Annotated in this window: 50 protein-coding genes, 3 tRNA genes, 3 rRNA genes and 1 pseudogene (2 of these 57 only partly in view); 35 read left to right on the top strand and 22 right to left on the bottom strand. The window is 67.9% G+C overall.

Translation table 11 applies throughout. The features are described from left to right. The 4 genes from ACZ5YD_RS09925 to ACZ5YD_RS09910 form a co-directional block, all read left to right on the top strand. A protein-coding gene (locus ACZ5YD_RS09925; protein ID WP_379743701.1) for a DUF5784 family protein crosses the window boundary here: on the top strand, positions 1 to 349 show its 3' end. Its footprint begins 701 nt before the window's first position; 349 of the gene's 1050 nt are visible here — the last part of the coding sequence; its start codon lies beyond the left edge, outside the window; the stop codon is at positions 347 to 349. Positions 350 to 665: 316 nt separating this feature from the next. Beyond that, the gene (locus tag ACZ5YD_RS09920; RefSeq protein WP_379743704.1) at positions 666 to 1556 is read left to right on the top strand and encodes a PHP domain-containing protein; all 891 of its coding nucleotides are present in this window, start codon (positions 666 to 668) and stop codon (positions 1554 to 1556) included. Between the two features lie 31 nt (positions 1557 to 1587). Then, complete coding sequence (locus ACZ5YD_RS09915) at positions 1588 to 1752, top strand: DUF6757 family protein (protein WP_379743707.1); 165 nt, start codon at positions 1588 to 1590, stop codon at positions 1750 to 1752. Between the two features lie 100 nt (positions 1753 to 1852). Further along, positions 1853 to 2770, top strand: coding sequence for a sodium:calcium antiporter (locus tag ACZ5YD_RS09910; protein WP_379743710.1), 918 nt, complete (start codon positions 1853 to 1855; stop codon positions 2768 to 2770). 69 nt (positions 2771 to 2839) lie between these two features. Here ACZ5YD_RS09910 and ACZ5YD_RS09905 read toward each other — a convergent pair. Beyond that, a tRNA-Val gene (locus tag ACZ5YD_RS09905) sits at positions 2840 to 2914 on the bottom strand. A 186-nt stretch (positions 2915 to 3100) separates the two neighbouring features. Between ACZ5YD_RS09905 and ACZ5YD_RS09900 the strand changes: the two genes are divergently transcribed. The 10 genes from ACZ5YD_RS09900 to argF all read left to right on the top strand — a co-directional run bounded on the left by ACZ5YD_RS09900 (position 3101) and on the right by argF (position 14101). Beyond that, positions 3101 to 4360: a M24 family metallopeptidase gene (locus tag ACZ5YD_RS09900; RefSeq protein ID WP_379743713.1), complete on the top strand. Its 1260-nt coding sequence runs from the start codon at positions 3101 to 3103 to the stop codon at positions 4358 to 4360. A gap of 364 nt (positions 4361 to 4724) precedes the next feature. Then, positions 4725 to 5996: an argininosuccinate synthase gene (locus tag ACZ5YD_RS09895; RefSeq protein ID WP_379743716.1), complete on the top strand. Its 1272-nt coding sequence runs from the start codon at positions 4725 to 4727 to the stop codon at positions 5994 to 5996. Positions 5997 to 5998: 2 nt separating this feature from the next. Then, entirely contained in the window at positions 5999 to 7474 is a 1476-nt protein-coding gene (argH, locus tag ACZ5YD_RS09890; protein WP_379743719.1) for an argininosuccinate lyase, read from the top strand. A gap of 329 nt (positions 7475 to 7803) precedes the next feature. Continuing rightward, positions 7804 to 7974, top strand: coding sequence for a lysine biosynthesis protein LysW (lysW, locus tag ACZ5YD_RS09885; protein ID WP_373675162.1), 171 nt, complete (start codon positions 7804 to 7806; stop codon positions 7972 to 7974). A gap of 1 nt (position 7975) precedes the next feature. Then, on the top strand, positions 7976 to 8884 hold the full coding sequence (gene lysX, locus ACZ5YD_RS09880) for a lysine biosynthesis protein LysX (protein WP_379743722.1): 909 nt from the start codon (positions 7976 to 7978) through the stop codon (positions 8882 to 8884). After that, entirely contained in the window at positions 8881 to 9930 is a 1050-nt protein-coding gene (argC, locus tag ACZ5YD_RS09875) for an N-acetyl-gamma-glutamyl-phosphate reductase (RefSeq protein WP_379743725.1), read from the top strand. The genes lysX and argC overlap by 4 nt, the downstream gene beginning before the upstream one ends. Next, positions 9921 to 10811 carry an acetylglutamate/acetylaminoadipate kinase gene (locus ACZ5YD_RS09870; RefSeq protein ID WP_379743752.1) on the top strand — a complete coding sequence of 297 codons (891 nt, stop codon included), beginning with the start codon at positions 9921 to 9923 and terminating at the stop codon, positions 10809 to 10811. The genes argC and ACZ5YD_RS09870 overlap by 10 nt, the downstream gene beginning before the upstream one ends. Then, complete coding sequence (locus tag ACZ5YD_RS09865; RefSeq protein ID WP_379743728.1) at positions 10812 to 11951, top strand: aspartate aminotransferase family protein; 1140 nt, start codon at positions 10812 to 10814, stop codon at positions 11949 to 11951. Between the two features lie 59 nt (positions 11952 to 12010). Next, the gene (locus ACZ5YD_RS09860; protein ID WP_379743755.1) at positions 12011 to 13117 is read left to right on the top strand and encodes a [LysW]-lysine hydrolase; all 1107 of its coding nucleotides are present in this window, start codon (positions 12011 to 12013) and stop codon (positions 13115 to 13117) included. 90 nt (positions 13118 to 13207) lie between these two features. Next, positions 13208 to 14101: an ornithine carbamoyltransferase gene (gene argF / locus ACZ5YD_RS09855; protein ID WP_379743731.1), complete on the top strand. Its 894-nt coding sequence runs from the start codon at positions 13208 to 13210 to the stop codon at positions 14099 to 14101. A gap of 65 nt (positions 14102 to 14166) precedes the next feature. Here the strand turns inward: argF and ACZ5YD_RS09850 are convergent, their stop codons facing one another. Further along, positions 14167 to 14370 (bottom strand): AbrB/MazE/SpoVT family DNA-binding domain-containing protein, encoded by a 204-nt coding sequence (locus ACZ5YD_RS09850; RefSeq protein WP_379743734.1) that lies wholly within the window; start codon positions 14368 to 14370, stop codon positions 14167 to 14169. Positions 14371 to 14695: 325 nt separating this feature from the next. On the opposite strand from ACZ5YD_RS09850, the gene ACZ5YD_RS09845 reads away from it, so the two are divergent. The 10 genes from ACZ5YD_RS09845 to ACZ5YD_RS09800 all read left to right on the top strand — a co-directional run bounded on the left by ACZ5YD_RS09845 (position 14696) and on the right by ACZ5YD_RS09800 (position 28071). Then, entirely contained in the window at positions 14696 to 15013 is a 318-nt protein-coding gene (locus ACZ5YD_RS09845) for a non-histone chromosomal MC1 family protein (RefSeq protein ID WP_379743737.1), read from the top strand. A 747-nt stretch (positions 15014 to 15760) separates the two neighbouring features. Beyond that, positions 15761 to 17231, top strand: a 16S ribosomal RNA gene (locus ACZ5YD_RS09840). Positions 17232 to 17412: 181 nt separating this feature from the next. Then, positions 17413 to 17484: transfer RNA gene (locus ACZ5YD_RS09835), tRNA-Ala, on the top strand. A gap of 248 nt (positions 17485 to 17732) precedes the next feature. Continuing rightward, a 23S ribosomal RNA gene (locus ACZ5YD_RS09830) occupies positions 17733 to 20646 on the top strand. 163 nt (positions 20647 to 20809) lie between these two features. After that, a 5S ribosomal RNA gene (rrf, locus tag ACZ5YD_RS09825) occupies positions 20810 to 20931 on the top strand. The 16S, 23S and 5S rRNA genes sit together here with 2 tRNA genes alongside, the layout of an rRNA operon. Positions 20932 to 21298: 367 nt before the next feature. Beyond that, positions 21299 to 21374: transfer RNA gene (locus ACZ5YD_RS09820), tRNA-Cys, on the top strand. A 104-nt stretch (positions 21375 to 21478) separates the two neighbouring features. Continuing rightward, positions 21479 to 22273, top strand: coding sequence for a hypothetical protein (locus tag ACZ5YD_RS09815; protein ID WP_379746617.1), 795 nt, complete (start codon positions 21479 to 21481; stop codon positions 22271 to 22273). After that, positions 22270 to 23517: a PD-(D/E)XK nuclease family protein gene (locus tag ACZ5YD_RS09810; RefSeq protein ID WP_379746614.1), complete on the top strand. Its 1248-nt coding sequence runs from the start codon at positions 22270 to 22272 to the stop codon at positions 23515 to 23517. The genes ACZ5YD_RS09815 and ACZ5YD_RS09810 overlap by 4 nt, the downstream gene beginning before the upstream one ends. Continuing rightward, the gene (locus ACZ5YD_RS09805; protein WP_379801171.1) at positions 23510 to 27085 is read left to right on the top strand and encodes a UvrD-helicase domain-containing protein; all 3576 of its coding nucleotides are present in this window, start codon (positions 23510 to 23512) and stop codon (positions 27083 to 27085) included. The genes ACZ5YD_RS09810 and ACZ5YD_RS09805 overlap by 8 nt, the downstream gene beginning before the upstream one ends. A 134-nt stretch (positions 27086 to 27219) precedes the next feature. Next, a complete protein-coding gene (locus tag ACZ5YD_RS09800; protein WP_379743043.1) occupies positions 27220 to 28071 on the top strand; it encodes a hypothetical protein in 852 nt (283 codons plus the stop codon). Positions 28072 to 28200: 129 nt separating this feature from the next. Here ACZ5YD_RS09800 and ACZ5YD_RS09795 read toward each other — a convergent pair whose 3' ends face one another. The 4 genes from ACZ5YD_RS09795 to ACZ5YD_RS09780 are packed head-to-tail and all read right to left on the bottom strand — an operon-like array spanning position 28201 to position 30541. Next, complete coding sequence (locus ACZ5YD_RS09795) at positions 28201 to 28503, bottom strand: hypothetical protein (protein ID WP_379743040.1); 303 nt, start codon at positions 28501 to 28503, stop codon at positions 28201 to 28203. 50 nt (positions 28504 to 28553) lie between these two features. After that, on the bottom strand, positions 28554 to 28898 hold the full coding sequence (locus tag ACZ5YD_RS09790) for a fluoride efflux transporter FluC (protein ID WP_379743037.1): 345 nt from the start codon (positions 28896 to 28898) through the stop codon (positions 28554 to 28556). Continuing rightward, positions 28895 to 29266 (bottom strand): fluoride efflux transporter FluC, encoded by a 372-nt coding sequence (locus ACZ5YD_RS09785; protein ID WP_379743034.1) that lies wholly within the window; start codon positions 29264 to 29266, stop codon positions 28895 to 28897. The genes ACZ5YD_RS09790 and ACZ5YD_RS09785 overlap by 4 nt, the downstream gene beginning before the upstream one ends. 24 nt (positions 29267 to 29290) lie before the next feature. Further along, entirely contained in the window at positions 29291 to 30541 is a 1251-nt protein-coding gene (locus ACZ5YD_RS09780; protein ID WP_379743031.1) for an ATP-binding protein, read from the bottom strand. Positions 30542 to 30615: 74 nt separating this feature from the next. On the opposite strand from ACZ5YD_RS09780, the gene ACZ5YD_RS09775 reads away from it, so the two are divergent. Further along, entirely contained in the window at positions 30616 to 31083 is a 468-nt protein-coding gene (locus tag ACZ5YD_RS09775; RefSeq protein ID WP_379743028.1) for a DUF7382 domain-containing protein, read from the top strand. 219 nt (positions 31084 to 31302) lie between these two features. Here ACZ5YD_RS09775 and ACZ5YD_RS09770 read toward each other — a convergent pair whose 3' ends face one another. The 4 genes from ACZ5YD_RS09770 to ACZ5YD_RS09755 form a co-directional block, all read right to left on the bottom strand. Beyond that, positions 31303 to 32145, bottom strand: a complete 843-nt coding sequence (locus tag ACZ5YD_RS09770) for a protein-L-isoaspartate O-methyltransferase family protein (RefSeq protein WP_379743025.1) — start codon at positions 32143 to 32145, stop codon at positions 31303 to 31305. Between the two features lie 105 nt (positions 32146 to 32250). Beyond that, positions 32251 to 32895 (bottom strand): protein-L-isoaspartate O-methyltransferase, encoded by a 645-nt coding sequence (gene pcm / locus ACZ5YD_RS09765; RefSeq protein WP_379743022.1) that lies wholly within the window; start codon positions 32893 to 32895, stop codon positions 32251 to 32253. Positions 32896 to 33028: 133 nt separating this feature from the next. Continuing rightward, a complete protein-coding gene (locus ACZ5YD_RS09760) occupies positions 33029 to 33679 on the bottom strand; it encodes an HVO_0476 family zinc finger protein (protein ID WP_379743020.1) in 651 nt (216 codons plus the stop codon). Positions 33680 to 33762: 83 nt separating this feature from the next. Next, a complete protein-coding gene (locus ACZ5YD_RS09755) occupies positions 33763 to 34740 on the bottom strand; it encodes an aminopeptidase (protein ID WP_379743017.1) in 978 nt (325 codons plus the stop codon). A 210-nt stretch (positions 34741 to 34950) separates the two neighbouring features. Between ACZ5YD_RS09755 and ACZ5YD_RS09750 the strand changes: the two genes are divergently transcribed. Continuing rightward, the gene (locus ACZ5YD_RS09750) at positions 34951 to 36024 is read left to right on the top strand and encodes a type II glyceraldehyde-3-phosphate dehydrogenase (RefSeq protein ID WP_379743014.1); all 1074 of its coding nucleotides are present in this window, start codon (positions 34951 to 34953) and stop codon (positions 36022 to 36024) included. 24 nt (positions 36025 to 36048) lie between these two features. Here ACZ5YD_RS09750 and ACZ5YD_RS09745 read toward each other — a convergent pair whose 3' ends face one another. Together ACZ5YD_RS09745 and gap are read right to left on the bottom strand one after the other, a co-directional pair. Continuing rightward, positions 36049 to 37275, bottom strand: a complete 1227-nt coding sequence (locus ACZ5YD_RS09745; RefSeq protein ID WP_379743011.1) for a phosphoglycerate kinase — start codon at positions 37273 to 37275, stop codon at positions 36049 to 36051. Positions 37276 to 37299: 24 nt separating this feature from the next. Beyond that, entirely contained in the window at positions 37300 to 38349 is a 1050-nt protein-coding gene (gene gap, locus ACZ5YD_RS09740; protein ID WP_379743008.1) for a type I glyceraldehyde-3-phosphate dehydrogenase, read from the bottom strand. Between the two features lie 112 nt (positions 38350 to 38461). On the opposite strand from gap, the gene ACZ5YD_RS09735 reads away from it, so the two are divergent. Then, positions 38462 to 38842 carry an Hsp20/alpha crystallin family protein gene (locus ACZ5YD_RS09735; RefSeq protein WP_379743005.1) on the top strand — a complete coding sequence of 127 codons (381 nt, stop codon included), beginning with the start codon at positions 38462 to 38464 and terminating at the stop codon, positions 38840 to 38842. A 33-nt stretch (positions 38843 to 38875) separates the two neighbouring features. Here the strand turns inward: ACZ5YD_RS09735 and ACZ5YD_RS09730 are convergent, their stop codons facing one another. The 7 genes and pseudogenes from ACZ5YD_RS09730 to ACZ5YD_RS09700 all read right to left on the bottom strand — a co-directional run bounded on the left by ACZ5YD_RS09730 (position 38876) and on the right by ACZ5YD_RS09700 (position 44405). Further along, the gene (locus tag ACZ5YD_RS09730; protein WP_379743002.1) at positions 38876 to 39877 is read right to left on the bottom strand and encodes an ATP-grasp domain-containing protein; all 1002 of its coding nucleotides are present in this window, start codon (positions 39875 to 39877) and stop codon (positions 38876 to 38878) included. A 135-nt stretch (positions 39878 to 40012) separates the two neighbouring features. After that, positions 40013 to 40543, bottom strand: a complete 531-nt coding sequence (locus tag ACZ5YD_RS09725; RefSeq protein ID WP_379742999.1) for a 50S ribosomal protein L16 — start codon at positions 40541 to 40543, stop codon at positions 40013 to 40015. A 298-nt stretch (positions 40544 to 40841) separates the two neighbouring features. Beyond that, a pseudogene (nucS, locus tag ACZ5YD_RS09720) lies at positions 40842 to 41567 on the bottom strand (endonuclease NucS); the annotation flags it as partial. A gap of 114 nt (positions 41568 to 41681) precedes the next feature. After that, positions 41682 to 42788, bottom strand: coding sequence for a mandelate racemase/muconate lactonizing enzyme family protein (locus ACZ5YD_RS09715; protein ID WP_379742996.1), 1107 nt, complete (start codon positions 42786 to 42788; stop codon positions 41682 to 41684). Between the two features lie 201 nt (positions 42789 to 42989). Next, positions 42990 to 43184, bottom strand: a complete 195-nt coding sequence (locus ACZ5YD_RS09710) for a cold-shock protein (protein WP_021075115.1) — start codon at positions 43182 to 43184, stop codon at positions 42990 to 42992. Positions 43185 to 43289: 105 nt separating this feature from the next. Beyond that, entirely contained in the window at positions 43290 to 43895 is a 606-nt protein-coding gene (locus ACZ5YD_RS09705) for an NINE protein (RefSeq protein WP_379742992.1), read from the bottom strand. A 42-nt stretch (positions 43896 to 43937) separates the two neighbouring features. Beyond that, on the bottom strand, positions 43938 to 44405 hold the full coding sequence (locus tag ACZ5YD_RS09700; protein ID WP_379742989.1) for a DUF2085 domain-containing protein: 468 nt from the start codon (positions 44403 to 44405) through the stop codon (positions 43938 to 43940). A 111-nt stretch (positions 44406 to 44516) separates the two neighbouring features. Here ACZ5YD_RS09700 and leuS point away from each other — a divergent pair, with 111 nt between their 5' ends. Then, on the top strand, positions 44517 to 47273 hold the full coding sequence (gene leuS / locus ACZ5YD_RS09695) for a leucine--tRNA ligase (protein WP_379742985.1): 2757 nt from the start codon (positions 44517 to 44519) through the stop codon (positions 47271 to 47273). Positions 47274 to 47325: 52 nt separating this feature from the next. Here the strand turns inward: leuS and ACZ5YD_RS09690 are convergent, their stop codons facing one another. Beyond that, the gene (locus ACZ5YD_RS09690; protein WP_379742982.1) at positions 47326 to 47967 is read right to left on the bottom strand and encodes a riboflavin synthase; all 642 of its coding nucleotides are present in this window, start codon (positions 47965 to 47967) and stop codon (positions 47326 to 47328) included. Positions 47968 to 48086: 119 nt separating this feature from the next. On the opposite strand from ACZ5YD_RS09690, the gene ACZ5YD_RS09685 reads away from it, so the two are divergent. Next, positions 48087 to 48377, top strand: a complete 291-nt coding sequence (locus ACZ5YD_RS09685; protein ID WP_379742979.1) for a DUF7533 family protein — start codon at positions 48087 to 48089, stop codon at positions 48375 to 48377. Positions 48378 to 48392: 15 nt separating this feature from the next. Here the strand turns inward: ACZ5YD_RS09685 and ACZ5YD_RS09680 are convergent, their stop codons facing one another. Beyond that, the gene (locus ACZ5YD_RS09680) at positions 48393 to 49247 is read right to left on the bottom strand and encodes a DUF7260 family protein (protein ID WP_379742977.1); all 855 of its coding nucleotides are present in this window, start codon (positions 49245 to 49247) and stop codon (positions 48393 to 48395) included. A 208-nt stretch (positions 49248 to 49455) separates the two neighbouring features. Beyond that, positions 49456 to 50508: a halo transducer protein gene (locus ACZ5YD_RS09675; RefSeq protein WP_379742974.1), complete on the bottom strand. Its 1053-nt coding sequence runs from the start codon at positions 50506 to 50508 to the stop codon at positions 49456 to 49458. Between the two features lie 247 nt (positions 50509 to 50755). Between ACZ5YD_RS09675 and ACZ5YD_RS09670 the strand changes: the two genes are divergently transcribed. The 6 genes in view from ACZ5YD_RS09670 to ACZ5YD_RS09645 are tightly spaced (at most 57 nt apart) and all read left to right on the top strand, a layout consistent with a single transcriptional unit that may run on beyond the window. Beyond that, on the top strand, positions 50756 to 51979 hold the full coding sequence (locus ACZ5YD_RS09670; protein WP_379742971.1) for a substrate-binding domain-containing protein: 1224 nt from the start codon (positions 50756 to 50758) through the stop codon (positions 51977 to 51979). Positions 51980 to 52036: 57 nt separating this feature from the next. Continuing rightward, a complete protein-coding gene (pstC, locus tag ACZ5YD_RS09665; protein WP_379742968.1) occupies positions 52037 to 53161 on the top strand; it encodes a phosphate ABC transporter permease subunit PstC in 1125 nt (374 codons plus the stop codon). Then, on the top strand, positions 53161 to 54783 hold the full coding sequence (gene pstA / locus ACZ5YD_RS09660; protein WP_379742965.1) for a phosphate ABC transporter permease PstA: 1623 nt from the start codon (positions 53161 to 53163) through the stop codon (positions 54781 to 54783). The genes pstC and pstA overlap by 1 nt, the downstream gene beginning before the upstream one ends. After that, the gene (pstB, locus tag ACZ5YD_RS09655; RefSeq protein ID WP_379742962.1) at positions 54776 to 55762 is read left to right on the top strand and encodes a phosphate ABC transporter ATP-binding protein PstB; all 987 of its coding nucleotides are present in this window, start codon (positions 54776 to 54778) and stop codon (positions 55760 to 55762) included. Before pstA ends, pstB begins: the two co-directional genes overlap by 8 nt. Positions 55763 to 55766: 4 nt before the next feature. Then, entirely contained in the window at positions 55767 to 56441 is a 675-nt protein-coding gene (gene phoU, locus ACZ5YD_RS09650) for a phosphate signaling complex protein PhoU (protein WP_379742959.1), read from the top strand. Between the two features lie 2 nt (positions 56442 to 56443). Next, positions 56444 to 56818, top strand: partial view of an AbrB/MazE/SpoVT family DNA-binding domain-containing protein gene (locus tag ACZ5YD_RS09645; RefSeq protein ID WP_379742955.1) — the 5' portion only. Its footprint extends 699 nt past the window's final position; the window shows 375 of its 1074 coding nt (coding positions 1-375); the start codon lies at positions 56444 to 56446; its stop codon lies beyond the right edge, outside the window.

The raw sequence follows: 56818 nt of genomic DNA, 5'->3' as shown, positions 1-56818 counted from the left end.
GCTCGATTACCGCGCGTCAGTTCCCGACGATCCCGCCTCGTTCCTCGTCGAGGTGACGCGCCCACAGCCCGTCTCGGGCAGGGCGGCCGGAAACCCGGTCGCGGCCGTTCGAGACACCGCACAGACGAAGACCGACGGGCAACTCGAGGCGCACGGCGGCGGCGCCACCCTGTTCGTCGACTGCTCGTCGTTCCCGGACGACGACTGGCGGGCGGTCCTCGGCGAGCAGCCCGACGTTCGCCACCGCCCCGCGGTCGTCTACCGCGTCAGGCCCTCGGGACACATCGAGGGCTACCGGGTCGGATCGGTCCCCCTCGATCTCGAAGGGGTCATCGACTTCGGCGGATAGCGTATCGTCGGATCCGACGCCGGATCGAGTCCCAAAAATCGATCGGGCTCGAACCGAGACCAGCGCCAACCAAACCGGGACCAGCTCCGATCAAAGCGAGCCCGGTCCCGATCAAAACGAGACGCTCGTCGATGCCGTTGGGTTGCATCACCGGGACGTGTCCCTCCCGAATTCTTAACGATTTTTCATATACTTTCTTAGTCGGTATGCATTATTTAATGATAATTAATGATGATGGTCGGACGGTACCACCGAACATAGACGGGCCGATCGATCGGAGCGACGGCTTTCTGTACGACCACCCTCTGTATCCCGTATGGACGGTAGCTCCGGGTCCTCCGGCGACGATCCCTCGACCGCGGGCGATGATTCCCCGATCGGGTGTGGATCGGATCGACCGATCGTCGCCGATCTCCACGTGCACACGACCGCCTCGGACGGCTCGCTCACGGTTTCGGAGATCCCCGCCGCCGCCGAGCGTGCCGGCCTCGAGTGGGTCGCGGTGACCGACCACGACCGGATCCATCCCGACCTCTCCGAACCCGTCGTCGAACGGGACGGGATCTCGATCATTCGCGGGATAGAACTCCGCGTCGACGCCGGCGAGATGCGGGTCGATCTTCTCGGCTACGGCGTCTCCGAGACCGACGCGCTCGCGGAGGAGATCGACCGGATCCAGCGGGATCGAATCGACCGAGGGCGTCGCATCATCGACCGCGTCGAGTCGCGGCTCGACGTTCGCCTCGACGTGGAGGCCGCACCCGGGATCGGTCGTCCCCACATCGCGCGAGCCATCGCGGACTCGCCGGCACCCCACGACTACGGCGACGCGTTCGCGGAGCTGATCGGCGCCGACTGCCCGTGTTACGTTTCGCGCGAGGTGACTCCCCTCGAGCGCGGCGTCGACCTGCTCTCGGAGTCGTGTGCGCTCGTCGCGCTCGCACATCCCTTTCGGTACGACGACGTCGACGCGGCGCTCGAACTCGCCTCCGGCCTGGACGCGATCGAGCGGTGGTACCCCTACGACGTCGAGGTCGATCCCGGCCGAATCGATCGGTTTCGTGCCCGGTCGGACGTGGACCTCCTCGCGACCGGCGGGACGGACGCCCACGAGCGAACCCTCGGCGTGGCGGGGCTCACACGATCGGCGTTCGAGCCGGTTCGCCGCACCATCGTCGATCCCGGAAAACCCCGCGAACAAAGCTAGGCTTAACCCCACTCGGTCCGAACTGTCGTGTATGTACTGCCACTACTGCGATCGCGAGGCCGCCTACGAGGCCGAGTCCGACGGGGTCACCGTCGGCCTCTGTGAGGTGCACTTTCGCGAACGCGTGCAGGAACTGGCCGACTCCGACGAGCTCGAGGCGCTCAAAGAGCACGTCGACGTCGAGGGCCCCGAGTAGTCGCTGCGATTCACCGCTCGCTCGCGCCCATTCACTCGTCCCGATCGACGTCCGGTACCGAAACCGATTGGTGTGATCCGACCGTGTCCCCTCTCGAGACGTGTTCTTCCCCCTCCTGCAGCTGCTCGTCGGGCTCGTCGGCCTCGTCTACGGCGGCAAACGCGTCGTCGACGACGCGAGCGCCTTCGCCCACGAGTGGGGCGTTCCGCGACTGTTCATCGGCGTCACCTTCGTCGCGATCGGTAGTTCGATCCCCGAGATCGCCGCCTCGGTGTACGCCGGACTGTACCAGTCGCCCCAGTTCGTCGTCGGCCACATCGCTGGCTCCGCGACCGCACAGATCACCGTCGGCGTCGGCGTCGTGGCGCTCCTGTCGCCGCTCTCGCTCGAGCGCTCGAAGATCCGGCTCTACGGAGGCGGGATGGTCGCCGCGATGGGCCTCATGCTCGTCTCCGTGCGATCGGGTCGGACTACCCGCCTCGAGGGGATGCTCCTCGTGGCCGCGTATCTCCTCTTTCTCGCCGCGAGCTATGAACGGCTGGACCTGCACGACACCGTCGATCGCCGGGTCTCGGACCGGACGACCGGTCCGCGGGCTGCCGTCGGACTGCTCGCGGGGCTCGTGTTCGTCGTCGCCGGCGGCCACCTGCTCGTAGTCGGCAGCCGGGAAGTGGCCCTCGTGGTCGGGGTTCCGCCGCTGGCCATCGGCCTGATCACGGGGCTTGGCACCACCGCTCCGGAGATCGTCGTCGCCGCGATGGCCGTGTTGAAACACCGCTCCGGGATCGCGATCGGGACGCTGTTGGGCAGCAACGTCACGGACCCGCTGTTCTCGTTCGGCCTCGGGGCGGCCGTCGGCGGGTTCTCCTTCGGGAACCCCGAAGTCGTGATGGCGTCGACGGCGTACATGCTCCTCGCCTCCGTGATCGTGGTGGGGATCTTCCTCGTTCGCGGCGAGATCGGTCGTCGGGGCGCCGTCTGCTGTATCTCGCTCTACGTGCCGACGTTTCTCGTGTGAGGTCGACGACCGATCTACGACCGAGGAAGGTAACACTCGTCGCCCGTAGCGACTTTCTTTATAAGGTAGTGGGTTGGGGCGAATTTGAATCGCCGGCCTCCTCCATGTCAAGGAGGTGTCATAACCAGACTAGACCACCAACCCGACCGCGGCTCGTCTGGCGCGTTTTCACGTATCCGGGGGACGTAATTGAACCTTTCGAATCGACGACGGCGACGGGTCCGGATCGAACGACGTCGACGCGATCGTCGGGCCCGATCGACGTTCCGCGTCCGCGGTTCGCCTCGACCATACACCTCCGTTCAAGTACCTCCGCGGGCATCGGCCGGTATGGTCGATCTCTCCGCCCGCGCCGATCGCCTCGACGCGTATCTCGCCGAAACCGACCTCGAGGCCGTCTGGTTCGCGCGGCCGAACGGCTTCGCCTGGCTCACCGGGGACGCGAACGACGGCATCGTCGGTCCCGGATGCGGGGCGGACGGCGGCGGCGGCGTGGGCGTCGACCTCGCTGCCGGCGATGCGGCCGCGACCGTGAGCGACTGCGGCGTCGCCGCGGTCGGGTACGACGGGACGTTCCGCGCCCTCGTCCCCTCCAACGAGGCGGACCGGTTCCGCGAGGAGGTGCTTCCGGACCGGATCGCCGTCGAGACGTTCCCGTGGCACGCCTCCTCGCTCGCGGAGGCGATCGCCGACCGCTCGCCCACCCCGGCCGCGACCGACGCTCCCCTCGGTCGCGACGGGTTCGAGGTACTCGACGCCTCCCGGCTTCGCCAGCCCCTCTCGGAGGAGGACTGCGAGCGCTATCGCGAGCTCGGTCGGGAGGCCGCCGCCGCGGTCGAGACCGTCTGTCGACAGCTCGAGTCCGGCGACCCGGAATACGAGGTCGCCGCGGCCATCGAGATCTCTTTGGCCTCCCGGGGCGTCTCGACGCCGGTCGTCTGCGTCGGCGGCGGCGACCGCGCCCGGCGGTACGCCAGTCCGACCCCGAGCGACGCGGAGCTCGGCGAGTACGCGATCGTCTCGGTCACGGCCGAGCGCGGCGGGCTGTACGCCTCGCTCTCGCGGACGGTAACTTTCGACGCACCCGAGTGGCTCGAGGAGCGCCACCGCGCGGCCGCCCGGATCGAGGCCACGGCGCTCGCCGCCACGCGGGCCGCGATCCGGGGCGATCTGACCGGCGAAACGGGTGGGGGCGATTTGGCCGGCGAGGCGGGCGATGCGGGCGAACGCGCCGAGGCGCGCGCGACCTCGGGCGAGGTCTTCGAGGCCGTCCGCGAGGCGTACGACGCGGTCGGATTCGCCGACCGCTGGAGCGATCACCACCGGGGCGGGGCTGCGGGATTCGCCGCGCGCGAGTGGATCGCGAGGCCCGGCGGCGACCGTCCCGTGACTGCACCGATGGGGTACGCCTGGAACCCGACGGTCGTCGGTGCGCGAAGCGAGGACACGTACCTCCTCGCGAGCGATCGCAGCGAGGTCCTCACGAAGACCGGCCAGTGGCCGACGGTCGAGGTCGATCCGGTGGACGTTCCGGCGCTCGATGGCCTCTCCGTCGACGCCTTCGAGCGACACACGCCGATCGTCTTGTGACCCCTCCGCGGCGTCGAATGGGGCCACCGCTCCCGTTCGGTCCCCCGAATCGTCGGCCGATCGGCAAACGCTTTTCGAGAGACGCTGCGACCCATCGAGAAACGCTTTAGTACTCTCACGTGCGTAGGACCCGATAATGAGCGCGGACGCCCGTCGCGACGCTCGTGTTTTCCGACAGCGACGAGCCCCGCGAGCGCGACGACGACCGGCCCTTTGAGGCCGAGATCACCACACTTCCGTCGTCGCGTCCGTTCGTCTTCGTGTTCTACCGTCCGGTTTCCGGTTCGGCGAGCGTCCGCTTTCGCGTTTATTTACAAACTCTAAACCGCTGAATTTAAGGGTCTAAGGGTCCCAGCACACGGTAATGACACGCGTGGCACTCGCGTTTAGCGGGGGACTCGACACCACCGTCTGCGTACCGCTGCTCGAAGAGGAATACGGATACGACGAGGTCATCGGCGTCACCGTCGACGTCGGCCAGCCCGCCTCGGAGTTCGAGGAGGCCGAGGAGACAGCCGAGGCGCTGGGGCTCGATCTCCACGTCGTCGACGCCAAGGAGGAGTTCGCGAACCTGTGTTTCGACGCGGTGCGGGCCAACGCGACCTACCAGGGCTACCCGCTCGGCACCGCGCTCGCGCGCCCGGTCATCGCCGAGGCCATCCTCGAGGTGGCCCTCGAGGAGGACTGTGACGCCGTCGCCCACGGCTGTACGGGCAAGGGCAACGACCAGCTTCGGTTCGAGGCCGTCTGGCGCGGCTCCGATCTCGAAGTGATCGCGCCCGTGCGCGAGCTCGGGCTCACCCGCGAGTGGGAGATCGACTACGCCGACGAGAAGGACCTGCCCGTCGAGGCCGGCGACGGCGGCGTCTGGTCCATCGACACGAACATCTGGTCGCGCGCGGTCGAGGGCGGCGAGCTCGAGAACCCCGATTACGTCCCGCCGGAGGACATCTACGAGTGGACCGCGGAACCCGAGGGCGAGACCACCATCGAGGTGACCTTCGAGGAGGGCGTCCCCGTCGCGGTCGACGGCGAGGAGATGGGTCCCGTCGAGCTGATCCAGCACCTCAACGAGTACGCCGGCGGCTACGGCGTCGGCCGCACCGACGTGATGGAGGACCGGATGCTCGGCCTGAAGGTGCGCGAGAACTACGAGCACCCGGCCGCGACGGTGCTTCTCACCGCGCACGCGGCCCTCGAGGACCTCGTTCTCACGAAGGGCGAGCGCTCGTTCAAGAAGGGGATCGAACAGGAGTGGTCGGAGAAGGCCTACCAGGGGCTCGTCTTCGCGCCGCTCGTCGACGCCCTCGACGCGTTCATCGCGGAGACCCAGGACGTCGTCACCGGCACCGCGACGGTGAAGGTCGCCGGCGGCAACTGCCGCGTCGTCGCCCGCGACAGCGAGTACGCGGTCTACTCCGAGGAGATGGCCTCGTTCAACACCGCCGACGTCGCCGGGATCGCCCAGGAGGACGCCACCGGCGTCGCCAAGTACCACGGGCTCCAGGAGCGGCTCGCCAACCGCGTCCACTCGGACGTCTCCGGCCGCGAGCTCGCCGCCGACGGCGCGGGTGAGGAGGGCGAGGTCGACGCCGCCGGGATCGACACGGACCTCGAGGACGCCGCCGACGAGTGACCATGTCCGACGGAACCGCCCCCGGGACGGCCGTCCGCCGCGACCGCTTCAGCGGCGGCCCCGCCCGCGAATTCCTCTCGAGCCTCGCGGCCGACGAGGCCATCTTCGCGGCGGACCTCGCCGTCGATCGAGCGCACGTGGTCATGCTCGCCGAGGAGGGGATCCTCGAGCCCGACGTCGCCGGCGGGATCCTCTCGGCGCTCGCCGCGGTCGAGGCCGACGGCCACGACGCGCTCTCGGAGGGCGAGGACGTCCACGAGGCGATAGAGACCGCCGTCATCGACCGGATCGGCCCCGACGGCGGCCGGATGCACACCGCGCGCTCGCGCAACGACGAGGTCGCGACCTGCATCCGGTACCGCCTGCGCGAGGACCTGCTCGAGCTCGCGGAGGCGACGCTCGCGCTGCGCGAGGCCCTCGCGGCGACCGCACGCGAGCACGCGGGGACGACGATGCCCGGATACACGCACCTGCAGTCCGCCCAGCCGACGACCGTCGCCCACCACCTGCTCTCCTACGAGTCGGCGATCGCTCGCGAGACGGCGCGTCTACTCGACGCCTACGACCGGACGAACCGGTCGCCGCTTGGCGCCGCGGCCTTCGCGGGAACCCCGTTCGCGATCGACCGCGAGCGCACCGCCGAGCTGCTCGGCTTCGACGGGATCGTCGAGAACTCGATGGACGCCGTCTCGGCGCGCGACTTCCTCGTCGAGGCGGCCGCGACGATCGCCTCGCTCGCGACCACGCTCTCGGGGCTCGCCGAGGACCTGATCGTCTTCGCGAACAAGGGATTCCTCGAGCTGGACGACGATTACGCCTCGACCTCCTCGATCATGCCCCAGAAGAAGAACCCCGACACGCTCGAGCTCACCCGCGGCGCCGCCGGCGACGCGATCGGCGAGCTGACCGGCGTCCTGACCGCGCTGAAGGGGCTCCCCCGCGCGTACAACCGCGACCTTCAGGGGGTCCATCCCGGCGTCTTCGAGATCGCGGGCCTCGTTCGCGACGCGACCGACGTCGCCGGCGGCGCCGTGGCGACCGCGGAGTGGAACGCGGACGCCCTGGCCGAGGCGGCCGGTGGGGGCTTTTCGACCGCCACCGGCGTCGCGGACCTGCTCGCGATGGCCGGGCTGCCCTTCCGGTCGGCCCACGAGATCGTCGCGCACGCGGCCGCGTCGATCGAGGACGCCACCGACGCCGACTCGACGGCGACGGTCCTCGATGCGGCCGCGGAGGACGTCCTCGGGGAGTCGCTGTTCGAGTACGTCGACCGCGCGGACCTCGAGTCCGTCCTCGATCCGAACGTGAGCGTCGCGAGTCGCGATTCCGCGGGCGGTCCCGCGCCGGAGGCAGTCGACGACGCGCTCTCCTCGGTCGATTCCGCGATCGCGGCCGACGATGACGCGATCATCGACCGCCGGAACGCCCTGGCCGAGGCGGCCGAGACGCTCGAGGCGGAGGTGGCGTCGTATGTCTGAGGCCACCCGCCTCGAGGCGCTCGCATCGGGCGACGTGCCGGGATCCGGGGCCGTCCCCCGGGGATTTGGGGTCCGTCGGCGACGGGCGACGCTCCGTCGACGACCTCGCCGACCCCGTCGCCGACCGCGACGGCGATCGGCGGACGTTCCGAGCGCGTTCCCGTCGAACCCCAACGGAGGGATCTCATATCTATACGGGATCTGATGGATGATATCGAACGGTCGCGTTAACGACCTTCTGTCCCGTTAGCTCCTGGTGTGTGTCGTATCTTCCTTCTGATAGGTTCGAAGGGTTTATGTAGCAACGACGGGGAAGTACGAACACGACAATGACACAAGCAGAATGTGTCGAGTGTGGGGCCGAGGTTTCCCTGCACGACGACCTCGAGGTGGGAGAGATCATCGACTGTGGCACCTGTGGCGCCGAGCTGGAGGTCATCGACGTTTCCCCGCCGGTCCTCGATCGAGCCCCCGAGCTCGAAGAGGACTGGGGGGAGTGAGATGAAGGTCGGAATCCTCTACTCCCGGATCCGCAAGGACGAGAAGCTCCTCCTCTCGGAGCTTCGCGACCGCGATCACGAGGTCGAGAAGATCGACGTTCGCAAGGAACGGTTCGGCCTGCAGTCGACGACCGCGAACGTCGAGGACCTCGACGTCGTCGTCGATCGGTGTCTCGCGACGAGCCGGTCGCTTTACGCCTCGCGGTTCCTCGACAGCTACGGCGTTCCCGTCGTCAACGCGCCGGAGACCGCCGACGTCTGTGCGGACAAGGCGAAGAACTCCCTCGCGCTCGCGAACGCGGACGTTCCCACGCCGGAGACCCAGGTCGCGTTCACGACCGACGCGGCCCTCGAGGCCATAGAGGAGTTCGGCTACCCCTGCGTGTTGAAGCCCGTCGTCGGATCGTGGGGCCGGCTGATGGCGAAGATCGACTCGCGAAACGCCGCCGAGGCCATCCTCGAGCACAAGGCGACGCTCGGCCACTACGAGCACAAGGTGTTCTACGTCCAGGAGTTCGTCGACAAGCCGGGCCGCGACATCCGCGTCGTCGCGGTCGACGGCGAGCCGATCGCGGCGATGACGCGCACCTCGGACCACTGGCTGACGAACGCCGCCAGGGGCGGCCAGGTCTCCGAGTTCGAGATGGACGAGACGGTCCTCGACCTCGTCGAGACGGCCTCCGATGCGGTCGGGGGCGGCCTGCTCGGCATCGACCTCATGGAGGTCGGCGGAACCGGCTCCGGCGAGTACACGGTCCACGAGGTGAACCACACCGTCGAGTTCAAGGCGCTCAACGACGCCGTCGAGGCCGACGTCCCCGCCGCGGTCGTCGACTGGCTGGAGACGCGCGTCGCTTCCGACGAGGCCGACGAGGGAAATGAACGCCGGGCGGGAGCGGCGGCGCGATGAGCGCGTCCCCCCTCACCGCCAGCGTGATCGGCGGGTCCGGATTCGCCGGCGGCGAGCTGTTGCGCCTGCTCGCCGGCCATCCCGAGTTCGAGATCACACAGGCGACCTCCCGATCCTACACCAACAAGACGGTCGGCTCCGTCCACCCGAACCTCCGATCGCTCGACCTCCGCTTCAGCGATCCCGCGGATCTCGAGTCGGTCGACGTCCTGTTCGCGGCCACGCCACACGGCGTCTCAATGGAACGGATCGACGCCTTCCTCGAGGCGGCCGACACCGTCGTCGACCTCTCCGCGGACTTCCGGCTGCCCGAGGCGGACCTCTACGACGAGTGGTACGAGGGTCACGACGCCCCGGAGTACCTCGAGCGCGCGGAGTACGCGCTCCCGGAGATCAACCGGGAGAACCTGGAGGGTGCGGAGCTGATCGCCGGCGGCGGCTGTAACGCCACCGCGACGATCCTCGGGCTCAAGCCCCTCGTCGACGAGGGGATCCTCGGTCCGGAGACGGGCGAGGTCGTCGTCGACGTGAAGGTCGGGTCCTCGGAGGGCGGCGCCGGCGGCGGCGCGGCCTCCTCACACCCCGAACGCTCCGGGGTCGTCCGCCCCTACGCGCCGATCAGCCACCGCCACGAGGCGGAGATCGGTGCGTACCTCGGCCTCGACGTCTCCTTTACCGTCCACGCCGTCGACATGGTTCGCGGCGCCTCCGCGACCTGTCACGTCTTCCCCGACGGTCCGGTCTCGAAGGGCGATCTGTGGGGCGCCTACCGCGGCGCCTACGAGGAGGAGCCGTTCATGCGGCTCGTCTCCGGCGGCGGCGGCGTCTACCGCTACCCGGAGCCGAAGGCCGTCGCCGGCACGAACGCCGGCGAGGTCGGCTTCGAGCTGGACCCGAGCAACGAGCGCGTCGTCGTGTTCTCGGCGATCGACAACATGATGAAGGGATCGGCCGGCCAGGCGGTCCACGCGGCCAACGTCGCCCTCGGATTCGAGGAGACGGCCGGTCTCGAGTTCCAGGGGCTTCACCCGGTGGGATCGCCGTGAGCGACGCCGATTCCGAGGACCCTCCCGTCGTCGTCAAGGTCGGCGGCGCCAAGGCGGTCGATCCCGCCGGCGCCATCGGCGACGTCGCCGACCTCGTGGCGGCGGGCCGCTCCGTCGTCGTGGTCCACGGCGGATCCACCGCGGTCGACGACACCCTCGACCGGCTCGGCATCGAACCCGAGTACGTCGAGTCGGCCTCCGGCGTCACCGGCCGGTTCACCGACGCGGAGACCATGGAGGTCTTCGAGATGGTGATGGCCGGCAAGCTCAACACGGAGCTCGTCGCCGATCTCCGGTCGGCCGGGGTCGACGCGGTCGGGCTCTCGGGCGTCGACGGCGGGCTCCTCTCGGGCCCGCGCAAGTCGGCGGTTCGCGTGGTCGAGGGCGGCAAGAAGAAGATCCGTCGCGGCGACCACTCCGGAAAGCCGGAGTCGGTGAACGACGACCTCCTCCGCGGACTGACCGCGGACGGCTACGTGCCGGTCGTCTCCCCGCCGATGGCGGGCAGGGAGCGCGACGGCGGCGTCACCCCGGTCAACACCGACGCCGACCGCGCGGCCGCCGCCATCGCCGGCGCGCTGGATGCGGAACTCGTCCTGTTGACCGACGTCTCGGGCGTCTACGCGGACCCCGAGGACTCCGAGACCCTCATCGAGTCGGTCTCGACGCCCGCCGAGTTCGAGGCGCTCGAGGACGCGGCCCAGGGGTTCATGGGCAAGAAGGTGATGGCGGCCGAGGAGGCGCTTTCGGGCGGCTCCCCGCTCGTCGTCGTCGCCGACGCGAACGCGGACGATCCGATCGTCGACGCGCTCTCCGGCGGCGGGACGCACGTGCACGCGAGCGCGCTCGCGAAACGGGACGCGAATATGGGGGACGCGTAGATGTCCGGATTCGTCTTCTCCGAGAAGCCGATCACGATCGAGTCGGGCGAGGGATCGACCCTCGTCGCCGACGACGGCACCGAGTACCTCGATTTCGGCGCGAGCTACGCGTGTGCCCCGCTCGGCCATTCCCACCCCGCCGTCACGGAGGCGGTGACGACGCAGGCCGAGCGGCTCACCTACGTCCAGGCGTCCTATCCCGTCGAGACGCGCACGGAGACCTACGAGAAGCTCGCCGCGCTCGCGCCCGGCGACCTCGACAACGTCTGGCTGTGCAACTCCGGGACCGAGGCCAACGAGGCCGCGATGAAGTTCGCGCGCGCGGCGACCGGCCGCGAGACGATCGTCGCGACCAAACGAGCCTTCCACGGGCGCACCCTCGGGGCGCTCGCGCTCACCTGGAAGCAGAAGTACAAGGCCCCCTACGAGCCGCTCGCCGGCGGCGTCGAGTTCGTCGAGTACGGCAACGCCGAGGAGCTGGCCGAGACCGTTGATTCCGACACCGCCGCGGTCTTCCTAGAGCCCGTTCAAGGCGAGGGCGGCATCCATCCGGCCGACGGGGAGTACCTGCAGTCGGCCCGCGAGGTCACCTCGGACGCGGGCGCGGCGCTCGTCTTCGACGAGATCCAGACCGGGATCGGCCGGACCGGGACGCTCTGGGCCTGCGAGCACGCCGGGGTGACCCCCGACATCCTCACGAGCGCGAAGGGGATCGCCAACGGGCTCCCGATGGGCGCGACGCTCTGTGCCGACTGGATCGCCGAGGACTTCGGCGACCACGGATCGACGTTCTCCGGGGGCCCGGTCGTCTGTGCGGCCGCGAACGCGACCCTCGAGACGGTCGTCGAGGAGGATCTCCCGGCCCACGCGGAGGCGGTCGGCGCGGACCTCCGCGAACGGCTCGAGGACGCGGTCGACGAGCACGACCTCCCGGTCCGCGACGTGCGGGGATCGGGGCTGATGATCGGCATCGAGGTCAAACGGGGGGCAAACCGGATCCTCCGCGACCTCGCGATCCACGAGCAGGTGCTCGCGCTCCCCGCCGGGCGTTCGGTCGTGCGGCTGCTCCCCCCGCTCGTCGTTGGGGAGACGGAGGCGGAGCGGTTCGTCGACGCGTTCGTGGAGGTGCTCTCGGAGTGACGACCGGCTCCGGGGCGGCCGGGTCCGGCGACGCCGATCGCGACGGAGACGCCTCCCGCGTGATCGTCGCCGGCGATCGGGACCCGTATCCCGACGCCTGCGACACGCCGGCTCGAAAGCTGCTCTTCGATCTCGTGTCGATCCCCTCGCCCTCCGGCGAGGAGGAGGCGGCCGCAGAGCGCCTCCGGGCGTTCTTCGAGGCCAACGGCCGCGAGGCCTGGATCGACGAGGTCGGCAACGTCCGCGCGCCAGCGGACGACTCGGTGCTTTGTACCTCCCACGTCGACACCGTCCCCGGCGACATCCCCGTCGAGGTGAAGCCCGCCCTCGAGTCGGCCTACGACGTCGATCCCGACGATCCGACGGGCGGCGAGGCCCTCTGGGGACGCGGAACCGTCGATGCGACCGGGCCGCTCGTCGCCATGGCCGTCGCCGCCGTCGAGACCGGCGTCTCCTTCGTCGGCGTCGTCGGCGAGGAGACCTCCTCGCGGGGGGCACGCCACCTCGCCGCCGAGCGCGACCCGCCCGACGCGCTCGTCAACGGCGAGCCCTCGGGCTGGAACGGGATCACGCTGGGCTACCGGGGATTCCTGGCCGGCACGTACGTCAACACGAGCGAGTCCGGCCACACCTCGCGTCCCGAGCCCAACGCGATCCAGCACGCGATCGACTGGTGGGCGGGCGTCGAGGACGTCTTCGATCCCGCCGACCCCGAGACCCCCGTCTTCGATCAGGTGACGACGAAGCCGGTCTCCTTCGACGGCGGGCTCTCGGAGGACGGGCTCGCCGTCGAGGCCACCGTCGACGTCCAGCTTCGGGTTCCGCCCTCGCGGACCGTCGACGAGGTCCACGAGCTCGCCGAGGGCCAGTTGACGACCGGCTCCGTCCACTGGAAGGAGCCGATCCCGCCCGTCATGGAGAGCCCCCGCACGCCGCTCGCACGCGCGTTTCGCGTCGCCATCCGCGAGCAGGGCGGGGACGTTCGTCTCCTCAGGAAGACCGGAACCAGCGACATGAACCTCTTTGCGGCCGCCTGGGACTGCCCCATGGTCACCTACGGTCCCGGCAACTCCGAGTTGGACCACGCGCCCGACGAACACCTTCCGCTCGCGGAACTCGACCGGGCGGTCGCGGTGCTGTCGGACGTCTGTCGGGACCGACGATAGCCCGACGAGCACGCGAGACGATACGAACTGATCGAAACGACACCGAACCGATCGAGACGACAGCAGACCGACACCGCACACGGACACACCATGTCACTCACCACCGACGACTTCCTCGACATCGACGACCTCTCGCCGGCCGAACTGGACCGCGTCCTCGATCGTGCCGCGGCGCTCAAGGACGGGTCGGACGAGACGCGGCTCCCGGACGCGACGCTTTCCATGATCTTCGAGAAGCCCTCGACGCGGACCCGCGTCTCCTTCGAGACGGGGATGACCGACCTCGGCGGCCACGCCATGTTCCTCGGCCCCGACGACATCCAGCTCGGCCACGGCGAGCCGCTTCGCGATACGGCCCGGGTGCTCGGACGGTACGCGGACGCCGTGATGGCGCGGCTCTTCGATCACGAGGACGTCGAGACGCTCGCCGAGTACGCCGACTGTCCCGTGGTCAACGGACTCACCGACGAGGCCCACCCCTGCCAGACGCTCGCCGACCTCCTCACCATCCGCGAGTACGCCGGCGAGGACGTCCACGTCGCGTGGGTCGGCGACGGCAACAACGTCGGACAGTCCTTCGTCGTCGGCGCGGCGATGGCCGGCATCGACGTGACGGTCGCGACGCCCGCGGAGTACGCAATGGACGAGGCCGTCCTCGACCGTGCCGCCGCTCTCGGGGGCGATCCCACGGTCACCACCGATCCCGAGGCCGCCGTCGCCGACGCCGACGTCGTCTACACGGACGTGTGGATCTCGATGGGCCAGGAGGACGAACGGGAGGCGAAGCTCGCGGCGTTCGACGGCTTCCAGGTGAACGAGCCGCTGCTCGCGGGCACCGACGCCGCAGTGATGCACTGTCTACCCGCCCACCGCGGCGAGGAGATCACGAACGACGTCCTCGAGTCCGAGCGGTCGCTCGCGTGGGACCAGGCCGAAAACCGGCTTCACGCACAGAAGGCGCTTCTCGTCGAGCTGTTGGCGTAGTCGTCGGCCGCAAGGACGTTCGTCAACTGCGAGCCGTTCACCGATCCGTCGCCGACTCCCCCGTCTCAAAAGTCGTGTTCGAGGTCCTCGGGGTCCGAGTTCGCCTTCTGGATGATGATCTTGCCGTCCCGCACCCGGACGAACACCTCGTCGCCGATCTCCATGCCGGCGACCGCGAGTTCGTCCTCGTGTAGGTTCACGTGTACGTTGTGGTACTCGCCATCCTCGTCTTTGGCCCCACTCGGACTGAGCTTCTTCTTGCGAACCATCGGCGGCTTTCTGGTGTGAGTTCAAGGCAGGAGCTATATAAGTGTTGTTTACCGCCGAACGGTCGCTACCACCCGTTCGTCGGCCGATGCGGAGCCCTCCGGGACGCCCGCGGTCCGTGGATATGTTCTAAAACGGATCCGCGTCCGAGCCGAAACCCCTCGTCGATTCGCCCGAATCAACGCTCGACACCAATATTCACACGGGTTTCGGGTCGAATTTACCCCGATCGCGGGGGCACATCGCCGCTTGATGCCACTTTCACCCCCGAATCCCCGATATATTTATAATAGATTGTGTGCTGGGTTGCCATGGAGGTCGACAATTATGGTACGTGACGACGGCAAGCGGAACTTCGCCCTGCGAGAGCAGGAAGGATCGGAAACGAGCGTCTTCTCCGGCAACACCCCCCGACAGGCGGCCCTGAAGGCCGCCCGCCGGATCGAACCGGCGGATTCGGAGGACGACGCCGATCGACGGACGCTTCGGCTCCGAGAGAAGGGGACCGACAAGGTACACGTCTACGAGGGGTGGGCCTGGGAGGAGGAGCCGCCCGAGAACAGCCCCGACTGGCTCGAGGACCAGGACACGATCACGGAGGCCAACGTCTCCAAACAGGGCATCAAGCACCTCGACGAGGAGTAGCGACCGAAGCGATTCCGGATTTTTCGACGGGTATACACGCGTCGAACCGATAGCGGCGCGCACACGGCCATCACCCGGCGGGACCTGCCGTCCGAGCGGGGGATGACCGGCCGGCCTCCAGCCGTGTGATACTTTCGTCGCCGCTTCGACCTCGAGAGACGTCAGTGCGATCGACGTCGCTACCGTCCGTCGACGGGTCTTCGAGCCGTAGCGCTCCGGACTCACGGGGACCTCAAGATCGTGGTAGTGTACTCCCATGAAAACGCCTGACGCGGCACGGATCGAACGACGGGGTTAAATACTCACCTCCCATCGAATGGAATGCAACGGGCGAGCCCCCACCGGGGCGCGCCCACCCGCCGCTCGTCGGCGGGCGTTTCGGAACGACGCCCTTATCAAGGGTCGTCCACTCGAAACGTAATGCGACAACACGACCGCGAACTCGCCTCGTTCAACCCGAGGCGGTTTCGCCCCCGGACCCGAGGTGACCCGACGGGCTTATGCTCGTCGAGTCCCAACGCTCGGGTCCACCCCAATGAGGACGTCATCCCTGCGGTCCGCCGTAAGCCGACGTCTGATGTGAGCTCGATGGTCCGGTGTCATCCGGGACTGCCGGCGACACCGGACACGGACCATGCAATGAATGTAGATACGATCGTATCACGACGATACGACGGTGATCGACGAACAACGCGTTCGTCCATCCCGCCACCCCCCTCACGTGGGGAATCACACGTGAGGGCACCCATTCCGGTTGATCCTGCCGGAGGCCATTGCTATCGGGGTCCGATTTAGCCATGCTAGTCGCACGAGCTTAGACTCGTGGCATATAGCTCCGTAACACGTGGCCAAGCTACCCTTCGGAGACGCATACCCTCGGGAAACTGAGGCTAATTCGTCATCCGACTCCCCGGCTGGAATGCGGGGAGTCGCAAACGCTCCGGCGCCGAAGGATGCGGCTGCGGCCGATTAGGTAGACGGTGGGGTAACGGCCCACCGTGCCGATAATCGGTACGGGTTGTGAGAGCAAGAACCCGGAGACGGAATCTGAGACAAGATTCCGGGCCCTACGGGGCGCAGCAGGCGCGAAACCTTTACACTGCACGCCAGTGCGATAAGGGGACCCCGAGTGCGCAGGCATAGTGCCTGTGCTTTTGGTGACCGTAGGGAGGTCACCGAATAAGAGCTGGGCAAGACCGGTGCCAGCCGCCGCGGTAATACCGGCAGCTCGAGTGATGGCCGATCTTATTGGGCCTAAAGCGTTCGTAGCCGGCCTGTCAAGTCCGTCGGGAAATCCACGCGCTCAACGCGTGGGCGTCCGGCGGAACCTGGCAGGCTTGGGACCGGAAGGCGCGACGGGTACGTCCAGGGTAGGAGTGAAATCCCGTAATCCTGGACGGACCGCCGATGGGGAAACCACGTCGCGAGGACGGATCCGACGGTGAGGGACGAAAGCTAGGGTCTCGAACCGGATTAGATACCCGGGTAGTCCTAGCCGTAAACGATGCCTGTTAGGTGTGGCCCCCGCTACGAGCGGGTGCTGTGCCGTAGGGAAGCCGCTAAACAGGCCGCCTGGGAAGTACGTCCGCAAGGATGAAACTTAAAGGAATTGGCGGGGGAGCACTACAACCGGAGGAGCCTGCGGTTTAATTGGACTCAACGCCGGACATCTCACCAGCATCGACTGTAGTAATGACGGTCAGGTTGATGACCTCGCCACGAGCTACAGAGAGGAGGTGCATGGCCGCCGTCAGCTCGTACCGTGAGGCGTCCTGTTAAGTCAGGCAACGAGCGAGACCCGCATCCGTACTTGCCAGCAGCACTCACCGTGGCTGGGGACAGTACGGAGACCGCCGTGGCCAACACGGAGGAAGGAACGGGCAACGGTAGGTCAGTATGCCCCGAATGTGCTGGGCAACACGCGGGCTACAATGGTCAGGACAATGGGTTCCAACTCCGAAAGGAGACGGTAATCTCACAAACCTGGTCGTAGTTCGGATTGTGGGCTGCAACTCGCCCACATGAAGCTGGATTCGGTAGTAATCGCGTGTCAGCAGCGCGCGGTGAATACGTCCCTGCTCCTTGCACACACCGCCCGTCAAAGCACCCGAGTGAGGTCCGGATGAGGCTCCCGAGAGGGAGTCGAATCTGGGCTTCGCAAGGGGGCTTAAGTCGTAACAAGGTAGCCGTAGGGGAATCTGCGGCTGGATCACCTCCTACAGACCGAGACTCGTAGACGCGACGTCTACGAGCTCATCTTACACTCATCGTATCGTCACGATCACTCTCGTTCACCACGGTCCGCGTCCACTCGCCGCCAGCCCGGACACTAACGGCCCATCGAGCTCACACTTCGACACACACACACACGCCCGCGGTCTCTGTGAGAGACGGCGGGTGGGCCCGTAGCTCAGTGGGAGAGTGCCTCCCTTGCAAGGAGGATGCCCTGGGTTCGAATCCCAGCGGGTCCATGTCAGCCCCATCTCCCGATTGGAGACTCCGACCGCGCGACTGCGGTGGGAGCGAAACGCGGCCCTTAAATGGTCGACTCCGAAACGGGAGATGACGGCGCGACGACCGATGCACTACTCCGGGAGACCGCGGGTAGGAAGGGTCCGACGGACACGCTCGTGGAAGCCACGAGGTGATTCGATGACGACCGTGTATACGTGCGATCCAGACGCCCACTGAACTCAGTTTGTGAGTTCGTGGACGTATAGTATACTGGCTACTGTGCCAGCTGGTGAATGGCTCGGCTCGAGAGCCGATGACGGACGTGCCAAGCTGCGAAAAGCCCAAGGGAGCCGCATGGAGGCGAAGAACTTGGGATCTCCGAATAGGAATCCTTCTACAATTGCTTCGCGCAATAGGGAACTCCCCGAATTGAAACATCTCAGTAGGGGACGGAAGAGAACGCAATAGCGATGTCGTTAGTAACCGCGAGTGACCGCGACACAGTCCAAACCGAAGCCCTCACGGGCAATGTGGTGTGTGGGCTGACTTTCAGCGTCCGACCGCTCGTCTGAAGTCTCCTGGAACGGAGCGTGAGACAGGGTGACAACCCCGTAAGACGAGACAGTACGACGTGCGTCAGTACCCGAGTAGCAGGGATCGGATATTCTCTGTGAAGGACCCAGGCATCCCCTGGGAAGACTAAACACTCCTCGAGACCGATAGCGAACAAGTAGCGTGAGCGAACGCTGAAAAGCACCCCGAGAAGGGCGGTGCAATAGGGCCTGAAATCAGTTGGCGAAAGAGCGACAGGGCGTAGAAGGCTCTTCGAGTAACGAGAGACGCGCGAGCGTCCAGTAGGAATCGAAGAGAGCCGGCGTCGTGTCGTGCGTTTTGAAAAACGACCCAGGGAGTGTACCTAGATGGCGAGTCTAACCCGAGAATCGGGGAAGGCGCAGGGAAACCGATATGGCCGCAGCATTGCGAGGGCCACCGTGTGCAAGCGCGGGGAGTCATCGGGGTACGACCCGAAACCAGGCGATCTATACGCGAGCAGGGTGAAGCGTGGCGAAAGCCACGTGGAGGCCCGTTAGGGGTGGTGTCCTACAATACCCTCCCGTGATTCGCGTATAGGGGTGAAAGGCCCATCGAGCCTGGCAACAGCTGGTTCCGACCGAAACATGTCGAAGCATGACCTTCGGCGAGGTAGTATGCGGGGTAGAGCGACCGATTGGATGACCCGCCTCCGAGAGGAGTCGGCCATCCTGTCGAACTCCGAACCTGCATACGCTGTCGACCCGAGGAGTCCGGTGTGCGGGGTAAGCCTGTGCACCGTGAGGGGAACAACCCAGAGCAAGGTTAAGGTCCCAAAGTGTAGACTAAGTGCGATTGGAAGGTGGTCTCAAGCCCTAAACAGCCGGGAGGTGAGCTTAGAAGCAGCTACCCGCTAAGAAAAGCGTAACAGCTTACCGGCCGAGGTTTGAGGCGCCCAAAATGATCGGGGCTCAAGTCTACCACCGAGACCCTGCCGCGCCCGTCACAGGGCGACCGCGTAGGTCGGCGTCCCGTTCGGATGGAAGCTCGGGTGAGAACTCGCGTGGACCGTTCGGGAACGACAATCCTGGTCACAGTAGCAGCGATAGTCGGGTGAGAACCTCGACGGCCTGATGAGTACGGTTTCCTCGGCACTGTCAATCAGCCGAGGGTTAGCCGGTCCTAAGTCCCCCCGTAAGTCGACGGGGACAACGGGAAACTGGTTAATATTCCAGTGCCATCACGCAGTAAAAGTCGACACCGCGGAAAACACCAAGCCGGGCATTCGCCCGGTCGAATCGGAGAAGCTCGTGGACGCCGTCACGGCAGGAAGCGAGCGAAGCCCGAGACAGCGCAAGTTGGTGGTATCCGGGGTCCGTGAAAAGACGAGCGTGATGTCCGTACCAAGATCCGACACAGGTACTCTGGCAGCGAAAGCCACGGCCTGTCGGGAGAACCGACGTTAGGGAATTCGGCAAGTTAGTCCCGTACCTTCGGAAGAAGGGATGCCTGCTTTGGAGAAAGCAGGTCGCAGTGACTCGGGCGCTCCGACTGTCTAGTAACAACACAGGTGACCGCAAATCCGCAAGGACTCGTACGGTCACTGAATCCTGCCCAGTGCGGGTATCTGAACACCTCGTACAAGAGGACGAAGGACCCGTCAACGGCGGGGGTAACTATGACCCTCTTAAGGTAGCGTAGTACCTTGCCGCTTCAGTAGCGGCTTGCATGAATGGATAAACGAGAGCGCCACTGTCCCAACGTTGGACCCGGTGAACTGTACGTTCCAGTGCGGAGTCTGGAGACCCCCAAGGGGAAGCGAAGACCCTATAGAGCTTTACTGCAGGCTGTCGCTGAGACGTGGTCGCTACTGTGCAGCATAGGTAGGAGCCATTACACAGGTACCCGCGCTAGCGGGCCACCGAGGCATCATTGAAATACTACCCGGTAGTGACTGCGACTCTCACTCCTGGCGGAGGACACCGGTAGCCGGGCAGTTTGACTGGGGCGGTACGCGCTCGAAAAGATATCGAGCGCGCCCAAAGATCTCCTCACCCGGGTCGGGAACCCGGAGAAGAGCGCAAGAGCACACGGAGGTCTGACAGTGTCATTCCCAACGAGTGACGCTGACGCGAAAGCGTGGTCTAGCGAACCTACGAGGCTCCGGAATGGGGCCCGTAGATGACAGAAAAGCTACCTTAGGGATAACAGAGTCGTCACCCGCAAGAGCACATATCGACCGGGTGGCTTGCTACCTCGATGTCGGTTCCCTCCATCCTGCCCGTGCAGAAGCGGGCAAGGGTGAGGTTGTTCGCCTATTAAAGGAGGTCGTGAGCTGGGTTTAGACCGTCGTGAGACAGGTCGGCTGCTATCTATTGGGGGTGTTATGGTACCTGACGTGAACGGTCGTATAGTACGAGAGGAACTACGACCGGTCGCCACTGGTGTACCGGTTGTCCGAGAGGGCAGATGCCGGGTAGCCACGCGACACGGGGTAAGAGCTGAACGCATCTAAGCTCGAAACCCACATGGAAACGAGGTACCGTTGAGGTCCCTCCTAGAAGAGGAGGTAGATAGACTCGGGGTGTGCGCACCAAGGCAACGAGGTGTTAAGCCCACGAGCACTAACGGACCGAGCCACAGTCATATGGTCCACCTCACAGACTGAGTTCAGGCGGAAGCTGGATCGCACGTATACACGGTCGGAGTCTCGCACGCGCTCTCGCGAGCGCGTGCGGGATCGGACACGAGACCGACACAGGTGTCACACGAGTTGCTCGTGTGGGACGGTTCGAGTCCGTTCGTCGGCATGAAGGCGGCCAGAGCGGCAGGGACACACCCGTACCCATTCCGAACACGGAAGTTAAGTCTGCCAGCGTATCAGCGAGTACTGGAGTGGGAGACCCTCTGGGAGAGTTGGTTCGCCGCCTGACCACTCATACTTTCACTCATTCAGTCATTCAGTCAGTCACTCATTTACTCATTCAGTCATTCAGTCAGTCACTCATTTACTCATTCAGTCATTCAGTCAGTCACTCATTTACTCATTCAGTCATTCAGTCAGTCACTCATTCAGTCAGTCAGTAAGCAGTTCGAAGAGCGGGAGGGCCATGACGTTCACAAGTCGAAGACGATCACACCGACCCGGAAGGGGCCCGCCACGAGGGTAGCTCCGTGGTTGGTGTCGCTCACGTCCTACGCGTTGAAGCGTGTCTCGACGACGACGATGGCGCTTCCACGACCCCGAGCCGTACCGTCGACCGCTAGGCTTAAGCGACGGACGTTGCTAGAAACTGCTGCGCCAAGGTGGCAGAGTTCGGTCAGACGCAGCGGCCTGCAGAGCCGCCCAACGCCGGTTCAAATCCGGCCCTTGGCTTCCTCTGTTTCGATCGCCGAAAACGCATGGTTGATGTGACCAGGATCCGTACCTGGCCCCGATCACACGGCGAGCGACGTCCCGCCGCTCGCACACGAGAACCGATGGCATCCACCCCACAATCCGAACTCCCCTCGAACCTGACGCTTCACGTCGGCGACGAGGAGGCGCTGTTGGAGCGTGCGGGCTCGACGTCCGACATGGAGCTCGTGGTTGCGCCCGTTGAGCTGCATAGACGAAACCTCCAGCGGCGGCTTCGCGAATCGCGGACTCCGAAGGACGGCTTCGAGTTCGTCGGTCCGACGGGGATCGCCGAGCGGGTCCTGGAGGCCGACGATCGGCCGAATGTGGCCCTCGATCGCATCGATCGGCTCACGATGATTCGATCGGTACTGCGGGACGGTGATCCGTCCGTCGCGGCTCCGGCCGTGCCCTCGGACCCGCAGGCACTCGAGCAACTCCGAACCGAGGTGGAAAGCGTCACCGGCTTTCATCCGGCTCGCATCGATCGGCTCCGCGAGATCGCCGATGGGTTGGACGCCCCCATCGACGCCGATGCGGGAGAGATCACGACGGCGGCGGTCGGGCTCGAACGGACGCTTCGTCGCCGGGCCGAGAAGGCGGTCTCGGAGGTCGAGCTTCTCCGCGGTGCGACACGGGGTCTAACGGCGGCCGACGGAGATCCGTGGTGGGCGGCGTTTCCCGACGTCGAGCGCGTCTCGCTCGTCGGAGTGAGCGGCCTTCCGATCGCGCACGTCGATCTGTTGACCGCGATCGCCCGAACGACATCGGTCTCGATCGACGTCCACTTTCGACGCGGTACCGGGGCGTACCTCGAGGACCGCTTCCCGGCGCTTCTGGAGGTCGCCGACCCCGGATCGGTGGTGTTCGATCCGTGACGACGGGGGACCCCACGCGGCCGTCCCCGTCGATCCTCGATCCCGACGTCCCCGTCGCGGAGCTTGTGGCCCCGACCCGGCGGGCCGAGGCGCGCGCCGCCATGGCGCTCGTGGCCGGACTGCGGGACGCCGGCGTGGCGGTGCGCGACCTCGCCGTCGTCGCCCGCGATCTCGACGATTACGAGGAACCGCTTTACCGCGCCGCCGTCCAATGCGGGATCGCGCCCGTCTTCTGGACGCAGCTTCGCGTGACGCGGACGCGTCCGTTCGCGCTGATCGAGTCGGTCTGTGGAGCACTCGACGCCCGCGAACTCGACGCCGAAACCCTCTCGCGTCCGCTGGAACACCGGTGGTGTCCCCCCGGCGCGTCCGGATCCGAGTGGCCGATCGATCCGGCCGAGGTCCAGCGGATGGCGGATGCGCTTCCCGACGGGTCGCGACCGCCGTCAGGGTGGCGGGCGGCGATCCGGTCCACCCCGTGCATCGACGATCGCTCGCTCGCGTATCTCGAGTGGCTCGAGGAGCAGCCGGCTCCGTCTCCGAAGGCAGTCACGTCGGTTCTGGGCGACGTTCTCGAGGCCTACGAGCGCCTCGGGCTCCCGGTAACGAAGGCGCGTGACTCGCCGGCGCTTCTCGAGACGGAACGCGACGCGCGCGGCGTCGTGCGCGTTCGGACGCTCGTTCGACAGCTTCGACACAAGTACGACGACCGGCTCGCGGACGGGACCGTAGAGCGTTCCTGGGGGGACGTCGCGGAGCTGGCCGGACTCATCGCCACACAGCGCCCCGGCCGCCGGGAACACTCGAACGCCCGCGCCGTCGACGTTCTCGAGGCCAACGACGTCTGGCAGCTCGACGTTCCGTACGTGATCGCGGTCGGGCTCGTCGACGGGGAGTGGCCGCGGAAGACCGAAAGCGCCCTGCCGCCCGAACTGTGCGAGGAAATCCTCGCGGGCACGGGGCGCTCGCGCGGACTCGCTCCGCGGCCCGCCTGGACCGACGGTCGCGACCGCGACCAGCTCGACGACGTGATTCGCGCCGCCGGGAACGGGCTGGTGGTCACCCGTCACGCGGAGACGACCGACGGCGAGGAACGCCGCCGATCGTATCTGCTCGAACGCCTCGACCCGGAGCGCATCCCCGACGACGAGCGACGACGCCTCGTCGCCCCTGATCGCGAACTCCCGCGGGCAGTCCACGGGATGCGTCCGGGCGGGAACGGAGGGGCGGCGCCCGATGAGTGAGGAGCCGCTCCGCCTCGAGAACGCCCAGCGAGCGATCAGGGACGCCTACTTCGCCCACGACTCGGGGCTTTTCACCCTCGATTGCGTGCCCGGATCGGGCAAGTCCACCGTCTGTTATCACCTCGCCGCCGAGGACCTCCTCCGGCGGTACCTCGCCGGGGATCGAACGCCCGAGCGGCACGTCGCCGTCGTCTCCTTCTCCCGCGGGGAGGCGGCGAGCATCGTTCCGGAGGTGTGTGACCGGCTCCGCGCGATCGTCGAACACGACCTGGTACCGGCAGCGGACCGCGTCTCGGACGCCGAGCTGGAGCGGCTGATCGCGCGGATCCGCCGGGCGCCGTACGCGGGCACGATCGACGGCGTCCTCCGCGAGGTGTTCTCGTCGATCGCGGACGACATCGGCTTCGACGGGATGCCCGCGGTCGGAAACGCGGCCCGGATGAAACGGATTCACGCGACGTGTTACGAGACGATTCGCGCGGATCCGGAGATCGAGTCGCGGCTGTGTGACCTGGAGGACGCCTATCCCTCCGAGCGGTACGCCGACGGCGTTCGCGAGATGCTCGAGTCGGCGGTCTCACACTGCCGGGACCGGCGTCTCTCGACCGCCGAGTTCCGACGGGAACTCGAACGGACGGCGGCGAGCGTGTATCCCGACGGTCCGCCGGAGTCGTTCGCCGACGTCGTGGACGCGGTGGGACACCACGTCGGCACCCTCGCCGGGGAGCGGCGCCGTGGCGGGACCCCGGAGGCCGACCGTGACCGCGACGATCCCGGAACGGACGACCGGTTCGACGACGTTGATGGGGAAACCCGTCACCGTCTCGTCGAGGCGGACGCGCGACTGCACGCGGCGTGGCGCGCCCGCCTCGACGACTTCGGGACCGTTCTGGAGGCGTACCGTGCGGCCTATCGGGACGCCGTCCGCGAGCGGGGCGTCGTCTCGCATACGGACGTCGCCTACCTCGTCGACGCCTACTTCGACGGCCGGATCGATGACGTTGGCATCGACGTCGACGTCGACGTCGACGACGCCGATCGAATCCGGATCCGGCGACGCTACCGGACCCGGATCCGGAGTCTGATCGTCGACGAGGCACAGGACGTCTCCGCGATCCAACACGCCGCGCTCTCGCGTCTCGTCACATCCGACGCGCGCGTGTTCGTCTCGGGCGATACCCTCCAGAGCATCTACGGCTGGCGGCACGCGGACCCGTCGCTCTTCCGGTCGGCGATAGCGGACGGAGCGTACCTCGGAATCGACTGGGACGTCCACGAGCATCGAACCGCGACCACGACCTATCGCTGTCGTCCGGACGTGGCCGCCGCGATCGACGCGATCGCCGAGCCGGCGCTCACGGACCCGGCACGCGGTGACGTGGGCGACATGGCGGTCGCCTATCCTGGACTCGATCCCGACCGGGACTCGACCGACGGGAACAACGTCCACGTCGCGGCCTTCGAGCCGATGGGGGCGGACTCCGATTCCCACGCGTGGATCGACCCGGTGGAGGGTCGCGGCGAGGCGGCGGCGCTCGCCACGTTCGTCTCGAAGGGGCTCGCGGACGGCACGTTCCTCGACGACGCCGGCGATCCGCTCGATATCGTCGTCCTGTTTCGGTGGTCCACGTGGATGGACGCGTACGCGGACGCGTTCGCCGAGGCGGGACTTCGCGTGCGCAACGCGAGCGAGCCGCTTTTCGCGTGCCCGCTCGTCGAGGCGGTCCTCGACGTCTGCGCGTGGCTCGTCGCTCCGGCCAGCCCGGATCGAACGATCGACCTGTTCGTCGACTCCCCGCTTGGGCTCGAGGAACTCGAGTCGGCGATCCGAAACGCGGACGGGGAGATCGGTGCCGTTCGCGCCGGGTGTGCGCCCACGAGCGCGCAAAAACACGTCCTCGACGCGCTCTCGACGCTCCGGGATCGTCGGGACCGAACCCGCTCGCGTCCGGCGACGACCTACGTCGAGGACGTCATCGCGGAGCTTGCGTTGCGGGCCGACCCGCACGGACTGTTTCCCGAGGTGGATCCCGAACGACGCGTCGGGAACCTCGACGCGCTCGTCGACACGCTCTCCGAGTGGGAGGCCGAAGAGCGGCTTCCGCCGCGCGAACTCGCGACGCTTGCGGCCCCCTTCCGTGAGAACCCCTCGTTCGGCCCGAACCAGCCGAGTACGGCCGGAACCGACCCCGACGTCGAGTTTCGCACGATCCACGACGTGAAGGGAGACGAGGCCGACGTCGTCGTCCTCGCGAACCCGGGCTTCGACGTGTGGAAACACGGCGTCCAGTCGACCCGTCTTCTCACACGTGGGCGTTTCGCCGGGCTCGCACCGCCGACGAACGTCGACGTCCCCCGGAACGTTTCGCTTCCGCCGTTCGCGAACGGGCTCTACGATCCGGCGGACACGCGCGACCCCGACGTCGGGCTCCGGTGGATGACCGCCCGCTGGCGCGACGACGTCCTCGAGTCGGGGTCCTCGACCGCGCTCGTCGGGCCCGACCGTCTCCGACGGGCCGCTGCTCGCGAGCGGGCCGAAGCGTGGCGGTTGCTGTACGTGGCACTCACGCGCGCCCGCGAACATCTCGTTCTTCCGCTCCCACGGTCACTTCCGGGCGGGGAGCGCCCGCGGGATCGGTGGCTCGATGCGCTCCGGGAGGGACTCGCGTTTTCGGGCGAGGAGACGGACGGCTACTCCGCCGGCGGAGCGGACGGCTCCCCCGCCGGTCCCTTCGAGGTCGGCGTCAACGACGTCGATCTCCTCGCGACGCGCGACGCCCCGCGGACGTCCCGCACGCCGGACGTGGCGGTCACGCCGCCCCGCCGCGGGGGGCTTCCCGCCTGGCTCCCGCGGTTCGTGAATCCGAGCACCGTGTACCCGCTCACCGAGGATCCCGACGGGTTCGTCCTCGATCACCTCCTCGGACGGGCGCTACACACGGCGACCAACGACGTGGATGCCGACCTCCCGCTGCGGTTCGACCGGCTTGGCCCCGACGACGTGGGCACGTGTCTCCACGAGGTGCTCACCGGGATCGCCGAGCGATTCCCCGCTGGCGACGCCGTTCGCGACTCCACGCCGGAGATTCGCCGGCTTTTCGAGGAGACGCTTCGCGAGCACTCGCCCCGGACCGACGACCGGGAACGCGAGGAGCTGTTCGAGTTCTTCCGCGAGGCGATCCTCGAGGACTTCCTCGCCTCCGAGCTGTGGGCGCGGATCGAACGCGGCGATCTCGTCGCGATCGAACGATCCGTCGACGGGCTCGTCGTCGTCGACGACGTCGAGTTCGAGATCCACGGCACGGCCGACTTCGTTCTCGAGTCGCCCGCCGGCGAGCGCTCCGTGGTCGACGCCAAGATCGCCTTGGCCGAGCCGACCCCGGAGACCCGGCGGCGCTACGAGCTACAGGTGGCGTCCTACGCCTACCTCTTCGAACGGCACGCCCCGTCCAGGTCGGCTCCCGTCTCGGGAACCGTCGAGACGTTCGGCGTCGAGCGCGAAACCGTCACGTCGGAGTGGCCGCCGGCCGTCGTCGAGCGCCGGTTGGCCTCGCTGCTCGATGGGTGAGCCTTCAGGTCCCTCCGAGGAGTCGATACCGGGGCGCACTCGAGGAGTCGACATCGGGACACGTCGGCGCCGTCGGCGGCTCGGTTCGTGGACGGAAAGTAACGGTTATACGGACGGTGACCCATGCTCGAACCATGCAACGACGCGCTGTAACCGTGTACGTCGCGCTCCTTCTCGTCGTCGGCGCGGCGGCCGGTGGACTCGTGGCGACCGCCGACTCCCCGGAGGTCTCGTTCGAGGATCCCGCATACGAGGGCGGTGCGGGCGGCTCCTTCGATCACGCGGGACAGACCTACACCGTCGCCGACGTGACCGAGAACGTCGAGGAGGGCGGCCACGGGAGCGAGACGGTGACGCTGTCCGGGACGCTCGAGTGGAACGAGACCGTCACCGAGTCGGCCGAGTGGGCCAATAACTCCACCGTGACCTACGAGGAGGACGAGTGGCGGGTCGTCATCGAGGGCGAGGACCCGAGCGCGTTCACCCTCCAGGAGGTGCTCGACCGCCAGGCCATCCTCGAGAACGACTCCGCCGCCGACAACCAGACGTACATGCGAAACGGGGAGGAACACGTCGCCGTCACCGACGAGGACGGCGAGACCACGCTCGTTCCCGCCGACGAGTACTTCCCGGAGCCCGAGGAACGCCGCATCGACGAGGGCGAGACGATCACCTACGACGGCCACGACGCGGCCGTCGCGAACGTGAGCGCGAGCGCGGCGGTCCTCGAGTGGGAGACGACCCAGACGATGTCCGCCGAGTTGACCCCGCAGGGACAGGTGACCCTGGGCAACACGACCTTCGTCGCGATCTTCCCCGACAGCTCGACGGTCGTGCTCTCGAGCAATCTCGAGTCCTACGAGGCTCAACAGGCGGAGATCGGACAGTTCGAACAGCGGATGTCCGGCCTGACGCGTATCGGGTGGACCATCGGCGCGACGGTCCTCATGTTGATCGCGTTCGCGTTCGTTCCCTCGCGGTACTGATCCCGATCGCCACCCTCGATCGTCGAGGGCGGTCGCCGGGCCTTAGTTGTCGACTCGCGATCGTCGGGGCCCGACCATCCGGATCGACGCCCCTCGATTCCACTTTTCGCTTCCGCCTTCGCTCCCTTCTCACCGCAACAGCGCCAGCACCGCCGTGACGAGGAGGCCGACCACGACCGCGATCCCGGTCACGAGCGCTCCGATCCGCGGGAACGCCATCCACAGCGCGATGAAAAACGAGAACGCGAACCCGATCAGGATCACGAGGAACACGCCGCGAGAGGGGTTCTGTACCGCCGCGACGAACACCCGCTGTGGCAGACTGAGATCGTCGAGTCGCAGATCGGGATCGCCGGTCTCTCCCCCGACATCGTTCCCGCCGCCTCCCTCGTCCACCTCGCTTCCGTCGCGGTCGGCACGCTCGGTCTCCATTACGTCCCCGATAGACGCCACGGTCCCCTATCGCTTTCGACCGGTCGGCCTCACAGCGCGCCGGCGAGGTATCCCCCGAGGAGGAACGCGCCGACGGCCGCGGCGAGCGTCCCGACCGCGTAGCCGGCCGCCTCGAGAGGGCGTTCTTCCGCCCGCGTGACGGTCTCGAGCGCGAACGACGAGAACGTCGTGAACGACCCGCATAGGCCGACGCCGAGGACCAACGCGGCGGAATCCCCCACGGCGGCCGACAGGGTCACGCCGAGAATCAGACTGCCGCTCACGTTGACGACGAACACCGTCCGACGCGTGAACCGACCGACGACGTAGCGAGCCGCGGCGCCGATCGCGCCCCCGGCCGCGACGAGCGCCACGCTCGCGACGTCGACGCTCATCGGGACCTCCCGCCCACCGCGAGTCCGGCGACGGCCGCGAGGAACCCACCGACGTAGCTGGCCACGACGTATCCGGTCGCGACCGCTGGGTCGGTCGAGACGGCATCGGCGACGAACGTGCTGTAGGTGGTAAACGAGGAGAGCACGCCGGTGCCGGCGAACAGCATGAGCCGTCCCTCGAGGACTCGAGCCGTGATGACCGCGAGCGCGAACGCGCCGACGACGTTCACGGCGAACGTGCCCGCGACCGGCCCGACGAGCAGCTCGACGCCGTACCGCGCGCCGGCGCCGATCGCGCCGCCCGCGGCGACCACGACCATCTCGAGTCCGCGGTCGATCGACGACCGGGCGAACGATGTTCCCGTCATACCTCGACGTCTTGGCCCGTTCGGTTATCCATTACGACGGCGCGCCGCCCTCGCCCGGTTCGCCTCGATGCCGCTCGCGGTCGGACTGTCACCGCCGTGGGGCGTCCGCCGCTCGCGGACCCGGACGACGTGTGCGCTCTCGGTCCGGTCGTCGACGACGAGGGCCTCGCCCGTTCCGCTCGGCAGGACCCGGCCCAGGTCCTCCCCGAGATAGGCCGGCTGTGCGTCCCGGAGCGCGTCGACGTCCCGCTCCGCGGTCAGGCGGTGGGCGATCACGAGATCCGCCTGCGAGACGGCCACGTCGGGGAGCGCGCTCGGACGCTGGGTCGCACACACGAGGCTCACACCGGGCGTCCGACCGCGGGTGAAAAGCGTTCGAAACGCCGGTTCCCCGATCCCCTCGAGGAAGGCGTGCGCCTCGTCGACGAGCAGCCAGGGGAGCGGACCCGTTCCCCTCTCGATCCGGTAGTCGTAGAGACCCCGAGCGATCACGTGTCCGACGGCCGCCATGGCCGCCGGGGTCAACGATCGACAGTCGATCACCGTCGCTTCGGCTCCCGTCAGCTCGCCCATGGTCGGCGCCGCCGGATCGAAGATGCCCCACGCGTCCGCGAGCCGAAGGTGGTTCGAGGCCGCCCGCTTGACCGGGTCTGGAGCGTCGGCCGTCTCTATTTCCGCCAGAATCCCCGCGATCGAGGTCGGGTCGTCCTCGGAAGCGGTAGCGAGCGCTCCACAGCCGTTTTGCCGCCTTTCGACGGTTCGCCACAGGAGGCTTCCGGCGGCCCCGGTCGGATCGAGCCCGAGGAGTTCCGGCCAGACGTCGGGGGACAGCGTCGCGGGGTCGATCCGGGCGTCGATCACGCGGCCACCGGGCAGTTCTCCCAGCCCGGCGAAGACCCCCATCGGATCGAGGACGATCGGGGAGACGCCCTCGACGCGGGCGAGCTCCTCCGCGATCACCCCGAGCGTGTATGACTTCCCGGTTCCACGCTTTCCGACTAATACCCCCGCGTGCGGGTTCTCGGCGTCGATCGCGACCGGCGCGCCGGTGCTCCCGTCCCGCGCGAGGAACGCACCGACATCCAGAATGGCTCCGCCGGCGGTTCCCTCCCGCCCGAGCACGTGTGCGGCCCCTCCTGCTTTCGGTCTCCGTCCCGACCCCGGTTTCGGCTCCGAGTCTGGCCCCGGTTCCGGATCCACCCCCGGCTTCGGATCTGCACCCGGCTTCGGATCCCGTTCGCCGCCCGCGGCTCGATTGCGGTCGTCCACCTGCATCGAGGGGACTGGTCCCCCCTCCCACAAGAACTTTCGTCCGTACGTTTATGACCGATTCCGGGTCCATGGGCCGTATGATCGAAGACGGCATCGCCGTGCTATCCGCCGAGTTTCGCCGCGACGAACGCGCCATCGAGGGGCTCCCGATCCGGCTCGTCATCGCCCTCGTCGTCGGCGTCGCGAGCTTGAGCGTCATGATGAGCATGGTGAACGGCATCCAGGGACTCGCGGTCGTGGAGCTGGACGTCCAGCCGGAGCCGGAGGTGATCACGCCGGGAAGCCAGGACCTCGAGTTGACCGTCGTCGATCCGGACGGAACGCCCGTCGCCGACGCCACGGTCGTCGTCCGCGGGGAGACGGCGCGGATCGACGGGGTCGAGACGGCACGGACGGACGGCTCCGGAGTGGCCACGGTCACGGTCGAGCCCGAACTCGGTCCCAACCAGGTCGACGGGACGCTCTCGATCGACGTCAAACCTCCCGCGGGAAGCGAGTACACCGACGATCGGGAGAACACGGAGATCCTCGTCGTCGCGGAGTGATGGGGAGGAGGACGGGGACGAGGGCGGGGACACGGGGACGAGGACGGGGACACGGGGACGAGGACGGGGACACGGGGACGAGGACGGGGACACGGGGACGAGGACGGGGACACGGGGACGAGGACGGGGACACGGGGACGGTGATCGACGAGAACCGGATAGGTGACCCCCGTCGTCAGTGACGACTCCGGCGACAGGGTGCCACCGGGACGAGATCGGTCAACGCTGGTCCTCCCAGTCGACCCACTCCTGCTCCCAGCCCTGTTTCGCGAAGTACCCCCGCTTCGAGAACTCGGCGTCCTCGCGTCGGGTTCGGTTTCGTTCGATCCCGCCCCGCTCGCCCGCGACGAGCAGCGGCCGAAGCTGGACCGGTCCGGCCTCCTCGAGGATCTGTAGTCCGTCCGTTCCGGGCGTTCCCGTTCGTTCGATCCCTCGCGTCCGGTCATCCGGTCCGGTCGGCTCCGGGGATCGGTCCGCATCCGGGGATCGGTCCACCCCGTCGGTTCGACGCGGTCGAACGGCGACGAGGGTTTGAGCGCCGGTTCCCCGAGGAAAGACGAGCCGGCCGTCCTCGGCCAGCTGTGCGAGCAGCCTTCTGGGAGGCCGTACCGCCGCCGCCTCGAGCAGGACCCGGTCGAAGGGGGCGTACTCCGGAAGCCCCTCGCTTCCGTCCCGCCGATCGACGAGAACCGGATCGTAGTTCGCGCTCGCGAGGTTCGATCGGGCGAGCGCGACCAGTTCGCGATCGACGTCGATCGCGTGAACGCGTCTGGCCCCCACGATCTCCGCGAGGATCGCCGCGGTGTAGCCGACCCCGGCGCCGACCACGAGCGTCTCGTCGCCCTCCTCGGGGGCGAGCGCGGAGACCATTCGGGCGACGGTCGCGGGCGAGAGCGCCCTGGTCCCGTGTACCTCGGTCGGCCGGTTCGCGTACGGCGCGTCGGGGACGAACGCCTCACGGGGGACGCGCTGGAGCGCGTCGAGGAGACCCTCCGAGAGCGGGCGATCGAGGCGGTGCTCGAGGCTCTCGATCATGTCCGCCCGAAGCGCCGTCTCGTCCATACGCCGGATCGGCGCTCGGTCGTAATGAACCGCACGCTCGGTGGCGGGGGACGTCTCCCCGGACGACCTCCTCCATCGGTCTCTTCCGGCTCTCGGTCCCGATCTTCACGAGTCGCTATCGACCATCGGCACGAACCGCACGCCGCCGTGGGACTCGCGATCCGTACCTTCGGGCGTGACCGTCAGCCGAACCAGCTCCTGGTGGGCGCGTCCGCCGATCGGCGCGACGATGTGGCCCCCCTCGCGGGTCTGCTCGACGATGGCGTCCGGAACCCCATCCTCGGCCGCACAGGTCAGGTAGGCGGCATCGTAGGGGGCGTGTTCGGGCCACCCCTCGTGGCCGTCGCCGACGAGGACGTCCACGATCCCTCCGTAGCCGAGGCGCTCCAGGCGATCGCGTGCGGCCTCGGCCAGGTGGGCGACGTATTCGACCCCGTAGACCGCGCCGCTCTCCCCGACGAGCTCCGCGGTGACGGCGGCGTGGTAGCCGCAGCCGGTGCCGATCTCGAGGACGCGATCGCCGGCCTCGAGATCGAGCAGGTCGACCATGATCGCCACCATGTGCGGCGCGCTTATCGTCTGGCCGTCGCCGATCGGGAGGGGTCGGTCGGCGTAGGCGCGTTCGGGCGTCGCGTCGGGAACGAATTCGTGACGCGGCACCGACCGCATCGCCTCGAGCACGCGCTCGCTCGTGTCCCGACGCCGGGACAGCCGCTCGATGAGCCGATCGCGGGCGTCGGATGCGGACATACCACACGCTACGGACCGTTCCGACCTGAATGCTGCGGCCGCGTCGTCGGGCTTATCGCGTTCGTGCCCGGCCGCCCGCTAGATCGATCACGCGCTCGTGATCGACGTGGTGGATGCGCCCGCCATCGGATCCTCACCACGCCGACCACGCGCTCGAGGTCTCATCGCGCGCGTAGAGCCGCTTTACGTCCTTTGCGAACGCGGTGTCGCCGTCGTGATCGAGCTTGTCGAACCGGTATTCCGGCGCGTTCTCGCGGATCTGGATCCCCTCGATCGTGAACTCCTCCTCGCCGAACGTCTCCGTTTCCGCCACCTCGAACTCGTGATCGCCGGGGACGTTCACCGTGAGCGCGCGCGTGTGCTCGCGATCGCCGTCGGCGGGGTGAAGCGTCACCTTCACCGAGACGTTGTCGACCGCCCGAGTCCACAGCGTCTCCACGTCCGCGACGTCGGCCTCCTCGACCCGGCGTTCCTCGCCGACCTCGATCCCGGTCACCCGCGCCTGCAACAGCGCGTCGGGCGTGTCCACGACGAACTCGCCGCCGATCTCCGCGTAGGTGTCGGCCGGAACCGTCATCGTCGTCGAGAAGGACTCGCCGTCCTGGGAGACGACGATGTCGAGATCGACCGTTTCGGGCTCGGGGATCTCGGTTTTGTGCGTGTGTCCGCACTCGGTGCATCTGACCGTCGCGGTCCCGCCGGGCTTGAGCACCTCGTGGACCGTCGGCTCCGCGGTCGAACAGGAGGGACAGACGAGTCCGACCCGCTCGCGTTGATCGCTCATTGCCCGCCGATAGCCGTCCTGGCGGTAAAAGTCCGCGTTTGTCGATCGGGTCGTGGGAGGGGCTGGCGTGGGCCGGAGACCGGTCACGCCGACGGCAGATCCATGGCCTCGCCGTCGACGTACACCGTCGGATCGCGAATGATCCCGTCGAGGTGCAACGGGGCCTCGACGTCGCCGCCGATGCTCGCGTCGTCGCCGATCGCGACGTGGACCGTCCCGGCGGCCTTCTCGTCGAGCAGCACGGACCCGACGAGCTGCTCGACGCCGACGTTGGTGCCGATCCCGAGTTCCGCGAGGTTGTAGGCGTCGCGGCCGACCGACTCGGCGCCCGCCTCGACCTGGTCGCGGATCGCCGGATCCGAGATGGACGTGACGTACCCGTCCTCGACCTCGAAGACCAGCCGCTCGTCGGGGTCGAGCAGGCCGTGTGGCCGCATCGTCCCGTCGACGACGTAGGTCCCGCTCGCGGTCACGGGCGAGACGAACACCTCGCCCGCAGGGAGGTTCGAGAACGCTCCCGGCTCCCGAACGATGCCCGTGTCGGTCTGCCACTCGCGGCCGCCGGGTTCGACGGTCAGGTCGGTTCCGGCCGCCGTGGTGATCCGGATCGTCTCCGCGCCCGCGACCCGCTCGTGGACGGCCGCACACGCCTCCGCGATCGCCTCGTAGTCCGCGTCGAGGCCGGTGGTGAACACCGACTCCGTGATCCCCGGAAGCGTCGCTCCCCGGGCGCCCTTCTCGCAGGCCGCGCCGCGGGCGCGGGTGTGGCTCAGGCTCTTCGTGGTCGGCGCGAGGAACACGTCAGCGGCGCTCATCGCCGCCGCGACCGGCGCCGGCGGCTCCGCGCCGTGTTGGTCGCCCGGCGGGTATCGCAGGATCGAGACGTCCTCCGTGCGCTCGCCGGCGGCGGCATAAAGCGCCTCGCCGATCGTTCGGCGCTCGTCGTCGGTGATCACCACGACCGATTCGTCCGCCTCGATCCCCAGACACTGGCCGACGGCGGTCCGCGCCGCCGCCTCCAGCTCCTCGGGAGTCACCGCGTCGGGTTCGTCGGAGTCCATGCCGGGCATTTTGTCGGCGTCCCGTTAGGCGTTGCCATACGGCTCGATCGCACGGCGATGGTTCGGACAGATAGAGTATATATACTGAATTTCGAACGGTGTTCCATCCCGTATTCCGAGATTTCAACCGATCTATTACTCGTTTCGTAGTTATCGTATTCGTTCCACTCTCGGAACTATTATACGGTTCGCGGCCGGACGTCCAGGTACATGATCCGCGTGGGTGTGAACGGATACGGGACGATCGGAAAACGGGTCGCGGACGCGGTCGCGGCCCAGCCCGACATGGCGCTCGTCGGCGTCGCGAAGACGCGCCCGAACTACGAGGCCGAGGCGGCCCTCCGGCGCGGCTACGATCTCCACGCCGCGATCGCAGAGCGCGCCGACGCGTTCGCCGACGCCGGGATCGACCTCGCCGGCGACCTCGACGACCTGATCGAGGCGAGCGACGTCGTGGTCGATTGCTGTCCCGCCGGCATCGGCGAGCGGAACCGCGCGCGGTACGCCGCCCACGACACGCCCGCGATCCTCCAGGGCGGCGAGGCGGCCGACGTCGCGGACGTCTCGTTCAACGCCCGCGCGAACTACGAGGCCGTTCGCGACTCCGACGCCGAGTCCGCTCGCGTCGTCTCGTGTAACACGACCGCGCTCTCGCGTGTTCTCGCCCCCCTCGAGGAGGAATACGGCGTCGAGAAGGCCCGCGTCACCCTGATCCGCCGCGGCGGCGACCCCGCGGAGACCGACCGCGGCCCGATCAACGACGTGGTTCCCGATCCCGTTTCGATTCCCTCCCACCACGGTCCCGACGTGAACACGGTCCTGCCCGGGATCGCCGTCGACACGCTCGCGGTGAAGGCGCCGGTGACCCGGATGCACACCCACGGGCTCAACGTCACGCTCGAGTCGACGCCCGAGGCCGGCGCGGTCCGCGATCTCCTCGAGGCGGAGTCGCGCGTCTTCGTCATCCCGGAGGGTGCGGGCGTCGACGGCGGCGGCGCGCTCAAGGACTACGCGATGGACGCGGGACGCCCGCGGGGCGACCTCTGGGAGAACTGCGTGTGGGGCGAGTCGATCCAGCTCCAGGGGTCGGATCTGTACCTCTTCGAGAACGTCCACCAGGAGGCCGACGTCGTCCCCGAGAACGTGGACGCGATCCGCGCGCTCGCGACGGACGTACCCGCCGTCGAGTCCGTGGCTCGGACCGACGAGTCGCTCGGGGTCGGACTCGAGAGCCTCCTCGCGGAACCGTCGACCGGGACGGGACTCGTCACGGCCGACGACTGAGGTCGATCGCTTTCTCCCCGGAACTCACTCCTCGCGCGGTCGGCCCCGCTCGAGCGCCTCGACGGCCGCCAGGGGCTCGCCGGTGAGCGCCCGGATGTAGGCGCCGCCAGCGATCGACACGTGCGAGAAGTCGTCCTCATCGAGGTCGTACAGCCGGATCGCGCGGGCGGTGTCGCCCCCGCCGACCACCGAAAAGCAGTCCGTCTCCGCCATCGCCTCGAGCACGCCGACCGTCCCGACGGCGAACCGCTCGTCCTCGAAGACGCCGAGCGCGCCCTTCAAGAAGACCGCCTCCGAGTCCGCGATGACCGGCTCGTAGGCCATCACGGTCTCGGTCCCGACGTCGAGGTAGGCGGTCTCCTTTTCGGCTATCGACTCGACGGCGACCTCGCCGCGGTCGCCCTCGGCGTCCTCGTAGGCCAGATCGACCGCCAGGGTGATCCGGTCGCCGTACTCCTCGAGGAGCGATTCGATCGTTCCGTGGTTTCGCTCCCACTGGTCGTCGAAGCGGTCCATCCCCTCGAGGTCGTAGCCGACGGGGTGGCCGGCGGCTCGAAGGAACAGCTCGCCCGCGACGCCGCCGAGGAGGAACCGGTCGACCCGGTCGCCGAGCGCGTCCATCACGTCGATGACGTCGGTCGCCTTCGTCCCGCCGACCACCATCGTCACCCGCCCGTCGAACTCGCGGGTGGCGATCGCGGTGTTCGCCTCGTACTCCGTCTCCATCACCCGACCGGCGTACGCCGGCAGCGCGAGCGGGAACCCGACGAGCGAGGCGTGGCTCCGGTGAGCCGCGGAGTAGGCGTCACAGACGTACGCGTCGAAACGCGGCGCGAGCGTCCGAACGAACTCGGTGTCGGCCTTCGTCTCCGGGTCCTCCTCCGGAAGTTCGCCCTCGCACATCCGGACGTTCTCCAACAGCAGGACCTCGCCCGGCTCGACGTCCTCGATGGCCTCGATGGCCTCCGGGCCGTAGGTGTCGGGAACGAACGCCACCTCCCGCCCGACGTGCTCCGCCAGGATCCGGGCATGACCCGAAAGCGTGGTGAAGTCGTCGTTTCCGGGACGTCCCTGGTGGGCCAGACAGACGACCCGGTGGCCGGCCGCGACCAGCTCGCGGACCGTCTCGGCGTGTCGCGCGAACCGCTCGTTGTCCTGCGGCTCGCCGTCCTCGATCGGCGAGTTGAGATCGAGGCGGACCAGCACGCACGAGTCCGCCGGCAGCGCGTCGATCGTCTCGAACCGTGCCATATCGGAGTCTGGTGACCCGGCCATTTAGTTGTCGGCGACGTAGCTCGCCATGTCGAGCATCCGGTTCGAGAAGCCGTACTCGTTGTCGTACCAGGTGAGCACCTTCACCAGCTCGCCGCCGGCGATGGCGTTCGTCGAGGAGAGGTCGACGTAACTCGAGAACGGCAACCCGACGACGTCGCTCGAGACGATCTCGTCGTCGGTGTATCCGAGCACCCCGGCGAGCGGCCCCGAGTCGGCCGCCTCGCGGAACGCGTCGTTGACGGCCTCCGCCGTGACGTCCGCCTCCGTGTCGACGACGAACTCGGTGATCGAGCCGTTCGGGACCGGAACCCGGATCGCCATCCCGTCGATCCGCCCCTCCAACTGCGGGAGGATCTCCGTCGCCGCGCCGGCCGCGCCGGTCGTCGTCGGCACGATGTTCTCGGCGGCGGCGCGACCCCGACGGGTCTTCGCCATCGGGCCGTCGATGAGGCTTTGGGACCCCGTGTAGGCGTGGATCGTCGTGAGCGTGCCCGACCGAATGCCGAACTCCTCGTCGAGCACCTTCGCGACGGGCGTGATGGAGTTCGTCGTACAGGAGGCGTTCGAGACGACCGACTCGCCGTCGTACTCGTCGTGGTTCACGCCGTAGACGAGCTGTTTGACCGGCTTTTCGCCCTTCGGCGGCGCCGAGATGACCACCGTCTCCGCGCCCCCCTCCAGGTGGGCGCTCGCGTCCTCGTACGTGCGGAAGACGCCCGTACACTCGAGTGCGACGTCCACGCCCAGGTCGTCCCACGGCAGCGAGGCCGGGTCCTGCCGGTTGTAGATCGGCACCGAGGTCCCGCCGATCGTCAACGAGCCGTCCTCGAGTTCGATCCCGTCGAGACGGCCCATCACGGAGTCGTACTTCGCGAGGTAGGCGGCGTCGTCGGCGTCCATCACGTCGTTGATCCCGGCGAGCTCGATCCGCGGGTGTTCGAGGGTCGCGCGGAACACGTTTCGGCCGATCCGGCCGAACCCGTTGAGTCCGACGCGCACGACCTCGTCGTCCGCGACGTCGTCCGCGGCGTCCAGATACGATTTACTCATAGTTGAAGTAATCTCGTCCAGCCTAAAAACTGTTCAGATCGACGCGAGGCACCATCCCGCACGATCCGCCGTGGACGGAAGCCTTATCGGAACGTCGGCCGTCGATCCGCACATGAACAGGGACGACCGTGACGACCCGTTCGGCGACCTCTTCGAGGAGATCGAGCGGATGATGGACCGGATGGCCGGCGTCGAGGACGGCCCCGGGGACGGCTCCGGGTTCCGATCGGAGACCCACGTCGACACCTACCTCGAGGACGACGTGGTCCGGCTCGTCGCCGACCTGCCGGGCGTCTCCAAGGAGGACCTCTCGTTGCAGTGTGACGGCGAGACCCTGACCGTCTCCGCGGCCTCCGACCGCCGCGAGTACGACGAACGTATCTCGCTTCCCGTCCGCGTCGACGAGCGCTCCGCGTCCGCGACGTTCAAAAACGGCGTCCTCGAGGTCGTCTTCGAGCGCGCGGACGACTCCGCGTCGATCGACCTCGAGTGACCGCCCTCGAGTGATCGTCGGAGCCGTTCTCCTTCAGCTCCGTCTCGCAGTGTCGCGTATCAGCCCCGCCAGACGGTCGTAGAAGTCGACCTCGTACTTTCCCGCGTCGACGGTCGGCCGGGCGTTCGTCTCCACGACCACGAGCCGGTCGTCCGTCTCCAGCAGGTCGACGCCGAGGTAGTCGATGTCGAGCTCCCGCGCCGCCCGTTCGGCCAGCTCGCGGTGGCGCTCGGGAAGGTCGACGGCGGTCGCCACGGCGCCGCGATGGACGTTGTGTTTCCATCGGTCGCCGCCACCTCGACCACGGTTTCGGCCTCCGTTTCCGTTCCCATCCTCGCCTTCGTCTCCGTTCCCGCCCCCGCTCTCGCCCCCGCCCCCGTCTCCGGATCGCGGATCTCCCTCCCCGTCGGGGATCCGACGTTCGACCGCGCCCACACACTCCCCGTCGAGAACCATCACCCGGTAATCGCGGGAGCCGGGTAGAAACTCCTGGATCAGATAGGACTTGTCGCCGGTCGCCCGGTAGTCGTGTACCAGGTTCAGGTGGTCGATCGTCCCCGCGAGGTCGTCGACGTCGGACGCCTTCGCGACGCCGGTCCCCCGGGTCGTCGAGTTCGGCTTGATCACGACCGGAAACGACAGCCCCGCGTCCTCGAGCGACGCGAGCACCTCGGACTCCGCGACCGGGTTCGAGACCATCACCGTTCGCGGCACCGGAAGCCCGGCGGCGTCGAGCGCGCTCGTCACCGCCGCCTTGTTTCGCGAGGTTACGACCGCCCCGCGGCCGTTCACCCACGGGATCGACAGCCGGGCGTCGAGCGCCCCGCCCTCCATCAGCCGGGTCGGGTAGACGAACCCGACGTCCACCTCCTCCGGCGCCGGATCGACGGGGTCGGCCGGTCGGTCCCCGTCAGCCGTGAGCCGGAGCGTCCGCTCCGTCGCTCGAAGGTGGACGACGTCTATCCCGCGCTCTCGGAGGGGGCCACGGATCCGATCGAACGTCTCCGAGCGGGTGCTCATCGCGAGCCGAAGCATCGATCCAGGGGAGGGACGGCACCGGCATAAGCCTCGCGCCGGCGGCCACGGGGCGTAGGGAGAACACGGCGTCGCGGACGCTCGACGCGAGAGGGAACGAGACGCAAAAACGAACGCGAACCCGAACGAACCGGCCTACGAGACGAGCAGCTTCTCGCCGCGCTCGACGGTGATCCGGCAGGACGGGGACATCTTGTTGTACGCGCGCCGGAACGCCTCCTTGACCGTCGCAGCGTCCTCGGGGTCGCAGTAGGCGGTGAAGATGGCCTCGTCGGCGTCGACGCGTGCGGCCGTGCCGACGGGCTTGCCGAACGCTTGGCGCATTCCGTCGGAGACGCGGTCGGCGCCCGCGCCGGTCGCCTGCTTGTTCTCGCGGATGACCTGGTGGGGGAACTTGCGCAGCACCATCTTGTACTGCTTCTCGCCGATCTCCTTGATGAGGTGGCGGTTGGCCGACAGGCGTGCGCTCTCGAGGGAGCCGTGGCGGATCTGGAGTTCCTCGTCGACGCGGAGGCTGATCTCCACCTCGTATTCCTCCGGATCGGCCTGCAGGTCGCCCATGTTGTGCTGTGCGATCTTCGAACCCGGAATGCCCGTGATGTACTCGCGACGCGTGTACGAGGGCTTGCTGATGTTCCGGTACATGGAGGCCGGCTTGTCTGACATGGTTACTTGTCGTCTCTAACCTCCGCTTCGCGAATAAACCCTTCGAAAGAACCGACGGATATCGCCCACGTCAGGCGCTCCCACGCCGGGTTCACCGACCCGCCTCGACGTGCTCTCCGGGGCCCGCGCTGCCGTCCTCGCCGGAGTCCGCGTTGCCGTCCTCTCCACGGTCCGTCTCCTCGATCGGCTCCTCGCCGGATCCCTCCTCGTTCGAATCGCCGCTCTCCTCGCCGGATCCCTCCTCGTTCGAATCGCCGCTCTCCTCGCCGGACTCGCCGCTCTCCCCGTCGGCCTGCTCTTGGGAGTCCGGCGGTTCGACCGCCGCGTGCTCGAAGCCCTGCTCCGCGAGAAGCTCGCGTGCCCGGTCCGTGATCGACGGGGAGACGAGGACCCCGCGGACCTCGTCGGGATCGACGCCGGCCTCGTCCCCGAGGGCCTCGACGTATCGGCCGAGCTGGCTCACGGCGCTCGGCCCGACGCGACGGCGTTTCAACTCGAGGACGACCGGGTTCGAGTCGGCGTCGACACAGAGGACGTCCATCGGGCCGACGGCGCTGTCGCGCTCGACGGCCACCGGATCGAGGCCCTCCTCCACGAGGTCCGGCTCCTCGAGGATCCGCCGCCGGAGGTCCGCCTCGCTGCCGCGGACCTCCAGGTCCCGTCCCCCGGTCACGCCCATCGCCGACAGCTGTTCGACGTCGGCGAACCTGACGGCCAGCGTCTCGTCCGGCGACGTCCGGACCGACCGCACCCGAAGCCGTCCCTCCCGGACCGCGGCGTAGTGGTCAGACCCCGGCGGCTGCCAGTTCACGGGCGTTCGCTTCTCGTCGGTGTGGACGAGCGCGGAGCCGTCCGGCTTGAGGACGAGCAGTCGTTTTCCCGCCCCGAGCGTCGAGGACGCGCGCCCCTCGTAGTCGACTCGGCACTCGCCGAAGACGGTGATCAGCTCCCCGCGGTCGAAGGCGGCCTCCAGGGCCCAAAGCGCCTCGCGGTGGCTCGGATCGTGGAGGGTCCGTACGGTCACGGCCGCGAATACGGCCCGGCGGGCCAAAAGGCCGCCGGCGCGGTCCGATCAGTACCGGCAGTTCTCGCCCGCGACGCGCGCCTCCTCCGCGGAGCCCTCCGGTTCCGCGACCCGTTACACCCGGAATTCCTCGAGCGCGTCCTCGTCAAGGCGGACGCCGTGGCCCGGCTCGTCGGGCAGCTCGATCATCCCCTCGTCGTTCGGCGCCAGCGGCTCGGCGACGACGTCGTCGAACACCTTCACGTCCATGTCGCGGTAGAAGTACTCGACCCACTGGCCGTTCTCCACCGCGCCCACGAGCGATGCGTGGAGGTTCCAGTTGTAGTGGGGCGCGATCGGCACGTCGTGTGCCGAGGCGTAGTTCGCGATCCGGAGCCACTCCGTGATCCCGCCGCAGACGGTCGCGTCGGGCTGGAGGATGCCGGCGGCGCCGCGGTCGTAAAGCCCCGCGAAGTCGTGGCGCGTCCCCTCCAGTTCGCCGGTCGCCACGGCGTAGTCGATGGCGTCGTTGAGCTGGCTCATCGTCTCGACCCGGTCGATCATCACGGGCTCCTCGATGAAGTAGGGGTCGTGGGGCTCGAACGCCCGGCAGGCGCGCACTCCCTCGGGGACCGACTCCCAGACGCCGTTGGCGTCGAGCAGGAGCGTCCGGTCAGGGCCGATCTCGTCGCGGACGGCCGCGACGCGCGCCTCCTCCTCGGGGACCGAGCGGCGCCCGACCTTCATCTTCACGACGTCGTGGCCCTCCTCGACGTACCGGCGCACCTCCTCGCGCAGCCCCTCGTGGCCCTTGTCGTCGCGGTAGTAGCCCCCGCTGGCGTAGGTGGGAACGGCGTCGGCGTACCCGCCGAGCAGCTTGTACAGGGGCTCGCCGGCCGCCTTCGCCTTGAGGTCCCAAAGCGCGATGTCGACGCTCGAGATCGCTCGCAGGAACAGCCCGGTCCGGCCGATCTGGACGTTGCTGTCGTACATCTCCTCCCACAGCCGCGCGACGTCGCGGGGGTCCTCGCCCACGAGGACCTCCTCGAGCCGCGACTCGACGGAGTCCGCGATCAGGCCCGCGGCCTCATAGCCCAGCGAGTAGCCGACGCCCTCCAGCCCCTCGCCGGTCCGAATGCGGGTGATGGCGTGGTCGCGAAAGTGGATCGTGCGGTTCGAGAACGAGACCGGCTCCGCGAGCGGGATCTCGATCGGGTAGGATTCGACCTCGGTTATCTCCATGGCGACCCCCGCGGCGGCGACCCACATATAGCTTCGGCTCGCGGAGACGTCGTTTTCGCGGCGTCACTCCGGCCGCCTCGGCGTCAGCCCGACCGCCTCGACGCTACTTCGACGGCGCGTCGCCGACGCCGTCGCTCGCCGTTCGAGAAAATCGAAAACGCAGCCGTGTGCCGATACGCTCCTCGAGATCGCAAAACGACCTTACAGTCGGGTAAGGTTCGTCGCGCGCGGGCCCTTGGGGGCGTCCTCGATCTCGAATTCGACCTCCTGTCCCTCCTCGAGATCGGGGCCGCCGATGTCCTCCATGTGGAAGAAGACGTCGTCGTCCGCGTCCTCAGTCGAGATGAAGCCGTAGCCGCCAGTGTCGTTGAAGAAGTCGACCGTTCCGGTAGACATTGCACCCGTATCGAGGCCGTTATTCGGCATAAGGGTTGTGCATTCGGGATCGACGCCGCAGCGGCCGTGATGGACCGTCTCGACGGCGGAGGACGCCGAGACGGCTCAGTCCACGTACTTGCGCTGGAACTCCTCGTCGGACTTCGTGAGATAGAGGATGCCCTCGATGAAGCCGACGATCGCCGGGATCCCGGTCCAGAAGAAACAGAGGTAGAGGATGCCCATCTTGTTCTGGCCGAGGTAGAACTTGTGCGCGCCGATCCCGCCGAGCAGCAGGGCGAACACGCCCGCAGCCGTGCGGTCCTTCTCGCTGGAACCTCCCGATCCGGTCTGTCTGACGCCGCATTCGGGACAGATCTCGGCCCGCTTTTTGATGACCGACCCGCAGCTCGAACAGTACTGTTCGTCCGGTCCCGGTTCGTCGCCGTTGCCAGCGGTCGTCGACGTCGCGGTCGTTGACGCCGCCGTTGCAGTCGACGACTCCTCGAACCCGTCTCCCTCGCCCGGATCGCTCCAGCCGCTCGTTTCCTCGGATTCGGCCGGATCGCTCCAGCCACCCGTTTCCTCGGACTCGGTCGGATCGTCGGATCTATCTGCCGCGTCCAGATCGTCGGTCTCTATCGGCTCGGCTGACTCCACGTCGTCCGGTTGGTCGTTCGATTGGCTCTCCGATTCCTCTCGAGTCGGGTCGTCGCCTGGAGGACCTGCCATACGTCAGCGGTGTCACCGCGGGTATTTATAAATGGGTGCCGATCAGTCCGCCTCGGATTCTCCTCGCCGCTCCCACACGAGCAACACGGCCGCGAGGACGCCGTACCCGACTCCGACGGCGAGCACCCGGAGATCGCCGCCGAGGAGGAGTCGACCGAGCCCGAGTCCGTAGGCGATCCCCAACAGTCCGCCCGTGATCGTCCGGATCCGGTTCGACCCCGTGATCGGCCGAAACGTCGTGGCCGCCCAGTCGACGAGCGCGAAGAGCGGCAGGACGGCGATCGCCGCGATCTGGATCCCGGAGCTTCCGACTCCCAACAGAAAAATCGCGATCCCGGCGAGGATCCCCGGGTAGATCCCGGAACACCGCGCGCAGAGGTGTACCGTCCTCGATCCGACACGCAGGCGGTGACACCGGTCGTACTCCGCCGGCTCGTGATGCGAGAGCAAATAGCGACGCGTCTCGGCGAGCCCCTCCCGAAGTTCCCGCCGGAGGACGTCGTGGTTCACGTTTTCGGGGTAGAGTCGACGGACCAAAAGGATCCGGACGACGTTGAGGTCACGTTCGCCCCGCGGATGGAAAGGTATAGGGCGGAGACGCCACCACGCGTATATAAACAGATGAGCGACGAGGGATACGACCACGCGGCGATCGAGCGCCGGTGGCAGGACGCGTGGGACGAGACGGACGCGTATCGCACGCCCGACGGCGTCGAGGACCCGACCTACGTCCTCGGGATGTACCCGTACCCCTCGGGGAAGCTGCACATGGGCCACGTCCGGAACTACACGATCACGGACGCCTACGCCCGCTACCGCCGGCTGCGCGGCGACGACGTGCTCCACCCGATGGGGTGGGACGCCTTCGGCCTCCCGGCGGAGAACGCCGCCAAGGAGCGCGACACCAACCCCCGCGACTGGACGTTCGACTGCATCGACACGATGAAAGGCCAGATGCGGTCGATGGGCTTCGGCTACGACTGGGACCGCGAGATCACGACCTGCACCCCCGACTACTACCGGTGGAACCAGTGGCTCTTCACCCGATTCCACGAGGAGGGGCTCGTCGAGCGCCGCGACGCCGAGGTGAACTGGTGTCCCTCCTGTGAGACCGTCCTCGCCGACGAGCAGGTCGAGGGCGACGCGGAGCTGTGCTGGCGGTGTGACACGCCCGTCGAGACCCGCGAACTCGACCAGTGGTTCCTGAAGATCACCGAGTACGCCGACGAGCTCCTCGAGTACATCGACGATCTGGAGGGGTGGCCGAACTCGGTCAGACAGATGCAGCGCAACTGGATCGGCCGCCAGTACGGGACCGAACTGGAGTTCGAGATCGAGGGCCACGGCGGCGTCGAGGCGTTCACGACGCGCGTCGACACGATCCACGGCGCGACCTTCTTCGCGCTCGCGCCCGACCACCCGATCAGCGAGGAGCTGGCCGAAACGGACGTGGACGTCCGCCGGTTCATCGAGGAGGAGGCCGACCCGGACGGCGACGAGCCGAACGGCGTCGAGACCGACCTCGTCGCGAGGAACCCCGTCACCGGCGAGGACATCCCCGTCTACGTCGCCGACTTCGTCCTCTCGGAGGTCGGAACCGGCGCGCTGATGGCCGTCCCCGCCCACGACGAGCGCGACCACGCCTTCGCGAGGAAGAAGGACATCGAGATCCGCCCCGTCATCGCACCCGCACCCGACGAGGACGGGGGATCTGACGACGATGAGCCGACCGCCCCCGACGTCGAGGAGGCCGCCTTCACCGAGGACGGCGTCCTGATCAACTCCGGGGAGTACGACGGCCTCGACAGCGAGACGGCCCGCGAGCGGCTGACCGCGGACGTCGAGGGCGCCGAGGAGGCGACCCAGTACCAGCTCCGCGACTGGGGGATCTCCCGCCAGCGCTACTGGGGAACGCCGATCCCGGTCGTCCACTGCCCGGACTGCGGTCCCGTGATGGTTCCCGAGGAGGACCTGCCAGTCGAGCTTCCCGAGTTCATCAACACCACCGGCAACCCGCTCGACGCCGCCGGCGAGTGGAAGGAGACGACCTGTCCGGAGTGCGGCGCCCCGGCCGAACGAGAGACCGACACGATGGACACCTTCGTCGACTCCTCGTGGTACTTCCTGCGGTACGTCTCGCCCGAACTTTCGGACGCGCCCTTCGACCTCGAGCGTGCCAACGACTGGATGCCCGTCGACCAGTACGTCGGCGGCATCGAACACGCGGTCATGCACCTGCTGTACAGCCGATTTTTCACGAAGGTGCTCGCCGACCACGAGGGCCTCGACCACCGCGAGCCGTTCGAGAACCTGCTGGCGCAGGGCATGGTCCAACTCGAGGGCGAGAAGATGTCGAAATCGAAGGGCAACGTCGTCTCCCCCCAGCGGATCGTCGAGGAGTACGGCGCCGACACCGCCCGCCTGTTCATGATGCAGGCGGCCCAGCCCGAACGCGACTTCGACTGGTCCGAGGAGGGCGTCCGCTCGACCAACCGCTTTTTGGCCCGGCTGCGGTCCCTCGTCGAGGACCACGCCGACGCGATCGCCCCGGTCGAAACGGGAACCGCCTCGGCGGCCACCGCCGACGCGTCGGCCACTGCTGATCCCGGGGACCCGATCGCGGGATACGTGGCCGACGAGATCGACGCCACGATCGCGGTCGCGACGGAGGAGTACGACGACCTCACGTTCAACACGGCCCTGCGCGAGACACAGGGACTCGTCGGCACGCTCCGGAGCTACGCCGAGTACGCCGACGAGCCGGATCCGGAGGTTCTCGGCCGCGGCCTCTCCGTCGCGGTCCGGCTTCTGGCGCCCGTGGCGCCACACCTCTCGGAGGACCTGTACGCCCGGCTTCACGGCGGCGACCCCGCGGCCGATGACGCCTCCTCGCTCGTCGGGGACGGCGTGGTTGCCGGCGCCGACTGGCCGACCGCCGAGGTCGACCGCGAGACGGCCGAGAAGCGCCGTCGACTCGTCGAGAACACCCGCGAGGACGTCAGACAGATCGTCGACGTCGCCGGCATCGAGGACCCCGAGTCGATCGACGTCGTCGTCGCGCCCGACTGGAAGTACGACGCCCTCGAGATCGCGATCGACAGCGACGCCGACAACCTGATCGGCGAGCTGATGGGCGAATCCCACATCCGCGAGCAGGGTGACGCCGCCGCGTCCTACGGACAGGACCTCCAGGAGAACCGCGAGGCCCTCTCGATGACGCTGCGCGGCGACGCGGAGTACGAGGCGCTCCGCTCGGCCGCCTGGCTGATCGAACGCGAGTTCGACGCCCCCGTCCGAGTCGTCCGCGCCGATGAGGCGGCCGACGACGTCTCGCGCACGGCGGAGCCGGGACGTCCCGCGATCGACATCGCGGAGTGAGTGCGGGCCGGGACGTGGCTCTCCGGGTCGGACGGTAGCTCCCCTGATCGTTCTATTCGTAGCCGTCGACCATCCCCTCGACGTACTTCGCGATCACGTCGACCTCCAGGTGTACCGGATCGCCGGGCGACTTCCCCGAGAGCGTGGTCAGCTCGTAGGTGGCCGGGATGATCGCGACCTCGAGGGCGTCCTCGCCGCGTTCGGCCACGGTCAGCGAGATGCCGTCGAGCGCGACGGACCCCTTCTCGACCACGTAGCGGCCCTGATCCGGCGGGATCGAGAACTCGAACCGCCAGTCCTCGCCGACCGAGTCGATCGTCTCGACCGTCGCCACGGCGTCGACGTGGCCCTGCACGAGGTGGCCGTCGAAGCGTCCGTCGGCCGGCATTGCACGCTCGAGGTTGACCGCGTCCCCGGCCCCGAGCTCGCCGAGATAGGTCCGATCGACGGTCTCGCTCGCCAGGAACACCTCGAAGACGCCGACGTCGCCGTGGACGCCTCCGGTGTCGTCCGGATCCCCGCCGGCCACCTCCGAACCGTGCGCCTCGACGGTGAGACAGACGCCGCTGACGCTTATCGACTGCCCGTGGGAGAGGTCGCGAAACCCCTCCGCGGCGATCGTGAGCCGTCGTCCGTCCGCGGTCCGGTCGACGTCGACGACCTCGCCGACGGTTTCGACGATCCCGGTGAACATACGCGGAATTCGGGACGGGGCGTGAAGTCGTTGTCGCGTGACGACGGTGGGTCCGACGCCGTCCACTCGAATCGGTCGCTTCGCGTCGCTTATACGGCGTCGCGGGCTACCGATCGCCGATGCGATTCGGAATCCTGGACACCATCGGGCTCGCGACCACGCTCGTGTTCGCGCTGCCGGTCGCGAACTACGGCGTGATGCGCGCGCTCGACGGCGAGACGGCCCTCGGCGCCGCCATGGTGGTCGTCGCCGTCGCGATGGTCGTCCTCCCGCAGTACTTCCTGGACCCCGAGCGGATCCTCCGCGGGCTGCTCGCCGGACTGCTTCCGCAGCGACTTCGATCGACGAGGGACGAGGAGGAGGGGGCGGAGTCGGTCTCGAGCGACGCCGCCGATTCGCTCGAGGAGTGAACGTCGGGCTCGTTCTCACCGCCGGGCCATCGCCGTCTCGACGGTCGACCGCAGCGCGTCCAGCCGGTCTATCCGGTCCGCGAGCATCGAGAGGATCGGATGTCGTGCCGGCTGCTCGCGGTAGAGGTATCGGGGCACGTCGGGGCTGTCGCCGGGCACCCGAAGCTCGCGGCGCTGTTCGTGGATCGTCTCCTGGCGCTCGCGGACGTCCTCCTCACATCGGTCCCGAAGAGCCTCGATCCGTGCGCGGTGGGCGTCGAGGGCGCCGAAGTCCATGTCCCCGAACTCGGCGTTCGCGATCCCCTGGAGTTCCGCATCGAGTTCCAAGAGTCGGTCGGAGCGGGCGGAAAGCGACGACGCCTCCGTATCCAGCGTCCCGACGAACGCGTCCCGGTTCTCCCGGAGCCGGCCGGCCGCCCCCGAAAGCTCGCGTTTGAGCGAGGGATCGAGCGCCGATCCGCGAGTGAGCGCCGCGGCCATCCCCGCGCCGAACTCGGCCTCGAGGCTCTCCGGGTAGGTGTCGTCGTAGTCCTCGGCGTAGTGGGGAACGCTCATCACCGTCTCCTCGTAGGCGTCGCGAACGGCGACGAGCCCGGGCGAGACCGAGCGGGCTGGGGCCGTCCCGACGACTCGCGAGCCGGCGGACCGTCCCGTCGGCGGCTGGCCCGGATCGATCTCCGAGAGTCGCTTTCGAAAGGCGCCGAATGCCTGCCGCTCGTCGACCAGGCGCCGTCGCTCGGTTCGGAGCGCTCCACGCATCGATTCGAGTCGATCGCGTGTGCGTTCGGGGTCGAGGCTGCCGTCGTTCCGGGCGTCCTCCTTCCTCCGTTCACCACCGTCGTCCCCGGCCCGCTTCGATCCGGTTGACATACGATCGCACGCGGGCGGCGAGGGGTTAATCGCTTATAAGATCGCTACGGAGGGGTGCCGAGACTACGGGGTGCTATATAGACCCGGCGGCGGACTCCCTGCGGAACCGTGGGGATCGGTCGGTATCGCCCGATTCGGCCGGGCGGAACCGTGGTGGCCGCACACGCGCGAAGTGACGTCGGCGCGTCGTGTCCGGGCGGACGGGAGTTCACGCGGTGGGTTCCGCCATCTCCTCGCGCACCCGGCCCCAGGCGACGGGCGGATCGAACCGTGCCAGCGCTCGGTCGGTCGCCGCGAGGCGCTCCGCGAATCGGTCGTGCCAGTCGGGGGCTGCCAAGTCCGAAAGAGTCGTCGAGAGCATCGAGAGACGTCGATCCGCGGCGTCGATCCGCCGTCGAAGCGACTCGGGGACCGACGCGTTCTCGCGGGCGGCCCACGTTCGGATGTCGTCCTCCTCGGCCCGAAGGTCGGCCACCAACAGCTCGAGAACGCGCGCTCGAACCGTGGCGTCCGCCCACTCGGCCGCGTGGCTCGTCTCACCGTCGGTCTCGGACGTCCACTCCTCACCGTCGGTCTCGAACGCCCCCTCCTCGTCCACATCGGGTCCCTCCTCATCGGCCGCCGTCCGCTCGTCGATCCGGTCGGCTACGGACGAAAGATCGACGAGGGCCTCCTCGAGGGCCTCGACGTCGGCCGCGAGCTCCTCGGTTCGTCGATCCGGCGAACTGAGCCAGGACTCGAACGCCTCGAGGTCGCTGGCGAGGTCGTCGGCGACCCGAACGACACGCTGTGCGTCGGCCGCCGTCTCGCGCAGTTCGACCGCCGATCGGTGGAGGGCCGATGGCGTCTCGAGTTCGTCGGGGGCCGCCCCGACGGACCGGCCGAGCTCGTCGGTCCGGCGCTCGAGGGCGGCGAGGCGGTCATCGAACCCTCGCAGTCGGGCATCGACGACGTCGAGGTCGGTCACGGCTGCGGCGGCGGCCCGAGCGTCATCGGCGTCGAGCGCGGCGAGGTCGACCCGCGTCTCGGCCGTGGCGAGGATCTTCGAGACGTCCGAGACGGTCTCCTCGACCGCTTCGGCCGTGAGAACGTCGTCCTCCGCGAACGGGTCCAGCGACCGGCGGATCGCCTCCGGATCGCGGTCGGTCCCCTCGGCGACGGCCTCGACGACCGACTCGACCGTCGGCTCCCGGTCGAGGATCGACTGTGCGGTCGGTGCAGTGTCGACGGTGTCCGGATCGGGGCGGTCTGTCTCGGTCACGAGCGGGAATTCCGGCCGACCTCGTGTATAGCTTCCGTCAGAACCTATCGTTACGGACCGTTTCCCCCAGTACCGTTCCGAACGACTATATAGGGATACGGAACGTTCGTACTGCACCGCTCCGATCAGTACTGGACCCTTCCGATCGGTACGGACACGTACCGATACCCTCGTCTCCGAACGAATCCGGACGTGGACATATCAGAAATATAAACCCGTTTACAAGGACCTCCGGATCGTTCTGGTGATGTCTGACCGTAACTGGGCTGAAAACGGCGTATCACGGCGGAAGTTTCTGGTCACCTCCGGCGTCGTCGGGTCGGCGGGGCTGGCGGGCTGCACCGGCAGTACCGGTAACGGCGGTGGTGGCGGAAACGGCGGCAGCGGTGGAAACGGCGGCGGGAGCGGGAACGGCGGCGGCAACGGTAACGATGGTGGACGCGGCGGGAGCGGCAACGGTGGCGACGACGGAAACGGCGGCGGGCAGGCGCTTCTCACCGCCGAGGGATCCTCGACGGTGTACCCGATCTCGAATACGGGCGCCTCCTATTGGAACGCCAACGCGCCGCCGAGCGACGGCGAGTACTGGGGATCGAACGACGAGACGTCCGTGCCGGGGTGGGACGAGATCGGGACGGACATGCACCTCGCCGACTACTTCGCCAGCCAGTTCGGCTTCGAGGCGACCGGGGAGCGGTCGAACCCCCCCTACAACACGACCGTGAGCCTGAGCCACTCGGGAACGGGATGTGAGGCGGTTCGCGACGAGCTCGTCGACATCGGCAACTCGTCGGGGCCGATAACGGCCGAACTCGGGCTCAGCGAGTCCGAGGCGGACGAGCAGTTCGTCGACCACGTCGTCGGGCGTGACGGCCAGCCGGTCGTCGTGAGCAGCGACGTCTACGACAACGGCGTCCAGCAGCTCACCGGAGAGCAGGTCCGGCAGATCTACCAGGACGAGATAACGAACTGGTCGGAGATCGGCGGTCCCGATCAGGAGATCTACGTCATCGGTCGCGCCGAGGGCTCTGGAACGGACACCTCCTTCCGGCTGAACATGCTCGGCAGCGCCGACGCCTCGATGTCCGGCGTCGACACCCGGTTCGGGCAGAACCAGCAGGTCGCCGAGGCCGTCGCCAACAACGACGGAGCGATCGCATACATGGCGCTCGCGTTCACGAGCGACGCCGTCCAACCGATCGCGATCGATTTCGACGGGACGGTCTACGAACCGGACCGGGACGCCGAGAACACGATCTTCGACAGCGAGTACCCGCTCAACCGGGACCTCCACATGTACACGAAGGTCACCGAGGAAACGCCGAACGGTACGGATCGTCGCGAAGGGGCGTTCTTGAACATGTTCCTGACCGATTTCGGCCAGACCGTCTTCGTCGAGGACAACAACTACATCCCGCTTCCGACGGCCGACATCGAAGCCGAGGCGGAGAAGCTTCCGGATCCGGCGTGATCCGGACGGCGATCTGAGGCGGGACGCGCCGCGAACGACTCTCATCCGTATTTCATCATGTCTCATACAACCGATACACGAACCGACGCCGCGGTGACGCGATGGCGTCGACGGCTCCGCGCGTTCCGCGAGGAGACCGCGACGGGCGCGCTCGTCACCGTGGGCACGATGACCGTCGCGCTCTTGGCCTCGCTCGTCGGGTTCCTGCTCGCGTCGCCGCTTGCGGCCCTCCCCTTTGTCGCGTTCCTGGCGGCCGCCGGGTACGGCTGGATCCGGTACCAGGGAGTAACCGCCCGGGTGTTGACCCTCTCGATGACCGTCTCGACCCTCCTCATACTGCTTTTCATCACCGTGTTCATCTTCGTCGAGTCGATCCCCGTGCTGTACTACGAATCGGCGACGGTGTTCGGCGTCTCGGTCCCGGGTCTGCGGCTGTTCACCCAGACGCGCTGGGACGCGGTCTCGGACCCGATCCGGTACTCGATGGTCCCGATGATCCACGGGACCGTGATGGTGACGACGATCGCAACGATGGTCGCCGCCCCGCTCGGCGTCGCGGCGGCGCTCTTCCTCTCCGAGATCGCGCCGAGTGCCGTTCGCGAGGCCGTCAAGCCGGGCGTCGAGATCCTCGCCGGGATTCCGTCGATCGTCTACGGCTTCATCGGGTTCACCATCCTGAGCCCGTGGGCGTCGGCCCAGTTTCGGACCACCGGTCAGGGTTCGTACCTGTTCGTCGGGATCGTGGTCGGGCTGATGGCGCTGCCGACCGTCGTCTCGGTCGCCGAGGACGCGCTGAGCAGCGTCCCCGAGTCGATGAAGAGCGGGTCGCTCGCGATGGGCACCACCGACTGGCAGACGATGACGTCGATCACGATCCCCGCCGCGTTCTCGGGCGTCTCGGCGGCCGTCCTGCTCGGCGTCGGGCGCGCCATCGGGGAGACGATGGCGGCGACGGTGATGCTTCGGGGCGTGCCCCAGCTCACCGACCCGCTGTACAACGTGTTCTACGGTCAGGAGACGCTCACCTCGCTGATCGCGAACAACTACGGAAACGCGAACGGGCTGCAGATGGACGCGCTGTTCGTCGCGGGCGTCATCCTGTTCGTCACGGTGCTTTGCATCTCGATCGGCTCGCAGTACATCGAGTGGCGGATGCACGAGAAGCTCGGGGGTGAGATCTGATGGCCGGCGCCACCGAGACCACGCTGGTCCGCGAGGACACGACGGGAACCGAAGCCGTCGCGGGCGTCGCGATCGCGCTCGCGGTGGCCCTGTTCGCGTTCGGCGTCGCGGTGCTTTTCGACGCCGTCTCGATCAGCGGATCGATCGCCGGCGTCCCGACCGTCACCCTGCTCGGTGGCCTGCTCGCCGTGCTGGGCGGAGCGGTCATCGCCTTCGGCGTCGGGTCGTCCCTCGAGTACGTCGAGACCGAACCGAGCCCGCACGCCGGTCTCGTCGCCACCGCCACCTTCACGCTCATCTGGTTCGGCCTCGGCGGGATGGCGTCGGCGTGGCTGTTCGACGCCGGGCTCCTTCTCCGGCTCCCCGTCGCCGTCGCGGCCGGCGGGATCGCATTCGCGGTGACGGCCCTGACCCGCGAGGATATCGGGTCGACGCTGCCGGCCGGTGCGGTGGCGATCGTCGTCGGAAGCGCGTTCCTGACCGGGATCGTCGGCCCGTCGTGGGTGTGGGACCTCGGGTTCGAACAGCAGGCATCCATCACCGCCTCGTTCCTCGTTCCGGCCGCGACGGCCGGGTGTGCGCTGCTTTCGGGATGGGCCGCGGCGAAGGCGTACGGCGGCTTCGGTGCCCGCGGGAGACGGATGGGGGCCTACCTCCTCATCTACGTGAACGCGAGCGCCATCATCGGCGTGTTGTTCCTGTTGATCGCCTTCACTGCCGTTCGCGGGATTCCGGGACTGCTCCACGGCTCCCAGTTCGCCCTCGGCGCGGGACCGACCGTGTCGGTGTTCGGACTCTCGGTCGCGCTCCCGGTCTCGATCCCGTTCGTGACCAACGGCGTCGGGCTCTTGAACGACTTCCAGGGCGTCTTCCCCGCGATCGTCGGCACGATATGGCTCGTCGTCGGGGCCGTGATCTTCGCCGTTCCGCTCGGCGTCGGGGCGGCGATCTTCCTGACGGAGTACGCCGAGCGCGGGCGGTTGACGCAGGCCGTCGAGATCGCGACCAACGGACTCTGGAGCACCCCGAGCATCGTCTTCGGGCTGTTCGGGTTCACGTTCCTCGTCCCGCGGTTCGGCGGGAACAAGTCGCTGCTCTCGGGGATGTTGACGCTCGGGTTCATGCTCCTTCCGCTGGTGCTCATCACGAGCCGGGAGGCGCTGATCGCGGTTCCCGACGAGTATCGGGACGCCAGCGCGGCGCTCGGCGTCACGAAGTGGCAGACGATCCGCAGCGTGGTCGTCCCGGCCGCGCTTCCGGGCGTCGTCACGGGCGTCATCCTCGGCGTCGGTCGGATCGCCGGCGAGACGGCGCCGATCCTGTTGACGATGACCGGCGGGACGTTCGTTTCGAGGGACCAGGCCGCGAACGTCATCGGTGGCTTCGCGTTCACGACCCGGCCGCCGTTCGTGACCAACCCCGAACTGCTCCAGGCGACGACGGCGCTGCCGTTCCAGCTCTACGCCCTGATCACCGCCGGCGTCGGCCTCGGCGACAACGTCTCGAACCCCACGGAGTTCCAGTGGGCCACGGCGTTCGTCCTGCTTCTCGTCGTGCTTTCGTTCTACGCGATCGGCATCGGCACGCGGTACTACTTCCGGAGGCAACTTCGACATGAGTGACATCACCCGAACCACGGAGAGGGACAGCGCTGACACCATGGAAACGAACGGTGCGGACACCGCCGAACGGGCCGACGCGGCGTCCGTCGGGATCGGCGACGACTCCGCGACCGGGCGCTCGTCGACGACGACCGGCGAGACCGACGAGCGCGTCCTCGAGGAGTGGCGGGAGTACGAGTTCGAGGGCGACGCGAAGTTCGCCGTCGAGGACCTCGACGTTCACTACGGCGACGACCACGCGCTGAACGGGGTCTCGATCGAGATCCCGAAAAACAGCGTCACGGCACTCATCGGCCCGTCCGGCTGTGGAAAGTCGACCTTTCTCCGGTGTCTGAACCGGATGAACGACCGGATCAAGAGCGCTCGGGTGGACGGGTCGGTCCGGATCGACGACGAGGAGATCTACCAGGACGGCGTCAACCTGGTCGAGCTCCGCAAGCGGGTCGGCATGGTGTTCCAGTCGCCGAACCCCTTCCCGAAGTCGATCCGCGAGAACATCGCGTACGGTCCGGAGAAGCACGGCGACATCGACACGGGACTCCTGGCACGGCTGTTGAACCGAAGCGACGACGCCGAGCGCGACCGGCTCGTGGAGCGGTGTCTCCGCGACGCCGCGCTCTGGGAGGAGGTGAATGACCGCCTCGACGACAACGCCCTCGGGCTCTCCGGCGGACAGCAGCAGCGGCTGTGTATCGCCCGCTGTCTCTCTGTCGACCCCGAGGTCATCCTGATGGACGAGCCCGCGTCCGCGCTCGACCCGATCGCCACCGCGAAGATCGAGGACCTGATCGACGACCTCGCCGAGGAGTACACGGTCGTCATCGTCACGCACAACATGCAACAGGCCGCGCGCATCTCGGACCAGACCGCCGTGTTCCTCACGGGCGGCGAGCTCGTCGAGTACGGCGACACGGACCAGGTGTTCGAGGACCCACACAGCGAGCGCGTGGAGGACTACATCACCGGAAAGTTCGGGTGATCGCATGCCACGAGAACGCTACCAGGAGGCGCTCGAGGGGATCCGCTCCGACGTGCTCGCGATGGGCGAGCGCGTCATCGACCGGCTCGAAACGGCCCTCGAGAGCGTCTCGACGGGGGACGAGTCGCTGGCTCGGACGGTCATCGAGGGGGACGCGGAGATAAACGATCGGTATCTCGCCCTCGAGAACGACTGCGTCGACCTGTTCGCGCTCCAGCAGCCCGTCGCCGGCGACCTCCGGTTCCTCACGGCCTCGTTCAAGATCATCACCGACCTCGAGCGGATCGGCGACCTCGCGGTCAACCTCGCACAGTACGTGATCGCCGCGGACGGACCGGTGGCCCCCGACGTCGCGCTCGATGCGATCGGCGAGGAGGCGCTCTCGCTCCTCGAGCGGAGCCTCGAGGCGTACGACGCCGAGGACGTCGACGCGTGTCGGCACATCGCGGACGACGACGACCACGTCGATGCGCTCTGCCACCGGGCCAGCGAGACGGTCACCCGCGAGCTGATAGAACGCAGCGTCGAGGACGATCCGTGGGCGATAGAGCGGCTGCTCGACGACGTCTCGCGCGTGCTGTTGACGATCCGGGACCTCGAGCGGATCGGCGACCACGCCGTGAACGTCGCGGCACGCACGCTGTACATGGTCGAAAGCGATCCGGAGCTGATCTACTGACGATGGAGACGCGCAAGGTGCAGACGGTCGGGAACGGAACCTACACCGTCTCCCTGCCGAAGGAGTGGGCCGACGCGGAGGGCATCGACGCGGGCGACACGGTGACGCTCCACGACCACGTCGACGGCGTGCTCACCATCCAGGCGAGAGACGGGAGCGACGATCGGACCGGGACCCGCGATCGATGCGAGGACGACGACCCGTTGCGGGCCTCCGTTCCGGCGTCGGCCGTCGATCCGACGTCCCTCGAGCGCACGCTTCGGGCGGCCTACGCGGCCGGGGCCACGGCGGTGACACTGGAACACGAGGAGCCGCTCGACCCCGACCGGCGGCGCGCCCTCGAGCGGATCGAGCGGAGCCGGATTGGGACGTCCGTG

Source organism: Halopenitus salinus (assembly GCF_055397165.1).
The sequence above is the reverse complement of the archived record's forward strand: the minus strand, read 5'-3'. Positions and strand labels throughout refer to the sequence as shown.

Excerpts from the sequence above, each read along its gene's own strand:
- ACZ5YD_RS09920 (WP_379743704.1), top strand. The coding sequence starts at position 666 with ATGGACGGTAGCTCCGGGTCCTCCGGCGACGATCCCTCGACCGCGGGC.
- ACZ5YD_RS09915 (WP_379743707.1), top strand. The coding sequence starts at position 1,588 with ATGTACTGCCACTACTGCGATCGCGAGGCCGCCTACGAGGCCGAGTCC.
- ACZ5YD_RS09900 (WP_379743713.1), top strand. The coding sequence starts at position 3,101 with ATGGTCGATCTCTCCGCCCGCGCCGATCGCCTCGACGCGTATCTCGCC.
- ACZ5YD_RS09895 (WP_379743716.1), top strand. The coding sequence starts at position 4,725 with ATGACACGCGTGGCACTCGCGTTTAGCGGGGGACTCGACACCACCGTC.
- argH (WP_379743719.1), top strand. The coding sequence starts at position 5,999 with ATGTCCGACGGAACCGCCCCCGGGACGGCCGTCCGCCGCGACCGCTTC.
- lysW (WP_373675162.1), top strand. The coding sequence starts at position 7,804 with ATGACACAAGCAGAATGTGTCGAGTGTGGGGCCGAGGTTTCCCTGCAC.
- lysX (WP_379743722.1), top strand. The coding sequence starts at position 7,976 with ATGAAGGTCGGAATCCTCTACTCCCGGATCCGCAAGGACGAGAAGCTC.
- argC (WP_379743725.1), top strand. The coding sequence starts at position 8,881 with ATGAGCGCGTCCCCCCTCACCGCCAGCGTGATCGGCGGGTCCGGATTC.
- ACZ5YD_RS09865 (WP_379743728.1), top strand. The coding sequence starts at position 10,812 with ATGTCCGGATTCGTCTTCTCCGAGAAGCCGATCACGATCGAGTCGGGC.
- argF (WP_379743731.1), top strand. The coding sequence starts at position 13,208 with ATGTCACTCACCACCGACGACTTCCTCGACATCGACGACCTCTCGCCG.
- ACZ5YD_RS09850 (WP_379743734.1), bottom strand. The coding sequence starts at position 14,370 with ATGGTTCGCAAGAAGAAGCTCAGTCCGAGTGGGGCCAAAGACGAGGAT.
- ACZ5YD_RS09845 (WP_379743737.1), top strand. The coding sequence starts at position 14,696 with ATGGTACGTGACGACGGCAAGCGGAACTTCGCCCTGCGAGAGCAGGAA.
- ACZ5YD_RS09815 (WP_379746617.1), top strand. The coding sequence starts at position 21,479 with ATGGCATCCACCCCACAATCCGAACTCCCCTCGAACCTGACGCTTCAC.
- ACZ5YD_RS09805 (WP_379801171.1), top strand. The coding sequence starts at position 23,510 with ATGAGTGAGGAGCCGCTCCGCCTCGAGAACGCCCAGCGAGCGATCAGG.
- ACZ5YD_RS09800 (WP_379743043.1), top strand. The coding sequence starts at position 27,220 with ATGCAACGACGCGCTGTAACCGTGTACGTCGCGCTCCTTCTCGTCGTC.
- ACZ5YD_RS09795 (WP_379743040.1), bottom strand. The coding sequence starts at position 28,503 with ATGGAGACCGAGCGTGCCGACCGCGACGGAAGCGAGGTGGACGAGGGA.
- ACZ5YD_RS09790 (WP_379743037.1), bottom strand. The coding sequence starts at position 28,898 with ATGAGCGTCGACGTCGCGAGCGTGGCGCTCGTCGCGGCCGGGGGCGCG.
- ACZ5YD_RS09785 (WP_379743034.1), bottom strand. The coding sequence starts at position 29,266 with ATGACGGGAACATCGTTCGCCCGGTCGTCGATCGACCGCGGACTCGAG.
- ACZ5YD_RS09780 (WP_379743031.1), bottom strand. The coding sequence starts at position 30,541 with ATGCAGGTGGACGACCGCAATCGAGCCGCGGGCGGCGAACGGGATCCG.
- ACZ5YD_RS09775 (WP_379743028.1), top strand. The coding sequence starts at position 30,616 with ATGATCGAAGACGGCATCGCCGTGCTATCCGCCGAGTTTCGCCGCGAC.
- ACZ5YD_RS09770 (WP_379743025.1), bottom strand. The coding sequence starts at position 32,145 with ATGGACGAGACGGCGCTTCGGGCGGACATGATCGAGAGCCTCGAGCAC.
- pcm (WP_379743022.1), bottom strand. The coding sequence starts at position 32,895 with ATGTCCGCATCCGACGCCCGCGATCGGCTCATCGAGCGGCTGTCCCGG.
- ACZ5YD_RS09760 (WP_379743020.1), bottom strand. The coding sequence starts at position 33,679 with ATGAGCGATCAACGCGAGCGGGTCGGACTCGTCTGTCCCTCCTGTTCG.
- ACZ5YD_RS09755 (WP_379743017.1), bottom strand. The coding sequence starts at position 34,740 with ATGGACTCCGACGAACCCGACGCGGTGACTCCCGAGGAGCTGGAGGCG.
- ACZ5YD_RS09750 (WP_379743014.1), top strand. The coding sequence starts at position 34,951 with ATGATCCGCGTGGGTGTGAACGGATACGGGACGATCGGAAAACGGGTC.
- ACZ5YD_RS09745 (WP_379743011.1), bottom strand. The coding sequence starts at position 37,275 with ATGGCACGGTTCGAGACGATCGACGCGCTGCCGGCGGACTCGTGCGTG.
- gap (WP_379743008.1), bottom strand. The coding sequence starts at position 38,349 with ATGAGTAAATCGTATCTGGACGCCGCGGACGACGTCGCGGACGACGAG.
- ACZ5YD_RS09735 (WP_379743005.1), top strand. The coding sequence starts at position 38,462 with ATGAACAGGGACGACCGTGACGACCCGTTCGGCGACCTCTTCGAGGAG.
- ACZ5YD_RS09730 (WP_379743002.1), bottom strand. The coding sequence starts at position 39,877 with ATGCTTCGGCTCGCGATGAGCACCCGCTCGGAGACGTTCGATCGGATC.
- ACZ5YD_RS09725 (WP_379742999.1), bottom strand. The coding sequence starts at position 40,543 with ATGTCAGACAAGCCGGCCTCCATGTACCGGAACATCAGCAAGCCCTCG.
- ACZ5YD_RS09715 (WP_379742996.1), bottom strand. The coding sequence starts at position 42,788 with ATGGAGATAACCGAGGTCGAATCCTACCCGATCGAGATCCCGCTCGCG.
- ACZ5YD_RS09710 (WP_021075115.1), bottom strand. The coding sequence starts at position 43,184 with ATGTCTACCGGAACGGTCGACTTCTTCAACGACACTGGCGGCTACGGC.
- ACZ5YD_RS09705 (WP_379742992.1), bottom strand. The coding sequence starts at position 43,895 with ATGGCAGGTCCTCCAGGCGACGACCCGACTCGAGAGGAATCGGAGAGC.
- leuS (WP_379742985.1), top strand. The coding sequence starts at position 44,517 with ATGAGCGACGAGGGATACGACCACGCGGCGATCGAGCGCCGGTGGCAG.
- ACZ5YD_RS09690 (WP_379742982.1), bottom strand. The coding sequence starts at position 47,967 with ATGTTCACCGGGATCGTCGAAACCGTCGGCGAGGTCGTCGACGTCGAC.
- ACZ5YD_RS09685 (WP_379742979.1), top strand. The coding sequence starts at position 48,087 with ATGCGATTCGGAATCCTGGACACCATCGGGCTCGCGACCACGCTCGTG.
- ACZ5YD_RS09680 (WP_379742977.1), bottom strand. The coding sequence starts at position 49,247 with ATGTCAACCGGATCGAAGCGGGCCGGGGACGACGGTGGTGAACGGAGG.
- ACZ5YD_RS09670 (WP_379742971.1), top strand. The coding sequence starts at position 50,756 with ATGTCTGACCGTAACTGGGCTGAAAACGGCGTATCACGGCGGAAGTTT.
- pstC (WP_379742968.1), top strand. The coding sequence starts at position 52,037 with ATGTCTCATACAACCGATACACGAACCGACGCCGCGGTGACGCGATGG.
- pstA (WP_379742965.1), top strand. The coding sequence starts at position 53,161 with ATGGCCGGCGCCACCGAGACCACGCTGGTCCGCGAGGACACGACGGGA.
- pstB (WP_379742962.1), top strand. The coding sequence starts at position 54,776 with ATGAGTGACATCACCCGAACCACGGAGAGGGACAGCGCTGACACCATG.
- phoU (WP_379742959.1), top strand. The coding sequence starts at position 55,767 with ATGCCACGAGAACGCTACCAGGAGGCGCTCGAGGGGATCCGCTCCGAC.